Origin of the sequence: Paraburkholderia nemoris (assembly GCF_905221015.1) — a bacterium.
GTDB classification, from domain to species: Bacteria; Pseudomonadota; Gammaproteobacteria; order Burkholderiales; family Burkholderiaceae; genus Paraburkholderia; species Paraburkholderia nemoris.
This window is the reverse complement of the sequence record NZ_CAJNBO010000033.1, coordinates 1-56409: the sequence shown is the minus strand read 5'-3', so window position 1 is coordinate 56409 and position 56409 is coordinate 1. Positions and strand designations below refer to the sequence as shown.

Sequence of the window (56409 nt, the reverse complement as noted above, 5' to 3'; positions counted from 1 at the left end):
GACCGTATCCCCAGCCTGGGCGGCGAGAATGCGCTGCTTGTGATAGTCATGCGCGAAAGACTCATGCGTGGCAAGAAAAAGCGTACCGCAGTGAATTCCTGCCGCGCCGAGCGCGAGCGCCGCTATGAGGCCTGCGCCTGTCGCGAACCCGCCCGACGCGACAACCGGGATACGCACATGCCTCACAATCTCGGGAAGTAACGTCAGGATCCCCGTACGCCCCCGCACGTGGCCGCCTGCTTCAATACCCTGTGCAATCACGACATCGGCCCCCGCCTGTTCAGCGGCGAGCGCGCCCTCGAGTGAACCGACCTGATAGAGCACCAGCACGCCGGCATCTTTCGCTCGGGCGACCACGTCAGCTACGACGTCCCAGAAGAAACATATCGCGGGAACGCGGGCGGCCAGACAGACATCGAGTTCTGCCGCGAGGAGACTTGGGTCCGTCGCGGATGGGATCAGATTGACGCCGAACGGCTGATCCGTGGCAGCCCGCACCGCAGCAATCTCGCGGGAGATCCGCTCAGGCGATTCGCGCACCATACCCAGCAGGCCAAATCCGCCTGCATGGGAAACGGCGGCTGCAAGCCCGGAACGCGCCGGACCGCCCATTCCCGCTGAGATCACGGGATACCGACACCCCAGCAGCCGGGTCAGTGGCGTAGCAAACGACGTCATCTCTATAGCCATCGGAATACCTTTTCGATAGAGGATGGAAGTGCCCTGAAGATCGACGAGTTGACTCCCGCCAGCGCCCACCAGTCCGGTGACGGGCACCGCCATTTGTGCAATCCGGGAACAGCTTCCGTCACTTCATATCATGACATGATTGTTTCGAAAGACGGACTCATACCGCTCCTGCCCGAACCAGTCAGGTAGTCAGAGTAAAACACAAATACATCACATGATGATATATAATGATCTCGAGGTGATGTGATCTCCATCGTTGTGCTGCCGCGCTCCTGAGCGACGGCCATTCGAACGGTTGCACATCCGCCGCCCGGCTGCTGGATAGCGGGGTTTCCTGAATCGGAGCGAGTGACGATATGTCTGCATTCGGGCGCATCCTGTTGTGTTATGACGCAACCCGTGAAGGGCGGCGGGCGTTACGTCATGGCGCCTCATTAGCGGAGCAGCTTAATGCGGAAACGCACCTGCTTGCCGTTCTGAATAGCCTGGCGTGGACGCAAGGGGCCGACGTTGCGTCGGCCGTGCCGTTCGACGCATTGGAGCAGTCTGCGAGGGAGATACTCCACGACGGCATCGAGACGCTCGCTGCGCGCGGCGTCATCGCAACGCCTCATTTCGCGATTGGCGACCCGCTGGTCCATATCCCGTTTTTTGCCCGTGAGTTGAAGGCCGATCTGGTCGTCGTGGGACATCGCCGAAGCGGCCCGGTGCGGCGATGGTGGAGTGGCAATAACGATAGATTGCTGCTGGACAGGATTTCCTGCGCAGTACTGGTCGCTATGGACCCAGAACACGCGAACGCTCACGATCCGGTAGAGACACTCTCCGCTCATGCATAAGGGCATCGAAAAAAGCTCGTAGCCGAACGATCCGACAGCCGTGGTTTTCACCCCTCGCGAATACTATGGAACATGACCTACAGAACCATTGAGGCCGTCATTGGCAACACCTCACTCGTCGAACTCGTTCGTCTGCCAGATGAAACGATCCGGGCGCGCAACAACGTCATCCTCGGCAAGCTGGAGGGCACCAACCCTGCGGGTTCGGTCAAGGATCGCGCGGCACTCTCGATGATCAGAGGGGCCGAGCGTCGCGCACGCATACGGCCTGGCGACGTGCTGATCGAAGCGACCAGTGGCAACACTGGCATCGCACTCGCCATGGTGGCCGCGCTGCGGGGCTACCGGATGGTGCTGCTCATGCCGGAGGATGTCTCAGAGGAACGGTGTCGCAGCATGGCGGCGTATGGCGCCGAAATAATTCTGACGCCTGCCAAGGGCGGTATGGAGTGCGCGCGGGACATCGCTGCGCAGATGGAACAGGAAGGCCGCGGCATCGTTCTCGATCAGTTCTCCAATCCCGACAATCCGCTTGCACATTACGAAGGCACCGGTCCGGAGATCTGGCGTGAAACTCAGGGACGCGTAACGCATTTCGTTTCGGCCATGGGGACGACCGGAACCATCATGGGTGCAAGCCGGTTTCTGAAGGAACAGAATTCCGCCGTTCAGATCGTCGGGGTGCAACCTGACGAGGGCTCGCGGATTCCAGGCATACGCAAATGGGCCGACGGATATCTGCCGGCATTCTTTGAACCCACGCGGATCGATCGAACCGAGTCGGTGGGTCAGGCAACGGCTGAAGCCGCAGCGCAACGTCTTGCCGCGATCGAGGGGATTTTCTGCGGGATTTCAGCGGGCGGCGCATGCGCGGTGGCAATGCGCATTGCCCGGGAAGTTGAAAATGCTACGATCGTGTTTGTTATTTGCGATCGGGGCGATCGTTATCTATCGACTGGCGCGTTTCCAGCGTGATGGACATCGCGAGATGCTTGTCTGGCACTGAACGCGATCTCGGAAGACGGAGCCGATCGTGAGCGCCGACGAGGGCTGGGCATTGCTAGTTCCATTGGTGGCCGGATGCTGTGTCCCAAGCGTCGCTCTTTCTTAAGTTCATGGCAATAACGACTACCCACCCAATTCCAGAAGCGCAACATGTTGGCGGTGTCGATGCCGAAACTGGCGACGGCCTAAGCGATGGACGACACCGCGACAAAGTGCCGGTGTATCACGCGCTCGTCGCCCGGCTTGCGCAGGCTCCCCGCGCGGGCCAGATGGGCGTTGGTCAGCGTCTCCTGCGTTGTGAAGGTTTTCGGACAGACGAAAAACAGTGTCTCCTTGGGGTTGAGATCGCGCGTGGCTTCCGAGAAATCCGTATCGTCGACGTTCGAGGTAAAGCTCGATGTCATGTCGCGCTGGTTGTAATGACGCGGCGCTTTGTGAGCCATCGCCGGGCCGAGACCGAAGCCTCAGATGCCGATATTGCACTACTGGAGCGCAGCGCGTCGCTCAGTCACATTGATTGTTGCGCTTCTGAACATGGCATCGATCGGCTCCGCGAGGCTGCATTCGCCAGCAAGCTTCCCGAGGTGCGCGGTCGTCCCGTCGATCACCCTGTTCTTCAGGTAGTCGAGGTAAAGACCGGCTGCGTCGACGCTCAGGCGCTCGCCCCACCGGGGTCGTTGCCGAAGAGCTGCCGCAGACGTAGGCGAGAGTGAGCCAAACCGTGGGAGCTGAATTCAAGCCGCTCGGTGCGCATTCGGTGAGTTCGCAGCTACAGAAGCCCTGGCTAACTCGGCAAGTCTCTCAACCGAAAATTCTTCGTTGAGAACTGCAACCCTAACCAGCGCTAGATAGTGGGCTCCCTTGTCCGTCCATCGCATTTGCTGCTTCTTCGCCATGCGGTGGCTGACCACCAGGTTCACCGCGGACTCGGCAATGCTGCTGCTGATTGGTTGCCCCTTGTGATAGCGCATGCCATAGTTCACGAGCGCACCGGCGTTGTTCTCGATGTAAAAAAACAGACGGCGCAGGTTCCAGTATAACGTCGAATACTCATAGCCGTCGTTCACCATGAGCGTGGCATCCAATGTTTTGATACGGAATACTGATTGCTGGCCCCTTCCATGCCAAACCAGCCACTTGGCGTGATCGATCGCTGTCTCTACTGCAATTCGGTCGTCGGGCTCGATCGTTTTGTTTCCGAACACCGAACTCCTGGCAGCCTTGAACTTCATCGCTATGTGAAACCAGTCCAGGATCCTTGCTCTGGCGAGCTGGCTGCCGTCCACAGCCTTGCAAAATTCGCCGGCGTCATCGCTAATCACGGTTACTCGCTCGTCTTGACCCACGCCACTTTCAAAGAGGAATTGGTCTAGCCGTGCGGGCGCCGATGGCACCATCTTATGCACATACGCAAAGAGACGCGGGGTGTGATCAGCGAGAGTTGCTCGGCCCGCGACGACGTTGACATGTCGATCCTGAGTCAACTTCTGCGCCCAGGGCGATTTCAGCTCGGCAAGGTCGCGCGCCGCTTTGCGGCTCCTGGGGCTGCTGCTAAAGCGCAACCACGCCGAGTCAACGCTCACGCAACCCACGGTGGTCGATTCTCGAACCTGCACTGTGCTCTCCACTTTTGGTCCAGACGCGATATCGCGCTCAATCTGCGCGTCCAGCGCGCTACCAACGGTAAGGATCCGACGACGGGTGCTACCGAAGGAGATCCCTTTGTCCAGCGGGAGGACCTCCCGAAGCAACTCGGTGGCTTGACGGTAGGGTAGATGGGCGGCCCACCTGGCCTGCAGGTACTCCAATTCCGGCGTCACACGTTGACGTACAGCCTTGCACAGCGGACTCACAGAGCGGCGCGGTTGCCCCGGCTTTGCCGCGCAGCTACACGTCCACAGCCTCGGGCTCGGCACTTTGACCTTGCCAAACACGGTTCGCAGCGCGATCGACCGGGCGTCCTTGTGCGCCAGCATCGAGCCACAACGGTGGCAAGCCAATTGGCTCTCCATCCACCCGGCAGTCTGCTCTGACACCAGTAACGATTGAACCTCGGCGAGCAAGGCGCGGCCTTCGGCAAGTGTGAGTCCCAGGTCGGCGACGCTCCGGTCCTTTCGTTCCACAACAGCAACGGTCGTCGCTTCAGTCTCACTCGTTTTCCCACCCTCCAGGCGGGCCTCGATGATCAGTCGCATAGCAACTCCGATCGGTTGGCAACGTCGCCAGCGTAGCTGATACAGCGAGGTTGCCGGGCGGGCTCGCTGGGCCCTCTTCGTTAGAAACTTCGCAGGTTCCACGCGCCGCATCCCATCGGGTAAGGCGCCGTCGCGCCGTCTATGACGGCGGTCAAGTCGACGGAAATGGCCTCCCACGGTTTGGTTCACTCTCGTCTACGCCTCCGGGACGAGATCTTCAGTACTACTGCCGAGCAAGATCGTCACCGATCAGTTGCGCTGCTATTCGGCGACAAAGGCTGAGATAGCCCAAGTGGCAAACGTCAAGACTGTCTTCGTCAATGCCAATGCGGGTTTGCAACCGGACCAAAAAAAGCCATCTGCCCCGCACCAAGGCGAGTGCCGTGTGGCTTGCGCAAGCATGAGAGCGCTCAGGTCTTCCCATCGAGTCGGACCCATTCGTCAACGTTTCGCGCGCAGGTGACATCCGCAGGGACATTTGTTACGGGCTTCGCTTAACTGCAAACGGCTCGGCGAGCGCTTTGCAGCGTGGCAGGCATTCTGCCGGGCAGGCTTCTTGCTGTCCTTCTCACGGGTCATTGACTAACGCTTATCGCTGGGAACAAACATGCGTCTGCTATATCGTCTGACTGCTTCGCTGGTTTTGCCGCTTGCCGCCTGCGCCCTCGGACCATCAAGTTCAAGCGATACCGGTTTCGGCAGCTCGCCCGCCATGCCTGCTCCACAATCGACGTTCATTCCCATGGTCAACATCGCGCCCGTTCAGGCGCGCCCCGCCGGTTTCGTACCCACCGCTCCCAACGGCTTTTCCGTCACCGAGTTCGCCGGCGGCCTGGCGCATCCGCGCTGGCTTTACACGCTGCCTAACGGCGACGTACTGGTGGCGGAAAGCGATGCACCCAAAGAGCACGACGAAGGAAGTGGCATATTTGGCTGGATCAGACGACAGGTCATGAAGCGCGCTGGTGCGGGGGTGACGAGTCCCGATCGCATCGTGCTGTTACGCGATGCAATCGGCAGTGGCATCGCCCAGACGCAAACCGTGTTTCTCCGCGGCCTGCGCTCGCCGTTCGGAATGGCGCTCATTGGCAATAAACTCTACGTTGCCGATACGGACGCCCTGCTGCGTTTCGACTATGCGACGGACGCCACCCAGATAACCAGCCCTGGGCTTAAGGTTGCCGACTTGCCAGCCGGCCCGATCAATCATCACTGGACAAAGAATATCCTCGCGGATCACTCAGGCAAGCATCTATACATTACCGTAGGCTCAAATAGCAACGCGGGAGAAAACGGAATCGACGCCGAACAGGGCCGCGCACGTATCCTTGAGTTTGACGTAGACACCGCTCGCTTGCGTCCCTATGCAACAGGATTGCGCAATGCCAACGGCCTCGCGTGGCAACCGGACAGCGGCGCGTTGTGGACGGCAGTCAACGAGCGGGACGATCTCGGTAACAACCTTGTACCGGACTACATGACCGCCGTAAAAGATGGAGCGTTCTATGGCTTTCCCTATAGCTATTACGGGCAGCACGTCGACACACGCGTCAAACCTCAACGCCCTGATCTGGTCGCCACGGCCATCGCTCCGGACTATGCCCTCGGCAATCATACGGCGTCGCTAGGTCTTGTCTTTTACGACCAGACGCTGTTCCCAACGCACTATCGGGGCGGCGCATTTGTTGGTCAGCATGGATCATGGAACCGCAAGCCGCGCACCGGCTATAAAGTGGTATTCGTGCCATTTGTCGGCGGGAAGCCTGCGGGCGCCCCGGAGGATTTTCTGAGCGGCTTCCTGACGGCGGATGGCCACGCCGTGGGACGACCTGTCGGCGTCGCGCTGGATGCGCACGGGGCCTTGCTCGTGGCGGACGACGTCGGTAACACCGTCTGGCGAATCGCACCGGATAGCAGCATCAACTCGGCGCATATTTTGTCGCCGGGAAAATGAATCCGTGCTCAAGTTCAAAAAAGAATAGTTGAAAGTGCCGTGCTACACATCCAGCGCAAGTGAATCGCATATAGCACGCGAGCAGCATGGCGTGAACCGGTCGCTCTTCGCCTTCTCCAGTGGAGTCAGATCGTAGTCCCCGTGCGCCGGCGCGCCTTCAAGTGACATGACACCGTCGCCACGGGCGCATCAGGAAACTGGGCCGGTTATAGTTACTTTGCTAGATTTCGAGCGACGCCATTTCGGGGGCCAGGCGCAAGGCCTGTCAGCTACCGTCTGAAGCGCCGTTCATATCCAATGCTTCCATAACTTTCGACAGCAGGCCGGTTTTTTTCCACTCTACCCATTTGATGTACCAGGTCTGCGTCGGCGGGTAATGCGAAGGGAGGTGATGCCATTTCGCTTCGGTCTCCCGACATTCTGTTCGAATTGCACGAGACCGTTGTTCGTGACCGTCGAAGGGAGGCTCTGCGCGCTCGCCTGCAGCGTACCAGGCTGATCCACCGTCACGCTGCCAGTACGCTGCGCGCCGCTGCCGTTGAGCACGAGTGTGCCCTGTTGCACCTCCGCAGCGATCGGACCGACGAGCGAGCCGTCGATCGTCAGCGTGCCGGACCCAGTCTTGAAGAATGATCCCGTGCCCGTCGCGTCCTGTGCGACCGTCGACTGGAAGCCCTGCGTATCAATGGTCCCGCCGCCTGCTGCAACCGACAGCGCACGCGTACTGGCGAGGTCAAAACTGCTGCCGAGCTGCAGCGTTCCGCCGTCAAACATCACGCCGCCCGCCGTGCCACCGAGCGCATTGTCCGCGGACACTGAGAGTGCCCCCACGTTCGACTGCGCGCGGATCGCTGCCCGTGGTCGCCGGCAATCTGTGCGCGAAATGCGACGCGAGCTGATCGAAGACGCGCTTCATCAGCGCGCGTTCGTTCTTCTGGCCCAGTGGCCCGTTGTCGGCTGTGCAGCCGATGACCTGGGTCAGGCGCTCAAGTGTCGCCTTCGCGAAATGTGCCTTCGCAGCGTCAAAGCGGAACGTGCCCCAGCACGCCCTCGCGGTACCGGGAATCGCTTCGGACGGGAAGCCTCCGCCGGGTCTGACCGCCAGCGCCGGAATCTTCGAAGCGCGGGCTGTATGTGGCATCAGGCTCGCCTGCAAGGCCGCGGCAATGTCGTCCTTGTTGTACTCGCGGCCGATATGCGCAAGTTAGGAACGATCTGCCGATACTCGCAGGCTGTGTTAAAGCAGACACCTCCACAAACACAACAGAGGAAAATCTGGGCGATGATCGCAAGACGAACCACCATCCGGCAACTGCCACTGAGCGAGGTCGTTGATAGCTACGCTCCCGGCGCGTCACCGATCAGCATCACCACGCCCGAGGGCGTCACCATCTATTACACGATCCCGCTCGCGGACCCCGACACCGGCAAGAGGCGCGACGCACGTCCGCGGTGGATCGCAGGCACCTTCCCTCTCTTCCCTGTTGTCCGACTCGCTGACGGCGCGCCGTGGGCTGAGGCAAACGTCTGGCTCATCGACATGATGGAGTCGAAAGCGTCGCCCAATATGCTGACATTCGCCAGCATCGCAGACGACCTGGTGGCGTTCCGTCGTTATCTGGATGATGAGGGCGTTGACTGGCTATCGTTCCCCGTGAACAAGCGGCAACGTCCAACCTATCGCTATAGCGCATCGATCAGGTTAGCCGTGCAGGCAGGCGAACTGTCTCCGGGCGTCGCCAGGCGTCGTATGGGTGCTGTGGTGCGATTCTATCGCTGGCTCATGACCGAAGCGGACTTCAAGCCTGCGAACGCGCCGTGGATGGAATCTGACCGTTTCATCGAGTTCAAGGACCAGAAGGGTTTCAGCAATGTGATTGAGGTCAAGACCACGGGCCTGTCGATCAGCGGTCGCCACGCGGAAGACCCGTGGGAAGATCGCATTCAGGACGGCGGTCGCCTGCGCCCGCTCCCTTCTTCCGAGCAGTCGGTTATGCTCGAATCGTTAGCTGCGCTCGGCAATACCGAGATGACGCTCGTTCATCTGTTCGCACTGTTGACGGGCGCTCGCATCCAGACGGTACTAACCGTGCGCGCGAAACACGTGATGCGCAAGCCGGGCGAGTTTCACGGAGACGACATCCGTCTCGCCTGCGGGCCCGGTACAGGCATCGACACAAAGAGCGGTGTCAAGGGTGTGTTGCACCTGCCGCGCGGGTTCTACGAGCGACTGTACATTTACGTGCACAGCGATCGTGCGTGCAAGCGCCGAAAATTGGCAGAGGGCGGCGATCACCCCGGCCAGCCGCTTTTTCTGAGCCATCGCGGTGCGCCGCTCTACGAGGATCGCGCATCGCGCGGCCCGGTCAGCAATGGCCCGCAGGTGCGCCGCCACGTCAAGACTGGGCAGGCGGTGCGCCAGTTCATCAAGGACGAACTGTTGCCCATGATGCGCGCGCAGCTCGGCAACCCCAGGTACGAGTTCAGCTTCCACGACCTGCGCGCGACCTTCGGGCTGAACATGGTCGACGCGATGACAGCGGATGAGACGAAGTACACGCGGGCGCTCGATCAGTTGCGGCAGTTGATGTGGCACGCACGCCTGTCCACGACCGAGGGATACCTCAGCTACCGCGAGAACCGCAAGCTGTTCGACGCTGTGCAGGATAACTGGGGCGCACACCTATCGACACTGGTCACGCGCACCCTCGACACTGAGGCGGCAGCATGAGCCGCCAGTACGAGGACGTGTGCATGCCGCTCGCGGAGACCATGACGCTGCTGCACCCCGAGCGCGCGCTGCTCAAGTGGGAAGGCTTTCGCAACCGTTCCGATATCGGGCAGATCTGCTACCTGACGCGTGACACGTCGAGCGCGCAGCGTACGCGACACACTTTCGACCACAGAAGCTTCAGCAGCGAACGCACCAAGGTCGTACGTCTGCTGGTGACGCAGCTTTCCGAGCATATGACACTTGGCGCGCTGCGTCCGAGTACGATCTATTTTGTTCTGCGCGTCGTGCTTGACTTCGTCAACTGGGCCGACAGGCATGGCTTGCATCAGGTGCTCCATGACGAGATGGCTACCGCGCAGGCGGTTGATCGCTACTTCCGTGAGAAGCGCGAACAGGTCTCGCTGGGCAACCTGAATCACAATAACGTCGCCCAGATCCAGCGTAATCTGTTGTCGGTGCTACGTGCGTTCTTCAGAAACGACGACTTCTGCACCGATGCGAAGGTCCTGCGTCACCAACAGGATGCTTCTGTACCGACTATTGTGCCTGACACCGCGGCACAAGCAGTCTTGCTCGCGTGGGCTGACGCGCTCTTCAGCAGCATCAGCTCGCTGGTGCTCGACTTCAAGCCGTACCCGGTGCGCGTGACCACGGCGCGAGGTGAGAGTTTTTGCATTGTTCCGCACTCATATGACCGTAGTGAAGGCGACGACTCGCCCGGCCTGCTTGGCTGGAATCTGGAGATGGGAGTGCCGCGCACCCGGGAGGAACTCAGGACGCGCATGGCTGAGGCCGGAGCCAAAAATCCTCGTCACCGTTCGTGGGCCATCGCCAGGTTAACGGCTAAACATCTTACGGCGGCGAACGGGGACCCGCAGTCACCGATCCGTCGCTCGCACGCTTCGATGGCGGCCGTTTGCTTTGCCGCGCTGTTTCTGGCCGAAACGGGCGTCAACCTCGCGCAGCTGCTGGCAATGAAGTGGAGCCCGGATCTTGCCGCGAGCCTGCAGGATGCGTCGGTCGTACGTCAGAAGTTTCGCGAGGTCAAATACCGTACAGGAGGGAAGGCAGTTAGGTTCACCGTCTCGCTGGCCTTCATGCCAAAGCTCAAGGCCTATCTGGCATTGCGCGAATATCTGGTGCGCGACGCAGACTGGGACACCTTGTTCGTCGTAGTCGGGCATCACGCACAGCAGCGGCGGCTAACGGGTCTCTCAACCCAATTCCTGGCTCAGCTTTACAGTCGATTCGACACGCTCGGGATTGTGCTGCCGCGCATTAGCGCACGTCAGTGGCGTGCGGCGAAGCAGGATTGGGCGGTCAGCAATCACGGCCCTGTCGTCGCAGCCAGGCTGATGGGGCACTCGTTGGACACGGCGCTGCGCTCGTACTCAAACGGCACGGACGCCGCGCACAAGGCTGAGATGGGCGCGTTCCTCGCTTCGGTCGAGAAGACCGTGCTGAAGCCCGGCAACGACCCGGCGGGCAGCATAAAGAGCGCGGTTGGCGTCTGCATCGAGTTCCACAAGCCGTTGCCGATCGCGGCTTCGGTCACCGTACAGCCTGACTGCCGCTCGACAGAAGGGTGTCTCTTTTGCGAACAGTACCGCGTGCACGCTGACGCCACCGACATCCGCAAACTGCTGAGCTGCCGTCACTGCGTCAGGCTCGTAGGCGGGCGTGCTGGCTCGATCGAGCAGTACCACAGCTCGTTCGGCGCGATGCTGCGACGGGTTGACTTCCTCCTGAATGAACTACGCAAGCGCGACGCCGCGCTGGTCGATCAGATCGAGCAGGACGTTGATCTTGATGGAAATCTGGACGCTTTCTGGTTGAGCAAGCTCGATCAGCTTTACGAATTGGGAGTTGCATGAACAATACGCTGATCGCGCCGCTCCCCGAGCGCCCCGGCTGGTATCGGGTCGAGGACGATGCAGTCGTCACGCGCGACAAGGCTGGACACCCTGCTTCGTTGTTTGGTGACGACGCCTGGGACATCCGTGCATATACGATTGGACCGCGCCGCACCCATATCCATTTCAGGGGGCACCTGCCTGACGGCGTGAGCCGCGCCCTTTCAGATGCGAGTACGCGTCAGTGGAAGCAGGTCATGTACTTTCTGATGCATGAAGCGAACGATACGGTACCTGCGTCCAGTACGCTTCAATCTTGTTCATTTTATGTGAAAGAATTCGCCCTCTTTGCCGCCGAACGCCAGCTTACGCTCTACGAGGGGCTATCCAACGTCGCCGTTGTTCTGGACTATGTGGCGCAAGCGGGGATGGAGATGAAAGCCCAACGCCTTCATCCGATTCTGACGAAGCTTCATCGGCTGACCGCCGAGACCACAGGGCTGCGCGTGCCGTTGGCCCAACTGCATAAGCCTCTGCTCGAACGCTCCGCGCAACGCGCCGGAAGCTCACAATACACGGTCATCCCGACGCGGATCTACCAGCACTTCCTGTCGAGCTGTGAGGATGACCTCGGCATCGCTGAGGGCGTCGCTGACGTGCTGCCGGACTACCTCGCACGCGCATACGCTGGCGAGAGCCCTGAGGTCTCTGTCGCACTGGTGACGGCTGCTGCCCACTTCGAGTGTAAGAACTCCCCTTACATCGTGTTGTCGCTTGTCGCGTCGATCAACGCGCTATGCCAGCTTGTCATCCTTTCGCTCACCGGCATGCGCGCGATGGAAGCGCAGAACCTGGCGTACAACTGCCTGAACGAGACCCGTCTGGATGGCGTGACGCACTACACCATCGAGGGCGTGACGACCAAGCTGTCGGGCGGGCGCCCAAAACGCGCGTGCTGGGTGACCAGCCCACTCGCGGCTCGTGCCGTCAGACTCGCGCAACGGCTGTCGGGCGAGGCGCACCGCGCGCACGGCGCACAGCGCTACGCCGAATCGACGGACGGGTCGCACCTGCTGTTCTGTCGAATGGGTCTGCGTCTTGAGTACGTCGCAAACCGGCCGGCGAGTACCATACATAAAGATGTCGAAGCTTTTCGTGAGCGAGTCTTCCCGATGATCACGGTCGAGGACATCGCTGAACTAAAGCGTGTCGACATGCACCGCGCATGGGAGGACGAGCCGAAATACGCGGTCGGTCGGCAGTGGCCGTTCACGCGTCATCAGCTTCGCCGTACGCTCGCGCTGTACGCGCAACGCAGCGGGCTCGTAACGCTGCCGACGCTCAAGCGTCAGTTGCAGCACATCACGCAAGAGATGAGCATGTACTACGCTCGTGGTTCAGCGTTCGCGAAGGCCTTCATCGATACCGATAAGGCTCACTTCGCGAAGGAATGGGTTGAGACGAAGGGCCTGTCCGAGTATCTTGCGTACGCCGAGCAGGTGCTGTTCTCTGACGAACGACTGTTCGGCGGGCACGCAGCATGGACGCAGAGTCGTGCCGTACAGGCGTCGCCTGTCTCGGTCTACTCGCGCGAGCAGACGCTCAGGATGTTCGAGAAGGGCGAACTGGCATACCGCGAGACGGTGCTGGGCGGCTGTGTCAGCGTCGAGCGGTGCACGTCGACGCCACTCGACTGGATGCGTCTGGACTGCCTTGAATCGGACTGCCGTAACCTCGTGGTCGTGCCGTCGAAGCTTCAGCGCGTCATCAAGGCCCAGCAGACTATGGTCGACAAGCTGCGTGCGGTCGATGAGGTCAGCGTCGAATACCGTATCGAGGCGCAAGCGCTGCAACGACTGCTTGGCGCGCAAGAGAAACTGATCAACCCGGAGGCAACATGAGCGACGCCATGACCGACTACTACGCCGCCCTTGAGCGGCTGAAGAAACGCAAGGGTGCGCGTATCAACAACGACACCGTGGCGATCGAGGCGGGCCGCAAGAAGGGCAGCATCAAGAAGTCGCGCCCGCAGTTCGCCGGTCTGATCGAAGCGATCGACGCGGCCAACGCTGTGGCCGAGTGCCCGAAGCTCGAACTGACCGACCGTCTGAACCGCGCGAAGGGCGACGCGAAGGATCTGCAAGGTCAGCTTGACGAATCGCTGGCTCGTGAACTTGCACTGCTGCGTCAGGTGTTCAGCCTGCGCAAAGAACTGGCCGCCCTGCGTTGTGGTAGCGTCCTGCCCTTGCAGACGCGCTAGATCGGGTCGGGCGCCTTTGCCCGAAATTACTGCATTCGAAACTTGGAACGGAAGATGGACATCTCCGACCGTCTTTCTGTCCACTTTTTCTTATAATTTGATGGACACCACGCAGGCTGGCGATTCCAATATTTTCAAGGCTCCGGCTGATGTCCATCGTTTTTCTCTTGCGCGTAGGCCCAGCGCGAGCGAATAGCCAATCACTGCACGGGTTGCCACATCGAGCACCAGCAGGATCCAGATCCTGTACAGCACGAGCAATGTTTCGAAACCGAACGGATCGTCGATGCGCAGGCCAGGCGCACGTCGATCTTGTGACCGTCGAATTCGACCGCCTCAAATGGACGGGTTGCGGGTTTGCGAACGGCTTCAGGATCGTCGTTCCAGCGATGGCTGATCTGCTGGGCGCCTGCTGCTCGAGCCGCCGCGTCGAAATTACGGTTCGACAGCGCGCGAGCGTGACTGGCGAGCGATCGCTCGCCAAGATATTTCTGGTTGAACGGATATTCGTGCGCCTGGATGCCCGCCTGCCGGCATTGCGCAAGAAAGCCTCCATGTAGGCGCCACAGGTGCCGGTGAACTTCGGTGAGCTCCGCGTGCTTCCTACTGCGCTCGGCGACCTTGCGTTCGATCCAGCGAGCGATGTCCGGATAGCGCCGCAGCAACTGGCTGAAGGCGCCGCTGGCATTGCTTGCAATGCCCTCGCGGGATGGCTTGACCGGCGAGCGTCGGTCGTACGACCGCGTGTGCTGATAAGGGATCAATGCGCGGCAGCCGAAGATTCGGCCGTCCTCGTGCTGCGTGATGCATCGCTCGAAGACGCGATAGAGGTCGTTGAAGCCAACTCCCGTTTCCCGGCTGATTTCGCGAAGGGGTGTATGTCCATCCACAAACAAGGTCATCGCCCTGATGCGGCGCTTCAGCAGATCGCGCCCCTCGTCAGACAGCGCGCTGTCGTCGGCGCCCGGCCTTGCCCGATATCTGTCAGATCCGGCGGAATGGAGCGGCGGTCGAACCGCAACATCCCAAAAGCGATCTTCTTCATGGCCGCTCCAGACGGGTACGCAGCCCGAGTGGTTCCAGTGCAAGCGTAGGACATCGAACCTGTCCATCAAGCACCAGTCTGAACGCCGCGGAACGGACCAGCATCGGATCGGCCGTCGGGAATTGCCGTTCGAGTTCTGCCAACGTGGTGCCATTGCCGCACGCAATGAGCAGGCCGTGCATCAATCCGTCGACCGGGAGGGCGTGACCGCTCACGAGGTAACGGAGCATCATGATCCGGTTCTCGCGTAGCACAGGTGGGTCGTCGAGATCTTGCGGATGAATCATCTGCACCTGCATCGAACACGCCCGGCTCCACGACTGAAAAGCCGGGAACAGGGAATGTCCTCGCTCCACAGAAGTCCATTCCGCCGTCCGCAGTACGACACACAATCTCTCGTCGTGATGCGTGCGGATCCAGAAGTCGACAACCCGGGACGGCTTCGCGTCCGGGATGCACAGGGGCCGCTCGCAGTAAGTGACTACGTGCGGGTCTGATTCGAGACGAACCCAGAGATCGAAGGCGAGCCGCCCGAACAGGGTTAGCCGGCGCCCGATCTTCGGACCGAAGAGGTCATATCGATGCGCGCCGTGCGGACGTGCGTTGTTGACTGCCCGCAAGAAACGTGGTGGTATCATCGACAACACTCCGGTTTGCCCGACCATCATGTTTTAGTACAAAACGACCCGGACATCGGCCCCTTCTGGCAGCGACGTGATTGCGGTTTCGCATGCCAATACAATCACTACAAAATACGTGTCATTCGCTACGTTTTTTCGCATCCTTTGATGTGCATATGCACATTACAAAATTTGGGCGATCTGACTGCTCGTTCACCGCGTCCAGCCGTGAAACAATCCAACGGAAAGTCGGCAAAACTGGCCGCAAAGCCCTACCGCCATTGCTTCTTCGGTTGCTGAAGTAGATCAGCCCTCTGTTTCACGGACATGCCGGCCGGGCAGTACCAGGGCATGTGACATTTCAGACATTCTCTTCCTTCGCGTGGCGTTTTCGACTTTCGCTTCTTCACCCGCAGAAGCAAAAGTTGTTATGGCACAGACAGCAACCCAGCCCTCGCCGACTGCCGGCTGACCGGAGGTGCTGCAACTTTTCCTTCAACCGACGCTGGCGCTCGCGGTGACGCTGCTCTATGTGGTAATGCGGTATCACCATTCCGATGAAACCCTGCGGGAGCGTGCCTACGTCGCCGAGCGGTTCCGCGAACTGCGCCGCGTGGCGACGATCCGTCGGATCGAATCGGCGGTCCGACGGTATTTCCTGCAAGGTGTGGCTGTCAGTTTCTTCGATGACTCCGCCGAATTCCTCGACGGTGACATCGAGAAGCACATGGCACGGGATGGCCGGGCCAGCGAGGTGGATGACCTGCAGATCGGCACCGCCGAACCGACCGCCGGGCAGCCGTGGTGGCGGGGACGGGTCGGCGTGCAATTCCACGCAATCTGGCCGGGTGGCGCGTATGGCCGGTACGGTGGCAACCAGCCGGCGTACACGTTGCCGCGCGCCGACCGCATACGGGTCAGCGCAGTGGGCGCGTTGCAGGCCGCGACCGCCTCCCGCGCCGGCGTGGATATCGGGCTGCCGTACACGATGGCCGCACTGGCCGCGCTGACGAGCCTGTACAAGGTGGCGTACTTTTTTCCCCTATGACAACACCTTCCATCATCCAGCCAGCGGGTGGCCTGCCCTCGAACCGGCTTGCGAGCCCGATCCTGCCGCCGGGGCTCACCGACGAGGCGATCGTCGGCCGCTGGCTGAAGGCCAAGGCAACCGGTCGCGGGCGGCTCGCGGCGACCACGCTCGCGCAGTACCGCATCGAGGCGGAGCGCCTCTTCTGGTACGCCCGTCAGATCAAGGTGCCGATCTCGGCATGGACGCTGGACGAGTTTTCCGCCTACATCGGCTTCCTGCAGGCGCCAGCGCCATGGGCGGTGCGCTCCCGCGGCGTGCGGCGCGGTTCGCCCGACTGGCGGCCGTTCCTCGGGCCGCTGTCGGACCGCTCGGCCGGCCAGACCCAGAAAATCATCACGAGCCTGTTCGACTGGCTGCGCGACACCGGCTACCTGCAGCTGAACCCGGCGGTGGGCCTGCCCACCGTGGGCCGGCGCGAGCCGGAAAAGCAGTCACGATTCCTGTCAGTCGACGACTGCGTGCTGCTGCGCGAGGCAATCCGCGCGCGTGACGAGCCTTCCACCGAGGCGCGGCTCGCCAAGGCGCGAGACCTGTTTCTGGTCGACCTGTTCGAGCACACCGGCGTGCGCACCAGCGAGGCGGTTCATTGCGCGATGGGCCATGTGCGCATCGAGCCGGTACCGGAAGGGTTGCGCCGCGAGTTTCCGGGTGCCCCGCCCTTCCAGTGGCTACTGCGCATCGAGCGTGGCAAGGGCGGCAAGGCCCGCTGGGTGCCGTGCGACGCGATCGCGCTATCGCTGCAGGCGTACCGGCTCGCCTTCGGCCTGCCGCCGGTGCCGGCGCCGGACGAAACCCTGCCACTCGTGCTGTCAGTGCGGCGCACGAAGTGGGGGCAGTGGAAAGGCGTGCGTAGCCGCACTGCGGTCTGGCACCTCGTGACTGGTCTCTGTCGCGAAACAGCTGACTACGCCCGCGGGTCGGGCCGGGCAACGGACGCCGCCCGCCTCGAACAGGCGTCGACCCACTGGCTCCGGCACAGCTACGCCAAGGGCCTGGCCGAAGGCATGAAAAACGGCCTGGACGCCCGCTCGGCGCTTGACAACATGGGACACGCCGACGCGCGGACCTTCAACCAGTACGTCGACGACGAACCGCTGAAACGCGCTCTGGCGACCACCCTCGCCCGACAACGCCGCTAACCGGAGTTAGCGGCATTGAAGTCGCACAAAAAACGGCCCGCACGTCGCGGACCGGTTCTGGCGGAGCAGCGACGGGCGGCCAGTTTGCCCGCCAGCCCCGCCGCTGCTCCGTGGGTAGTCACGTGCCGTGAGCACGGACCACCTCTACATGATAGTCGCTGTTCCGCCCCGCCGGGCCTGTCTGCCAGTACCAATTAGCAGACACGGCCCTGGCGGTAAACCGGCACATTGGGGCCGGAAAGGCCCACATAATTAGTTGTGGCTGGATTTCAACGAATCTGGTCTTCATCTGCCGTCGACCGCGCGTGCGCCACCTTCGACGTTGGTTTCCGGCGCGATGGCGGTGACCGGCTCATCCGGGCCCCCTGTCTAATCGCGGATTGGCGGCCACCGGCGCGCGGTGTGAACCAGTGCAAGCACCCAGACTGTTTCGCCTTCGACCTCATACACCAGGCGATAGCTTTCGTGCAGTACCAGCTCACGGGTGCCGGCAATTTTTCCGGCCCGACCCATCAGGGGGAAGTCGGCCAGCTGCGCGACAACATCGCTGAATAGCTCGTCCATCCGGGCAGCGGCGGCCACGTTGTCGGTCGCGATGTAGTCCCACACGTCATCGCGGTCCTGTTCCGCTTCTGGCGTCCAGACGACCCTCACGCCTTGCCTGCCACACTGGCGCGCCGGGCGGCGAACCTCGCTTCAACCTCATCATCCGGACGGCCGCGGCCGGCACGCATCGAGGCGCGGCCGGCTTCGACCTTGCGACGCAGGAACTCATCATATTCGCGCGCCTCGCGCTGGCGCTGCACGAAATCGCGCATCAGCTCGCGCAGCACCTGCGACGCCGGCCGATGCGCGGCTTCGGCTTCGGCCATGAACTCGGCGCGCAGCTCCGGTTCGAGCTTCATTGTGAATACGGCTTCTTTCGACATGGGGGCAATCTCCGGCCATAAATACTAACCAAGTATATACGTTTTAATTACCATATGCGGTCGCTGCCCTGCAAGGTGTTTGACTGATGGGCGGGTTTGCCCATGCAGATCTTCATTGTCGTCGCGCGCGGTCTGCAGCGCGAGCTTCAGCAGCATGTCCTGTACCGACTCGAGGACAAACGTCGCGACGCCCGGCCGTCGGCGGCCGGCTCGGAAGGCGTTACAGATTTGGTTGAAATTTGCGAGCCGATAGACACAACGTTAGTTGTGCGAGCACCGTCCCTCTGCTTTCGGGTGGTTGCTGGATTTCGAGGGCGCCGAGCGTCCCTTTATTCACACGAATTCTCGGAACGACTCACGAGTCGAGCCCGGAAACAACAAGATTAGATGGTGCCGAGTAGCTATCCGATACCCAATTGGTATCCACCATCGAACCTGCGCTGCCCTGCCCTACTACGGGACCGGAAGTAAGGTAGCCGTTTCCCGTTGTTGGTAGCAAGCTATCGGATAGCTACCATCGCTTTTGCATCCGACGGGCATCAACCGCTCGGCATCAACTAACTTCTATAGTAGCTATCGGATACCAAAAGGTTATCAGCTACGGCGAGGATACCGATCGTTTTTGGGAGCCCGAAGGGTGCGGCGAGGGAAACAACTTCCGCGAGTAGCTATCTGATACCCGATTGGTATCTACCATCGAACATCCGCTGCCCTGCCCTTCTACGGGGCCGGAAGTAAGATAGCCGGCTCCCGTTGTTGGTAGCAAGCTATCGGATAGCTACCATGTCGTGGCTTTGACACCCGACGGGCATCAACTGCTCAGCATCAACCAACTTTTATAGTAGCTATCGAGTAGCTACCAAACTTGCGGGGCAAAGATCTCCAGTTTCCCCTCAAGTGAACGCCCCTCGAGATATGCGTGCCTTCGTGCACTGGTAGCTACTACATAGCGCTCCAGTAGCTATCTAGTAGCCAACTATTCACTCAACGTCGTGCGCTACGCAGCGTGGTCCCTAACGTTCCGACGGCCGGAACAAACCACCAGGTAGCTTTCTTGTTAGCTACCAGATAGCTACCTGATAGCTACTTGATGTGAAGTCGCAACAAGTGACTGCAATGTATTGGATACTATGTAGCTATCCGGTATCCTCGCCGTAGCTGATAGCCTTCTGGTATCCGATAGCTACCCTCAACATATCGCGAGATAGTCTCCTCTGTCTCGCTCACAACGGAGAGTTGCATGCCAACAATCGTTTTTGTGAGCCCGAAGGGTGGGGCGGGGAAAACAACTTCCGCGCTCGTACTCGCAGAACAACTTGCCCGAAGCGCCGATGTGACGGTCGTGGACGCCGACCCGAATCACCCGATCCATACATGGGCGAGCGGTGAGAATACGCCGAAGAGACTGCGAGTCGTGTCCGATGCGGACGAAGAAAACATGATTGAGATCATCGAAGAGGCTGCCGTCCAGACCCCGTTCGTTATCGTCGATCTCGAAGGCACCGCGGCCAAGATCGTTCTGTTGGCCGTGAGCCAGGCAGATCTCGTCATCGTACCTACCCAAGGATCGCAACTGGATGCGAAACAAGCGTCCCGTGCGCTGCGGGTCATCAAGCAGCAAGAGAAGATGTCGCGGCGACCGGTGCCCTACGGCGTCTTACTGACCCGTACCAGTCCGATCATTCGAACCCGAACCATGGCTCACATCAATACAGCTTTCGCTGACGCCGGGATCACGGTCTTCGCAACCGAACTCAACGAACGGGAAGCTTTCAAGGCCATGTTCTCCTTTGGGGAACCGCTCGCGCACCTGAATCCTCGTGAAGTTTCAAATCTTGACAAGGCAATTGCAAACGCGGAGGCCTTCGCTACCGAGGTAGTATCCACGCTGCGGCAGAACAAGACGGCGTCTGCTACGGAGGCTGCATAACATGACCCGCGTAAACCCCCTCGACGATCTCGCCGATTTCGCTCCGAAGACTTCCGGGGAGCGGCAGAGTAAGGCTCTCCGGCCAGACGTCATCGATAGGATCGCCGCGGACAACAATTTTCCAAGTCGCCAGCCGGTCGCACCGATTCCTCGCGGAAAGCAACCCCGGCGGTACATAACCGGTCGGAACCAGCAAATCAACATAAAGGCTACTGCCGAGACAATCGCCAAGCTTTATCAAGTTGCGGACGATCTCGGCGTGCCACTTGGCGAGGTGTTGGCTCGGGCGTTGGAAGCGCTAGAGCAAAACGAACGGAGGTAACTGGTAGCTACCAGTTACCTAATGGCTACCAGTGTCACGTGGCGACTGCGCGGAAGGCTCCGTTCATTGCTCGGCAGTATCTCCCGGGGACTCAGCGCGCATCCGAGCTCAGCATACTTGCTGCGATCCGGCCCGGCCGGTTCCGACGGTTGCGACGTGACCAGGATCTCTTCGTGATACGTCGCGGGCATCTGCCTGACGACGGGTTCAGGGCCAAGCGTCTATACGAAGAACAACAACAGGTTTGTTGTTGTGTTTAAAGAAACAACAACTTTAAAACCTTTGACGCGCTGGAAGCCTTGCTGCGTAAGGTCGACAGCCCAGCAAGGTCAGGGTTTATGGGGCGACCGGTCAGGGTTTATGGGGTGCGACCAGGCCGAGAAGTCAGGTTCTATGGGTTAAAGTCAGGGTACGTGGGGTCACGTGATCTAAAGAACTAAAAAGACGCTCTAACTATCTGATTTAAAGACTATTTTCAATCACCGTTTCGCCACAGCGGAAGTAGAAGGTCGTAGTTTGTGGGGCGAAAAGTCAGGGTCTATGGGGCTCGGACTGCACACACGGTAGCTAGAGCCCTAGGAGTTCCCCACACACCATGACTTTTGTCTCTCGAATACCGGCGTAAGTGAGTGCTCGCATACTCAGAACACCAGTCAAATAGCGCCTTCCGCTCGTTACGCTCGACCGTTTCCTTGGCGGACCTGCGCGCGAAACCGCGCCGTCGAGTGGGATCCAAGGGAAAGGTCAGGGTTTGTGGGGCCGCCGGAGCATTGACCTGCAGCTTCGCCGCGAAGTGGCTTCGGCCGCGAAAGGTCAGGGTCTATGGGGCGAGCACTGCGGGTGCTTCCGACGAAAGGTCATGGTTTATGGGGCGCTTTCTCGATAACAAAAGCGGAAAGGTCACGGTTTATGGGGTAAGCCTGGGAAAGCGGCCCGCGTAAAGTCATGGTTTATGGGGCGCTTTTGGATCAACTGAGGCAGAAATAGGGGACCTTTCGTCGCCGTATCGCAGGGCAGCCTGGGCAAAAGTCATGGTTTGTGGGGAGGCAGTTCAACGTCGCTCAGGTCAAGATCGTCCTGCAATGACCCGAAAGGTCATGGTCTATGGGGGCGCCTAGCTAAAGTCATGCTGATCGGGTTGAAAATATGACTTTTAGCTTCTACAATCGTCTCCAATCTCGGAGACAGAATGCCGAATATCAAACCCGTTCTCCCTGCAAGCGAGCTGCGAAAACACGTTGCGACTGTGCATGTGAGCGGCGAGCTCTCGCTCCTCGAGCGCAAGATTGTTAACGTCTTATTGCTCAACGCCTTCGATGAACTCCTGACGAAGAAGACTCACAAGCTACCGGTTGGCATCTTATGTACGATGCTTGGGTTCGACAGCAAGAACACCGATGCGCTGAAGCGGGCTCTTCTCAAGGTAATGTCGACCCCCATCTCCTTCGACCTTCTGCACGAAGGTGGCAAGTCAGACTGGGACGCTTCTCCGTTGATCGGTTATGCGGGCATCAAGAACGGCGTCTGCTCGTATGAGTACAGCGATTGGTTGGCCCAAAAGTTAGCGAACCCCGACATCTATACGCTCATCAACATCAACGTTCAGCGGCAGTTCAGTGGCGGCTATGCCCTCGCGCTTTACGAGAACTGTTTGCGCTTTAAGCGCACCGGTTCTACAGGGTGGATTTCGGTGGATACCTGGCGCCGGCTCTTAGGTGCAGACGCAAGCATGTACGACGAGTTCAAGCACTTTTCGAGCGAAGTCATAAAAAAGGCTGTGCAGGAGATCAATCAGGTTTCAAATATCATTGTTACTCCAGAATACAAACGCGAAGCTCGGCGGGTAGTACAGATCCGTTTTCTTGTGGAGGACAATCCGCAGCGGTCTGTGTACGACGGCAGTGAAGATGAAGACCAGAGAATAATTCGCGAGTCCGATGCATTTAAGCGCCTCACTGCGTTAGGCATAGGCGATCGACTTGCGATAAGTTGGATTCAGCAGGAGCCCGAGAGGGCTCTGAAGACCGCGATCTATGTCGAAGAGCGTGCTCGGAAGAAGCAGATAAAGGGCAGTGCTGGTGGTTACGCGCGGACTGTATTCGAGAAGGGCAGCGACATTGACATGACCCAGGTTGATGGAGAGCAAGCGCAGAAGAAGAAAGAGGCATCAGCCGAGCGCGAGAAGGAGAGGGCGCGCGAAGACGCAGCGGATGCACGAGCCAAACAGACGACGGCCGCCATTAAAGCGCTTTCACCCGACGAGCGACGGCAATTGGCCGAGGCATACCTCGCTGATGGGGGCAAGGGCAAGACCTATCAGAAAGAAACTGCGACGTTCAAAGACGCAGTCGAGCGCACGGCATTCACGGCCTGGTTGCGCGCCACGATTTCAAGCCGGGCGAACGCGCAGGCGTGACGACGAAGTGCCCAGTCGGCGACGGGCCGGCGACACGCGTTTCCTTTGATACAGACTCGTGGACTACGAGACAGTCCTGCAGAATGACCCAGACGGTTAACCCATTGCGCCGCCCAAAGATAACTTGCTGGGTCTCTTCAGAGTTTTATTGCCAATCCGGACCTGTTGCACAAGCTGGCTTATTGTTTGCGTTGTGCGTTCGATATTCAGAAAGCATTATGCCGGTGATCTGGTTAATGCTGTATGCATTGCGGCGCTGTAACAGTTCGTAAAAACTGTCCCGTTTAATCCGTCAGACAATTTATCTTTCGCTGATGGATCTTCACGAACACGAAGCGATAACCTTATTTCGGGCAACGTTTGAAACGTTGAGTCCGCGCTGGCAACTGTCTCACGATAGTAATGCCCTCGAACTTAGTCCGATCACCGGACCGGTCGCTGCCGCCGTAGCGCTTTCTGCTGAGCAGGCCGCAAAAATCCGCGCACTTACTGGTGTCACGTCGAGCGTGACTGTGGATGCAATACTGTTTGAAAAAAGGTTTCGCCTGCACTTGGTGGGGCGGAAGGTTGATCGGACACGGTGGACCGGAACGGCCTCTCCGAGTATTAATGCTGAAGCCGTTGCAGGTGACCTGGCGCGCGGGCTGTCATTTGCCGAGACGATCCTGTCAGAAGTCAACTCGCTTGTTGTGATATTGAATCGCGACGGCGCTATTCAACGTTTTAACAGGCTCGCCGAAGAGATCTCTGGCCTCAAGGAAGCTGACGTTATCGGGAAAAATGCGTGGGACCTGTTTATGTCCCACGAGGATGGAAGCGAGTCACGTCAGAACATCGAGGGGTTTTTCCGGCGCGGCGAGGCGTATGAGGTTGAGCGGACGGTAAAGACAATCAGGGGCCCGCGGCTGTTCTTGTTCCGCAACAAATTCGCGCGGACAGGTGATCGTCCTGACGATACCTTTTTGATTTGTTCGGGCGTAGACATCACAGAAGAACGCCAGGCGCGCGATCGCCTCGCCGAACTTGCCAACACCGACATGCTGACTGGCCTGCGGAACCGGAACTATCTGATGGATCGCTTGGGCGCCCTGACGATGACCCCGGAAAGCGTTGGGCGGCTCTCTCTTCTCTTCATTGATCTTGACAACTTCAAGCGGATCAACGACTCCCTCGGGCACAAGGATGGGGATCAACTGCTCAAACAGGTGGCCAAACGCCTGCAGCGCGTCGCTTGTGGCGAGCAGGAGGTCATGCGGGTAAGTGGCGACGAATTCGTGATCGTCATTAGCAGTGATTTTGCCCGCTTCGCGGCGCAGGAATTTGCAAACCGTGTCGTAGAAGACTTTGAGCTTGCCTTCGTGCTTCGCGCGAATAGCTACCGGATGCGTGCAAGCATTGGTGTGGTCGAACATGTGAAGCATGGAGACAGCGCTTTCGATCTTCTAACGCGCGCTGATCTAGCGATGTATGCCGCCAAGGCAGTTGGCAAGAGCAAAGATATCAGCGCGTGTCATGTGTATACGTCGGAACTGTCCGAACGCGCTGAGCGCGGACTGGAGTTCTATCAGACGCTTCAGTATGGATTTCTCAGGAAGGAGTTCTCGCTGGACTATCGAGACTGCTACACCGTCGACGGGACGGCACGCGGTCTTCTTGCCGCGGTGCAATGGGATAGGCGTGATGCAGCTTCCATCGAGGGCCGCGAGCTTTTCTCAATGATCGAGTCATCGGGCTTTGGGGTCCAACTCGGCGAGTTCCAGTTGACTGAGGCCTGTCGGCAGATGCGTGAGTGGCGTGCCGCTGGGCAGAGTGTTCAGCACGTCACCCTCAATGTGCCGTACGCACAGCTCGTTGACGGCGACCTCACTGGTTGCGTATCCGAATGTTTGCGTGAGCACGCGTTGGAGCCATCGGCACTACGGCTCATCGTCCAGCACCGCCTGGATCAGGCCGCATCGCATATTCTCGACAAGCTGAAGACGATACGTTCCACAGGCGTTCAGATTCTTGCCGCTCTCACGGCAGATTCGGTGTTTCCGAATCTAACGAAGTTGCCTGTTGATGGCCTTTGCATTGACGAAGAGCTTGTGGAGCGCGTGCCTTCTGAACCGGTTTCTCGAGCGCTCGTCAAAGGCATAGTCGGTGTTTGTGGCGACATGGGATTGAGCGTCTTGGTTCATGGTGTGGACAGCCAGGAGCAGTTCAAGTGGCTGACGCAATTCCCCGGAGCTGAGGTGCAAGGTCGTTTCGTTACCGATGCCTTCTCCGCGACGAATTCATCGATGTAGAGGTATGCGTCGATGCGGGCGAAAGTGATCGAGCCGGTTACACCCACTCCACTGCTTGAAGACGGACACCACATTTTCAATGAGCGCGTGGAGCTGAGTCTGTCGCAGGACTGCATACTGACGCGAAGGTTGATTCGGAGCGATGGCGCGTCGTTCAGCCAGATTCTCGCGATAAATGGCGTAGACGATCTGTCGGACTTTGCGGCTGCTGATCCATATGAGACTCGCTTGCAGGGAAGTTACGATCGCATCCGACAGAAGTATGCTGCAGCGGTGGAGGGTGATCGGCCAATGGCGGACGGAACATGCGACCCAGTCAGATTGATTGGCGAGCTCTCAATGTGTGCAACTGAAGGTGCGCTGCTGTCCACGGTACGTGCAATAGTTGCGGGTCTGGGCGGAACTCAGTTCACTTATCAATGGATCCGTTTTGACGGTGCAAATCCTGCCACGGGCGACCCGCTAGAAACACGTTATCTCGTTGGTTGCAGGCTTGGCTGGATGCAACAGTACATCGCGAAGCTGTGGTACTTGAATGATCCATGTGTGATGTACGCCCGGGCGAATGTTGCACCTGCGCTTACATCGCATGTGAATGTGCACCGCGCCGATCACTGGCTGATTACAGAGGCGCGCAAGCACGGCTTTGCAAGCGGAATCGTTGTCCCATCCCATATGCATGGTCATGGTCTTGTCGGGCTGCTGCATGTTAGCAATTCGCTTCGAGCGCCAAGTGGCGAGGAGGTACTGTGGGATAACCGAGTGCTGTTCCGCGCCCTGTCGTCAGAGCTGCTGGACTGGCATGTATCGCAGGTGCGCCTGAACGCTTTGGCAAAATACGATCTGAGCGAAGAAGAGACGCAGATCCTGCGCACGCTGCGGGATGGCGGTAGCGCGTCTCACGTGGCCGATCAATTGGGCGTGTCCGTACACACGGTCTATAAAACTATCTACCAGCGAATCACAAGGAAAACGGGCGCAACGAGAATTACAGAAGCCGTCGAAAAGGCGGCCGCCCATGGGTTGCTCGATTGAAATCATTGGCATGCGCGCATTGCGCCGCGCATCGCGTCAATAGAACAAATTCCGTTCTGCATACCAATTCGATGGCTTGAATTCGCCACTACCGCTACGCCATAGTGTCACTACAGGAGCTTCACGGTAGTGGGTCGATCTGATCAGTTCCGCAAACGTTGTACAGGACATGCGCCCGGCGTTCACTTGTGTCGCTTGCCTAGCGCATCGAGAAAGCGAGCGGCGAGCGCGTCGAATTCGGCCTGCGTCATCAACTCTGCCAGCGTCACTTTCGACAAGGCCGCGCGAAGATCTTCAGCGGCCTCATCTGGACCGTAAGTTTGCGGAGCCAGCGGTGCAAAGGTCGACTCAAGCCGCACGACCAGTTCCGTGTTGAGTGGTCGACGGTTCTCGTCCGCGGCTCTTTTGAGCTGATCGTAAAGCGGATAAGGCAGCCGGAACTGTGAGCGGTATGTGTCTTCCATTTGCGTATTTGACACTACGCAGTCACTACCGTATAGTGACTGTAGGTCACTATATAGTGACACGATAGGGGTTCGGATGAAATCGATTGTCAGATCGCAATATCGGTTGCCGCAAGAAATCGACGAGTGGCTGAGGGGCCGGGCCGAACAGGGATTGCGCTCGAAGAACGCTCAACTCGTCGTGGAACTCAGGGCAGTGATGGAAGAAACGGGTGCAGCGCGGAGCCAGCCAAACTGTTCTCCGTCTCGTGATAAGGAGGGGCATCGCACTGAAAATAACTGAGCGGCAGATACCGGTGCTGGTAACACCGCTATCTGCCTGGCCACATTCAAACCTTGGGAGCTTCAAACATGGGTAACGCCATTATAGGCACGCGCACGCGCTTATTTTTCCGGGCTGCTTTCCGCAACTTTCGCGCGCGTACCGAGCTTAGGAATTGCGTAGGCGGCTTGGTTTGTACGCTATTGCTGACAGTGCTGACTCCAGAGTTTGCAAATGCGATGGACTACAGCACCGGCACAGGGTTGGTCCGCGATTTCGTGAGCTGGTTGTTCATCGATGCCGGCCCCTATGTCTTCATGGCCATTCTCGGTATCTGTGTGCTTGGGGTGCCGAAGGGCTGGATTCCGATGAAGGGTGCGGTGATCGCAGTTGTCTGCTCGTTTGTCTTCTTCGCGGTCCCCTCGATCGTCCGCTATGCAGCGTCGGTCGCCTCATCGCAGATATGAGGTGAGGCCATGCGTGAAGTACACGAAATCCCGAAAGGCATGGTGCAACCCTGGATGATATGGGGCTGCCTGGCTGAGCTGTTCCTCGGTTCGTTCGTATTGCCCGCGGTCGTCTTCATGTTCCTCAAATGGTGGCCGGTGATGCTCGCCGTGCCCTTTCTGGTCATCGGCTCCTATCTGATTACCGCGAAAGACATGTTCGCGTTCTCGGTCGCGTATCAGAGTTTTGGCGCGACGGCGAAGCCACGTAGCCTCAAATACTGGGGCGGAGCGAAGACATATGCCCCTCGGTGACTTTCTTGATCGTCATTTCGGCGCGTCGCCATTCGTTCAGCGGAGCGAGGCAGACAAGGATGATGCGGCCGATCTGCACGCATCGCGCGAACTTCCGTTCGGCCTGAACGCGCACTACAACGGCCATACGTTGCGCACGCTCGACAGCGGACTGGTGCAGATAGTGCGTCTCCAGGGGCTCTACGCTGAAATGCTGGATGACATCGGCGTCGATGCTTACAAGCATCAGCGGAACACCGCGCTGGAGTCGATCGCTGACAGCAACGTGGGCATCTACGTGTACGAGATCCGGCGCAAGGCCAACCGGTGGCCCACCGGCAAGTATTCGAACTGGTTTCCGAATTTCCTCAATGAAAAACTGAAAGCGCGTTTCCAGACGCGGTCGTTATATCAGCACGAAATCTATATTGCCATCGTGCGCTACCGGCACTACAGCGGGGTAGTGGGGCGGCTCGATCGCGTATTCAATGCGTTCAATCCTTCTGGCGCCAACGACAAGCTTGAAACGGAGTCGCGGCAGGCGCGTGACCTTGAAGAGAAGGTCAACTCACTGATGAAATCGCTGGCGCACTACGCGCCTCGCCGGCTGGGCCGCGTCGAAACGGAAATCGGACCCTGTTGTGAGATGGCGCGTTTCCTGCGCTATCTGCTCACGCAGGAAGACGGCCCCGTGCTGGCTGACTCATACAACCTGGCCGAGGCGATCGCGAGTTCGTATCTGCATTTCGGCCGCAACCCGATCCTGGGGAAAGACGTTTTTGAGGTCAACGGGCTCAACCATCGCCGCATCGGACAGGTGCTCGCCATGTCGCGCTGGCCTGATGGCGCTGTCGCCGGGATGGCAGACAGATTCCAGCGGCTGCACGCCGAACTGATCGTTACGCAGAAGTTTTTCCCGATCGACAAGCTTGACGCCAGCATGGCGACGTCGACCAGCGAAGCCCGGCTGTCGCACGACCGGACGACAGTCGGCATGTCGGCGGAAATCACCGCTCTGCGCATGCGGCAGGCGGCCAACAAGGCCGTGCTCGGCACGCATCACGTGAGTGTCCTCGTTCACGTGCCGGTAGAAGGGCGCTCGCAGGAAGCTGCTTTGAAGGCGCTTGAGGCGCTGGACGATGCCGTGGGAAAGACGGGCGAATGTTTCAAGAGCTGGGGCGTGAAACCCGTTGTAGAGACGACCGGAATGGAGCGCGCCGTCTGGTCTCAGATACCGGGCGCCACGAAGCGGCACAACGGCCGGGTCGGCAAGGTAGAGACGATCCAGTTTGCCGCCTTTGCATCGCTGCATAGCTTTCCACAGGGACGCTTCGACGGGAACCTTTGGGGGGAGTGCCTCATGGTTCTGCCGACAGAAGGTCAGACCGGCTATTACCTCAACCTGCATGAGGAGCGTGCGGGGATGGTGCCCGCACACGGTAATTTTGGGGCGAAAACGGGGGTAGGCAAGACGTTGCTTGTTGCGATGATCACCAGCCAGGCCGATAAGTTCGAGCCCCGGGTGCACTGGTTCGACCGGGAGAACGGGAGCACCGTGTTCATGCAGGCTATGGGCGGAGCCGACATCGTACTCAGCCTGTCACGGTCCCTTGGCAATCCCTGCAAGATGCTAGACACGGAACAGAATCGCGCGATGCTGCGCGAGCTGCTGCAGATGATGGCGACGTGTTACGGCTATGTGCTCACCGTCGACGACATCGAACGCATAGCAATAGCGGTCAATGACAACTTCGATGACAGCAAGACCAGGTTCGAGGACCGTCGCTTGCGCAATCTCGCGTGGCGCTTCGGAGGGAAGAATTCGGATCTGTATCGGGCGATTGCCGTGTGGCACGGCGATGGCGCGAATGCAGCGGTCTTCGACAACGAACATGACACGCTCGATGTGGCAACACACCGTCACTACCGCTATGAGATGCGGGAGCTAATGAAGGACAAGGAAGCGAAGCCGGAGCTTCCTGTCCTGCTCAACTATCTGACGCATCGTATCGAACAATCGCTCGACGGATCACCCGCAATCATCGTGTGGGATGAAGCCCAGATGCTGATCCGCAACCCGTTCTGGCAACAGAAGATCGAAACATATCGAGAGACATTCCGCCGGCGCAACTGCGCGACGCTCTTCATCACGCCGGAGCCTAGCGCGCTTTATCGACCTGTGGCGGCCGTCAAGAATCAGGCGGTGACGAGCTTCTATCTCGCCAACGACAAGGCCGATCGACGGGACTACGTAGATAACCTGGACTTTTCTCAGAGCGAGTTCGAGTTTATCGAACGTGCGGTGCCAGAGGACTACAAGGTGCTCATAAAGAAGGGCAGTGGAGTCAGTGTGCGCGCCTCGTTTGATATGTCGGACATGCCTGAGCTCGTGGCCGTGCTGTCGTCGAATGACAAGTCGGTTGAGTTGATGAATCGTGTTCGCGCCGAGTTGGGCACAACGGACCCGAGCCGGTGGGTCCCGGTGTTCATGGCGCGCGCGCTATCTGAACGGACGCACAACGTTTGACTTGAGACGTGGGGTGAACCTGTGATCGGACAGATTGCAATCGGTGTACTTGGTGCTGCGAGCGTTTTCCTGTCGCAGGACCGACGCGAACACTGGCGGAGGTGGGCCTGCATCTGTGGGCTTGCAGGGCAACCTTTCTGGTTCTGGATGGCGTGGAAATCGCAGCAGTACGGCGTGCTCGTGCTTTGTTTTGTGTATGCGTGGTCGTGGGCGCGAGGCTTGAGGGTGTACTGGATGGCCAACCAGGAGCGGCGGCATGCAGTTCACGCTCGGTGAAATAGAAGCGGCGATCCACTGGTGGCGTGTGCGCGCGTTATCTGATGCCGGGTTTGCCGGCAGCGCTGTGGGATGCGCGCTGGCGAGGCTTTATGGCAAGACAATCGCTGACCATCGCGTGCTGGCGGATAACGAACTCGACGACGTGCAGCGCGATGCCTTGCGCGTCTTCGTCCGGATGTCAACCGTGCAACAGGAAGCGGAGGTGCAGAAATGAAAGGTATATCCGTAGCGGCCATCGCAATGATGGTCATGTCGACGACAGCTTTCGCAACGGGCGTCCCGGTCGGCGACGCCGGGACGTGGACAGCGCTGGCCGCGCAACTCGCCCAGCTCAAGCAGGAATACGACACGCTCAAGCAGCAATACGGCGCGGTAACCGGTTCGTACGGGCGGGGCGGACAGGGGCTGACCGATGCAATCGACGCGTCGTCCATTGTGCCGGGCAGTTGGCAGGACGTTGTATCGCAGCAGAAGAGCGGCGTCTACGGCAGCCGACAGGCGACGTACGAAAAGGTGATGAACACCATGTCACCCGGCGACTTCGCAGACCAGGGCGAGGGCGCGAACTACAAGATGAGTACGGACTCAGTTCGTTCGGCGCTGGCCGGCGGAGAGTCGCTGTACGACGAGGCGCAAACGCACCTGCGTAACTTCCAGAACCTGTCGCAACAGGTCGACACGACGCAGAACGTCAAGGATGCAGCCGATCTGCAGAATCGCATGTCGGCCGAGCTGGGCATGGCACAGTCCGCGCAAACGAAATTGCAGGCCATCAATGCGAATCTGACCGCGAACCAGGTGAATGAAAGTAATCAGGCGACGGCGGCTCGCACGAAGTTTTTTCAGAACGTATCGAAGTGAGGGACAACATGCGACGCATCGCTTTTTACCTACTGATCGCTGGGGCCACGTGTCTCGCCGGTTGTGCGCATTCCGGCGCGATATCGAAATCGCCGTGCGCGTGCGATTTTCATCTGATCGGGCAGAAGGCGTAACAGGCGCACCGTGGGCCCGCCGGCGCACGGGCAACTGAAACTGGAGACAGGCATATGACTTGGACGGGCAAACTCACTTGGTTCCTTCTCGCGGTCTCAGTCGTTGGTTGCGGCGGCTTGATCGTTTACGTCGTGCATACCAGTGGCACGGGTGGTAGCACTATCGAACCCCCCGCGCAGACTGTGCCGGCGTTCGAGCCGAAGACCGAAGCGTATTACCTCGCGCATCAGGGCGAGATGAAGCAACGACTGGCTGAATGCAAGAACCACGGTATCGGGGTCGGCGCCGACACGCCGGAAGCAAGGGATTGCACGGCGGCGGCCGCAGCGCTTAACGATAGGTTCTTCGGAGCGAGCAAGTGACATGGCCGATCCGGTAGATCAATTTATCCAGACGCTGTTCGACAGCATCCCCTCGCGGACGGAAGCGTTTCTGTCGACCAACTACCCGGTGCTTGGGCACGCGGTCACGCAACCCGCGTTGTATCTCGCGATGATATGGGTGGCGGTGAAGGTGATGCGGGTTCATTCCGGGCGCGATCCAGCGGACGTATGGCCTTTGGTGAGGATGCTGCTCACGATCATGTTCGTGTTTGCAGCATTGAACTGGGGCGGGCTGGCCGGACAGATCTTTCACTCATTCCAGGAGCTGCGTGACGACACCGTAAGTTCGTTGATGGGTGGGCAGTCGATGACGCAATATCTGGAGAACGACTACAACAAGTTTTCAGATGCATCGGGCCAGATGATGAAGCAGTCGATGCTCAATATCGGCATCGTTCTTCTCGGACTGGCTTTGCAGATCGTCAATTCAGCGATGGTCCTGATCGCTCTCGTCCTGAAGGTTGGGTCTGACATGGGCTTTGCGGTCACGATGCTGCTCTTCCCCTTGTTCGTGCCGACGTTGATGTGGAACAGCACGCGCGGATTCGGCATGAGCTGGTTCGCGGCGATGGCGAAGTTCGCCCTGGTCGGAATCCTGCTCGGTGTCATCGTGAAATTCAGCTTCGATATCACCGATCAGTTTGTCTCGCAGATGGATCCGAATGCGATGACGGCAAAGGATGCCTTCGCCGCAATCATTATCGCCGGCGCAATAGCGCTTTTCATGGCCTTTACTATTCGCCCCCTGGCGTCCGCACTGACATCGAGCGGCGCCGCCGGCAGTGGCATGGCGGACATGATCGGCGGCTTCATGATGTCCCAGATCATGTCGAAGTTTTCCGGCGGTGGGCGAGGCGGCGCCGGCGCAAATCCGGGCGCGACGACTGCACTGACCAGCATCAGCAACACACAAACTGCTCACGGCAACCAGCTTGCGCGGATCGAGCGGGCGTTGTCCTCGGGCGGCGCTACGAGCGCTTCAAGCATGTCGAGCCCATCGGGTGCCGGACAACCGGGCGGCCCAGGAGGCACAGCGCCTTCGAGCGGCGCATCTGATGGAGGTCAATGGTGAGCACGATTCTTCAGAAATCATCCAGGGCACGGAATGCGTCAACGCCTGACGCACCGCCAGCCGAATCCTATGAAGCGATTCGCCTATCCCGGAATCGGGCATATCTGCTTGCGATGGTAGCGTGGCCGATCGCGGGCCTTGCGCTGGCTTCGATGGCCTACGACAAGGCTAATCAAGAGTATGTGCCACCAGTGGTGCTCACCCTTGACACGCACAACCACGTTGCAAAAAGCGAGATCGGCACACCTGCGGTGCTCAGTTCGAAAGATGCCGTGATCGAAAGCGAGCTTGCCCGTTACGTGACGGAACGCTACACGCTCGATCGCGCGTTTCGCCAGGACCATATTGATTACGTCAGGCTGCATTCTGCATCGAACGTTGCGGACAGCTTCAACCACGAGATGGACGCTAAGAACAAGGACAACCCGTACTACAGCATCGCCGAGACGACGGTGCGCCGGGTCAAGGAGGTTCGCGTGCGGATTCTCGACCGGGACGATCACAAGGCTGAAGCAACGTTCACGACGTACAACGACGGGAACGGCGACAACAAGACGGTGTACTGGCATGTGCTGTTCCGCTACGACTTCGTGAAGCAGGCGTTGACGCCGCAGAACCGCTACATCAACGGGACGGGATTCATGGTGACCGGCTTCGAGCCGAACACAGAGCCGGGTGCGCCGGCCCCATCTGGAGGTTGAGATGCGAACAGTCAGGAGCGCCTTGGCGGCAGTGGCAGTAGCGGTGGCGCTGTCGGCCGTGGCTCACGCAGTAACGGCTGCTGATCCTGTCCTACGGGGTACGGAAGGCAACGTGCAGCGCCTGCCGTACATGCCGGACCAGATCTACGACCTGACGGTTGCTGACAGGACCTTGCTGGCGATTGACTTTCCGCGCGACGAACACATCAAGGCCGTCGCGCAGAGCACGGCACCGGTCTTTCATGTTCAACGAACGGGAGACACGCTGCAGGTGACGGCCGACATGCCAGGCGAAAAGATGGGGCTGAATGTCACGACGACGCGCGGCACTTACCACCTGCAGATAGTGTCGATTGACGATGCGCTGCAGGCCGCGCACATCGTGCATTTCGTGACGCCCTCGGCGTACTAACCAGGAGAGGGAACGACATGAAAACGATTCACCACGGCATGCTGGCATGGTCAATTGGCATTGCGTGCGTCGTTATGGGTGTGAACGCGCAAGCTGCCAAAAATCCGCGCTGTGTGATCACGGACAACCGGGTATGCCAGCTTCAGTTCGATCCGAATCAGGTCTACGAAATCACGGGTGTCTATGGTTATGCGACGACGATCGAGTTCGCGCCTGGGGAAAAGATCCTCAACAAGGCGATCGGCGATTCAATCGGCTGGCAGGTCCTGAAGTTTCGCAATCATCTTGTGCTCAAGCCAGTCGAACCTGATGCAAGAACCAATCTGACGGTCACGACAAGCAACCACGTCTATTACTTCCGCCTGTCCAGTTCCAAGAATCCGGAACGCGCGACCTATGCGGTGCGCTTCCTGTATCCGGCTGACGGAAACGATGGATGGAGCGACGATTCGGGCGGAGTCTCTGACGCGTCGTATTCGCAGCCCCGCGTGGTTAACAAGAATTATCAGGTGTCGGGTGACGAAGGTTCGTTCGGGCTGCAGCGCGTGTTTGACGACGGGCAGTTCACTTACTTTCTGACCACCATCGGCAAGCCCAAACCGACCATTTACGTAGTTGACCGGGACGGCACCGAGGCGCTTGCGCCCATGCGCAGGGAAGGGCCATACCTGGTGATCGAGCAGATGGCTGACCGCTTTACGCTGCGCGATGGCGATCGCACCTTGTGCGTGATCCGGTCGCAACAGGGTGCGGTGACGCAGGCGCAGCGCTCACCCTGGGGAGGCGGAAATTGAATACGCCTGATGACCCGAATGATTTGCCTCGCGACAGCGGGCAGCCAGGGGGCGAGCCGGGCGATGCAGGCGACAGCCTGAACGAGCGCCGGCGCGCAGCTGATGCGCTGCGGCAGACATCGCTGGCGGCCGATCCTACCCGCGGCCGGCGTCAGACCTTTTTCACGGTCGCCGGCGTGATTCTGGTTTTGCTGTGTGCCGGTGGGTTCTACGCGATGAAGCATGACGCGCCAGCGCCATCGAGCAGCTCCGACAAGCCGAAGATTGACGAAGACACGACGAAGGCCGCGCCGCTGGATGCTGGCCGGCAGAAACTTCCGGCGTCGATGGCGGCAGCTGCGTCGGCACCAGCGGCAAGCTCGGGCGTTGATCCGGACGAAGCGCGACGGGCTGCGGAGCGTCAACGTCAGGCGGCTGCAGCAGCTGAGCAGGCACGCAGAAAAGCCGAAGCGCTACGTGAGGCACGGATGAAATCGGGCCTGTTTGGTTCTGACACGGGTGGCGATGGTTCAGACGATGCGGGCGCGCCCGCCGATGGTCAGCAGGGCGAGGCAGGCCTGGGTCGCCGTTCTGGCGGTGATGGCCCGAATGATCCGAATTCGGCCTTCGCGCGCAGTGTTTCGAGCGCCGACGACTCTACGTCCAAGGCGCAAAAGATCGACAACCTGCAATGCAAGATGGAGCCGGGGGCAATCCTTGAGGGCCATCTGGTGCCGCGCATTATCTCGGACCTGCCTGGTTCCATCACGATCATGCTGGATCGGGATGCTTACGGGGAGCAGGGCAGGATTGCGCTGCTGCCGTGGGGCACGCGCATTACAGGCAAACCGAATTCGTCTGTGCGCAAGGGGCAGGAACGAACCTTCATTGCAAGCGCCGTCGCCTTGCGTCCGGATGGCGTCAAGATCCATGTCGACTCACCGGTTGCCGATCAGCTCGGATCGGCGGGCATCGATGCCGACGTTGATAACCACGTTGGCCAGATCCTCGGCATGAGCGCGACGTTGGCAATCCTTGGCGCGGGCGCATCGAATTACGGGGTGTCGTCCTCGGACCGCAATAACTCATCTGCGATGTACCGCGAGAACGTCCAGTCGTCGATGGCGCAGTCTTCGCAGCAGCTGCTGGGCGGCTACGTCAACATCCCGCCGACACTCAAAAACGACCAGGGTACGCGGGTGCGTATTCAGGTCGAGCACGAACTGGACTTTTCCGACTACTGCAAGCCGGATGGCGAGGTGGGCTGATGGCAACAGATATCTCGCACGTTCAACGCGAAGTCGCCGCAGGCGAACTGCGCCGCCAGCTTGACGACGCGGTTGCCGATGCGTTGCAGGCACAGATATTCAGGGACTTCGCGCGGGATGGCGGAAGGTACCTGATGCTTGCGCAGGCAAAGCTTAAGGCCGTTGCCCGCCAGTGTTTCGATGCGCAGGTTTGCCTCGATCGGCCCGCCGTGCAACAGGCCGGTGTGGTGGCTCGCGCCGAACGCATCCGGGGGCGCTGACATGTCGATTGTGCCGGCATTCTTCAACCGCACCGAGTCCATCCGGCCGCTTTTCGATGACGCCGATGTCTCGGAGATCGCGGTGAATGGTCCCGGCGTCGTATGGGCCGGCCGGAAGGGCATGCGCTTCATGGATCGGGTGGATACGCCAGTATTAACCGAAAGCACGTTGCGGGACTTTGCCGAGCTCGTGGCGCATCACTCGGACCAGGAGACAGATGCGAAACGCCCGCTTCTCGCGGCCTCGATCCCTTCGGAACTGACGGGGCCGGGCAACCGCGATTTCCGGATCCAGGTTGTTCAACCCCCAGCGGTGCCGGCCCACACGATCGCGATCGCGATCCGCAAACCCTCGACGCTCGATCTGACGATGCAGTACTACGAGGAGAGTAGGGCTTTTGATCGGGTCAATGAGCCGTTAGCGGATTCGGAAGACATCGACAGGAAACTGATATCGCTTTATCGGGATCGTGCGTGGCCGGCCTTCCTGCGGCTTGCCGTCAAGGCGAAAAAGAACATCGTTGTGAGCGCACCGACTTTTGCTGGCAAGACGGAGTTCATCAACATGCTTCTGAAAGAGATCTCGCCGGCTGAGCGGATCGTGACGATTGAAGACGCGCGCGAGCTACGGCCGCCGCAGGCCAATACGGTGAACCTGCTGTATTCACGGGGTAATCAGGGCACGGCAAATGTGACGCCAGTTGAACTGATGGAAGCGTCGTTGCGGCTGTCGCCTGATCGCGTGATTCCAGGCGAACTGCGCGGCGCGGAAGCATACGTCGCGCTCGAAATGCTGAATTCCGGTCACGGTGGCTGGATGACGACGCTGCACGCAACAAGCCCAGAACACATGTTCGAACGCCTCGCGCAGATGGTCATGCGCTTCGGTTCGACCTTGCAGCGTCCCGAGATTATCGACTACGCCCGCAGTCTCATCGACGTCGTGGTGCAGATGCATCGCTACGACGATGGGGTGCGGGGAATCAGCAAGGTGCTCTATGTCCCGCATTAAATCGCTCGTCGCGTCTCTGGTGCCAAGCCTGATGCTGCTTTCCGCCGCTCAAGCGTCACAAGCGGATATGCAGGTCGCGCCCCCACCGGTTGCATCCTCCTTTGCCTCCCTGGCCCAGGAGTGCGCCCCTGACGTTCATCCCGCGCTGTTGGGGCGCGTGACGACAGTTGAGAGCAGCGGCAATCCGTTCGCGATCGGCGTCGTCGGTGGCCATCTTGCGCGACAGCCAAAGAACCTTCCGGAAGCGCTGGCCACCGTCAAGGTGCTCGACGCCGACGGTTGGAATTACAGCATGGGACTGGTGCAGGTCAACGTACACAATCTGGCGCCTTACGGACAGACCACAGAGGACATTTTCGAACCATGCACGAACCTCAAGACCGGTGCCGCGATTCTTAAAGCGTGCTACGCCCGCGCGAAACCACAGTTTGTGCAGGCCGATGACGCGGTACGCGCGACGCTCTCCTGTTATTACAGCGGCGATCTGACACGGGGCGCCGCTTATGCCCAAAAGGTGGCGGCTGCCGTCCCGGCGTCCGGGGTGCAAGGGGCGCAGCCGATCGAGGTTGTTCCAGACGTTCGCCCTGCAGGTGGACCTGCACGACGCGCGGCGGCACGGCCGGAGCGCGCCGCAAAGTCTGCGGCCAAAGACGACTGGTTCACGACCTATGGGGACGACGACGAAGACGGCCAGGCCAACGGCCAGGTGAGCGATACGCGCAAGGCAGTGCGGGCAACCGGAGCGGTCGATGATCAATAACCGGTATCGGATGCTCGCTGCGGCCCTCAGTTTGGACGGCTATGCCGTCACGGCGGCCGTGGCGGCATCGCAATGGTGGCATCACCAGCCTGGGGCCGGAGGGCAGTTCGCGGCGCTCATGGTGCCTATGTCTTTTTATCTGATGGCGAGACTGGTGCGGGAGAGCGGTGTCTGGGTCCTGCTGCCGCCCGTGCTTGCCTTGATGTGGTTGGGTGCACTGGCGGCGTCGCCATTCTGTTTGTTGGGCCTGGCCACGCGCAACACATGGAGTGCCTGGCGATACATGAGGGTCGGGCGCAAGGCGCTTACCTGGAAAGGGGGTGGGGTATGACGATGAAAAACAGAAGTCGGCTGATGTTGCTCGCATCTACGCTCGCTTTAGGCGGTCACGCCAGTATGGTCCGTGCCGATGACGATTACGGATGCCGCATTGTGATCTGCCTGGGCAACCCGTCATCGAATGGCGGGCCGTGGGCACCGGACACCTGTGGACCGGCAATGGATCATCTGATGGACGATCTCCGCCACGGGCGCGGCTGGCCGCAGTGTAAAGACTCGAACATGACCGTCCGTCAGAACAACACGCCGTACGATCCATGCCCTGCCGGCACAACGGCTGCGGCGGCCGGCGTCTGGGTGGCCGAAGGGCAACGCAAGGCCGGAGCCCGTCCGTACAGCGGCATGAGCGGTTTCGCACTGGCCGGAATGCCGAAGCCTTCCGTGGCGGATATCAACAGCGGTTACGCGTATTACGGGCCGCAGGCCTGTGTAGGCAGCCCGGTCGGCGCGTATCAGGTATACGGCGATCCCTCGGTCGATGCGTCAACGGTGAGCTGGCGAAACGGGCGGGACGGTGGTGGATATGACGGCGATCCAGTCACTGTCACTGTGTATGACCACATCGTCTGGCAACAGCCGCAATCGCCGAATGCGGTCGACGTGTACGAGGCCGGCCAGTTCCAGACACGAATTCATTACTAATAGGGTGGCGGGGATGCCTTACGCGGCGGCGCATGACGCATTCGCATTGCGACAGGGAGGGAAACAGGCATGAAGAAGAACTTGCTCGTTGTGTCATTGCTCGCAATGTCAACAGTTAGGTGCCTCGCCGCAGATCTGCCCGATCCGGCGCTGACGCCGGGGATCGTCAATCCAGACGTCACCCAGGAAAACATCGGTAGCACGGTCTGCGTGAAGGGCTGGACAAAAACTGTGCGCCCACCCGCCTTCTATACGAACAGGCTCAAGAAATTTCAGATCCGGCAGTACGGGTATGCGGATACGGACCCACGCGACTACGAGGAAGACCACCTGATTCCGTTGAGCCTGGGCGGTAATCCGACCGACCCTCGCAATCTCTGGCCGGAACTTCGCATATCTGAATGGAACGCCGATCGTAAGGACGATCTGGAGTTCGCCATGTACATGGGGGTGTGCCATGGAGAGATCAGCCTTGCCGACGCTCGCCGCGCGGTCGTGACGAACTGGATCGAAGCCTACAAACGGTACGGGTCGCTGCTGCAGCGATACCGCCACGGATCTGCGGACTGACAGGGGGCTCCATGACCACTGAAATCACTTAACACCAATCGGGCTACGGTTCACGACAAATTCATGGTGATCGACGGTGAATCGGCCGAGACCGGCAGTTTCAATTTCACCACGTCGGCCGCCAGGTACAACAGCGAAAACGCTGTGGTGATGTGGCATGTGCCGGTGGTCGCACAGGCGTATCAGCAGCACTGGGAAAGCCGGTTTAACCAAGGGCGCCCCTGGTCCGGGCAGGCGTCGAACTGACGGAGGTTTTTATGTTTGAAGACACCGTATTGCGGTTTAGCGACAAGGAGCGTCAGCAACAGCTTGCGGAACAGGAGCAGGCGCTTGCTCAGCGCCGTGCGAGTCTCGAGGCGCGCCAGAAGAATCTCGCATACCGGCAGGACTGGCTTAAAAGGGAGCCGCACGCAGTCGCGCAGGCGGTCGAGCGCGAGGACCAGCAGCGCCGTGAAGACAAGCAGCTCGCGGCCGATGCCAAGGCGCTCAAGACACGCTTCGGCCTGAAGGATGGTGATCTGATCGACACGGCCGCGATGCGGGGCGCGCTCGAGCAGGCGTTAGCCGAAAAAGAAGTCGAGCAGGCACAGCGGGCCGAGCAGATTACCGATCGGGCGTCGCTTCTGTCGGGTCTGAACAAGCTGGCGTTGATCGACGCGAAGAAGACCGCCGAGATCCTGCACGCGAACAAGGATCTGAATGTGCAGCGTGAGTGGAGCCGGCAGGAAGTTGCCGACATGTTCGCGAAAGCGCAGGCGCGCGTCGACGACAAGGGCGCCACGCACACCTACCCCAAGACGCTCGATGGCTGGGCGAAATCGCTGGAAGCCCGCAATCGTGAGTTGGCGCTTGCCGAGATCAAGCTCGATGCGCAGGAGCAGGCACTACGGGCGCAGGTGCGCCGTGCGATCGAGGGGCCGGAGAAGATCGCAGCGCAGCCCGTCGCGGAGCAGGCCGCGTCAGCTGTGCAGAAGGCAGCAGACCGTGTAGTGGAGGTCGCGGCCGGTGTGGCCGTGGCCGCTGATCAGGCGGCGCAAGCAGGGTCATCGGCGACCACCGGAAAGCAGGGCGCGCCGATGGATCTGTCGTTTGAAAGATTGAAGGACCCGGAGCGATTTACGGAAGCGGTCCAGGAGTATGCGGCCAGGACGAAATCCAGCCCCGAGGTGGCGGAGATGGCCGTGGGAAGAGTGCGCGACCGTCTCGCCCGCAAGGAGCAAGGTGCGACCGGTACCGATAGGGCCGAGATTGAACGCGCCCGTGCCGCGTTCTTTGCGGGACCGAATGCGGGAAAGGCGACATCGGCCGGGATAGCGCCGCCGGCGACTGAGAGGCGCGGTGATGTGCGTGCGGCGCGCTCGAACGTGGTCGCGATCGACGCCGCAAAGCGCGGGCCTGATGTGGCAAAGGCCACCAATGCGACGGAAGCTGCGGCGGTAGGGAAGCAGACGTCGGACGCGGTAAGGGGCTTCAAGGTTCTTGGCCGTAACAAGACGAAGGATGCCGCGGAGCGTGGTGCGCCGGAGGCCGGCAAAGCGGCGGAGGCGGGCAGGGTGCAACTGGCGGAAGGTGCCAGCGTCGCTCGTGCCGAGGCGGGACCGCGCAAGAAATTTTCCGAGTTGAATGCACACGAAAAGCTTGAGCGTCGCGCCGAGTTCTTCGGGAACCTGCGCGAGTCGGCCGGCTTTACGCGCGATGGCAAGCAGGCAGTCTCGGAACGGGCAAAGGAGGCCGTCAGGCCGGGAAAGCAACGTGAAGGGCACGGGATCGGCTGATCATGCAAAAGCACGAGATCGTGATGATGCAGTGGACGGGCGCGGTGCTCGCGCTCGTTCTTGGGCTTTGCGTGTCCTTCACTTTGGCAGGGTATCCGCCGCTGCCGTTTCCTGCGGGGATCATGCACGGCTTCATGGCGGCCGTGCATGATCCCTTGCTTTTCTGGGGTGCGGTGCCGGGTGCGGCGCTTGCAGCAGGTGCCGCATGGGCATGCCACGAATACCTGTTCAATGGTTTCGAGGGCTACCGGTATGCCAGGTTTATCCGTGGCACGAAGATGGAGAACCGGCACCAGCTGAGCAACCGGATCACGCGACATAACAACCAGTACCGCAAACAGGCCGTGCAGCATGGCGATGCTCCGCGCACGCCTGTCGCCATATGTGGCGTCGAAATGCCGACGGATCTCGAAACGCAGAACCTGATAGTCGTCGGTGCGCCAGGCTCTGGCAAGAGTCAGGCGATTAATGGATTGATCGCATCGGCACTGCGCCGCGATGATCGCATGGTGGTGGTCGATCCTAATGGGTCGCTTATGTCGCGCTTCTATTTGCCTGGCGATATCGTGATCAACCCGTACGATGCCCGGTGCGTCGGCTGGTCGCTGTTCAACGAGGTCGATCACGGTTTCGACTTCGAACGGCTTGCACATTCGGCGATTCCACCGCAGAACGGCGATCAGGCCGAAGAGTGGGCGGGCTATGCACGCGCGCTGCTCGCGGACACGATGAACAAGCTCGCCGTCGACGACATGCGCGACATGGTGACGCTCACTGATTTGCTGGTGCGCGAGCAGCGCCCAGTGTTGCAAAAGTACCTTGAGGATACGGATTCGGTGGGCTTCTTCGCGAAGGATGCGGACAGGGCGACGGCAAGCATCATTTTTACGCTGAACAAGTACATCCGGCCGCTGCGTCGTATTCCCGATGGCGATTTCTCGATCCGGCGCTGGATGAGCGACGAAAACGGCGGGAACATCTGGATTACGTGGCGTGAGGATCAGCGCACGGCTCTGGGCCCGACGATCCCCGTCTGGCTTGACCTGATCTACGCGATGATTCTGAGTGAGGCGCCGACGTTCGACCGGCGGCTGTGGGTGTTCAAGAACGAACTGGCATCCCTTGGTCGCCTCTACAGTTTCGAGGCTGCGGTATCGAAGGGCCGCAAGCATGGCCTGTGCGTCGTGGGGGACCTGCAGGATCTGGTTCAGTTGCATCAGCAACTGGGAGATCTACCGGCGAAAGCGACGCTTTCGTGTTTCCGCAGTCTGCTTGCATTGGGAGGGGCCAATGCACTGACAACCAAGAACGTTGCAGAGATGATCGGCTGGCACGAAGTGGAGCGCCACCCGATCGGCGTGCAGGGCCAGTGGCGGATCAACACACGCGAGCGTAAGCGCGATCCTGAGCTCGTCGTCACGTCATCGCAACTATCGAACCTGCCCGACCTGAACGGATATCTGAAATACGGCAAGGATTGGCCGCTCGCAAGAATCAGGTTCGGTGTGCGTGACTATCCGGTGCGCGTGCCTGCCTACATCGAGGCGCATCCACGTGAAGTGCTTCCGTCAATCGCTGTGCCTGAACCTGTTAATCCAGCGCCTGCTCCGCAGGGCGAACCTGGGGCGACTGCAATCATCATCGGCGCGGCCCTCCCTTCAACGCAGTCGTAGCGACATCGGTAGAGGTAACGCTATGAGCGAATTTCGATTCGATGACGTGATTGTTGCGGCTAATGCTGGCGACCTGCAGACGTATCTTGCCGATGCGCACGGCGAGAAGGTTCGGCCGCTGTGTATGTGTACGCCGGTTGGCGTCCCGATGTATGTCGCGAAAGTCGGCGAACACTATGTGATCAAGCGCATGCCGAATACGGGGGGCGCACATGCGCCGGACTGTACGTCCTACGAGCCGCCGGCGGAACTCTCCGGATTGGGCGAGGTGAAAGGTGAGGCTATTCGGGAGAACATCGAGGACGGTATTACCACGCTCAGGCTCGATTTCAGCCTGTCGAAGACCGGCGAGAAAGCGGCGCCGGCACCCTCGGGCGTGGCTGCAGACACGGTTCGCACAGACGGCGCAAAACTGACGCTGCGCGGCACCTTGCACTATCTGTGGGAAGAAGCTGGTCTGAATCGCTGGTATCCCGCGATGGAGGGCAAGCGCAGATGGTACGTCGTGCGCAAATTCCTGCTGCAGGCTGCGGCCGGCAAGGCGTCCAAGGGGGAGCCGCTGGGTCGATCACTGTATGTGCCGGAGTCGTTCTCGTTGGAGCATGCGGCAGGCATTACACAGCGCCGCATCGCACACATGGCAGATCTGGCCATCAACAAGAAAGCACGCAAACTGATGATCGCGATTGGGGAAGTCAAGGAGATCGCGGAGTCGCGCTATGGCTTCAAGATCGTCGCAAAACACCTTCCGGACTTTCCGTTCATGCTGAGCGAGGATCTGCATCGACGGCTCCAGAAGCGTTTTGCGAATGAACTGGCACTGTGGGACAGCATCGAGGACGCGCACCTCGTGTTCATTGCAACCTTCGGGCTGAGCCCGACCGGCATCGCGGCGATCGAGCAGCTGGCCGTTATGGTCGTGTCGTCCAACTGGATTCCATTCGAGCACGCTTACGACAAGCTGATGCTCGATGCGCTCACGGCGCACAAGCGCCGCTTCGTAAAGGGCCTTCGTTACAACCTGGCGGAGAACAAGCCGCTTGCGTGCGCGGTGCTGGCCGATGTGTTACCGAAGCCCGTTGCGCTGTATGTGCAGCCGCCCGGCGTGGAACAGGAAGACGAGGATGCGCTGTCTGCGCTGATTGATGAAAGCGACATGCCGTCGTGGATCTGGCGTGCGGGCGAGGAGATGCCGGAACTACCCCCGTTGACGTTAAGCCGCGGCGCGAAGTCATTGCGGCGTGCCGACAGAACACTGGATGAGGTCAATGCGGCGGCGGATGCGGCCGCTTCGCCGGGTGCGCAGGAGTCTGCATGGTGAGGCGAGGTTTACTTGTCCGGCGGCTCACCGTGGTTGTTGCAAACAAATGTCATGAGCATGAGGTGCTTCGATCGGAAGATTTTCATTCTCTGTTCAGTAGGACTGCGTAGCGCACGACAAAACCGAACCTACAAAAGAAAAACCCCCGCCTGGCAGCGAGGGTAGTTCTTGATGACAGCCAGCACAGAAGTGCTAGAGACATCGGATTCAGCGAATTGAAATCGATTCTAGCAACTCTTCACTCTGTGTCAAGCGTCGTCCGTGGGCGTCCGATCGTAAAAAAATGAGTGACCGCATGAATCGACGACTGGCTAAACGGGCCGGACGGCCCGTACCCGTTCCATCCGCAATATCTGCGCCGCCCTGCCTGAAAGGGCGATGCAAGCGAAAGGCGTTTCTTCCCTCGGTGTTCCTGATGCCACGTTAAGCCCGCACCAGTTCCGGCATGTCCGGCCGATCGCACGCGCGTCGCGTTGCGGCACTCCCGCCAGGGTTGCCGAACCCGCCCCGAACCGGGGCGGGCGGACACCCGCGCGTGCTGACCGAACTGATGCACCGCCTCGGGCGCTATCTCGATGCGCCCGACGAGTGGTTGCCGAGCCTGAACCGCTCGAACGGTTCGACGCGTCAGCAACGCACTGAACGCAGCGTCGCGTGCATGCAGTTGCTGCGCGCGAGCCTCAAATATCTCGATCTGTTGACCATGCGCGTGGGTGTTCCGTCGACGGGCGGCGGCATGCAGAACCTGACGCTGCCGTTTCTGGCCGAGCAGGCTGGACTTGATCAGCGGCGCGCGGAGCGTGCAATGCGCGACCTGCAGAAGGCAGGGCTGACCTCGGTGCGGCCGCACTGCGAGCGCATCAATGATGGTAACTACAGGGGACTGGCCGCGATCAAGTATGTGCCGCCGGCTCTCTTCGGCGCGTTTGGCCTTGCGAAATGGCTGCGGCACGAGCGTAGCAAGGCGGCGCTCCGTCAGCAGATGCGGGCGGCCGCCGACGTCAAACAGCGCCGGCGCGATGCACGTGACGAGCGCGAGCACGCCCGTGGCCAGCTCTGGCTGGCAGGCTTGAAAAACGGTGTGGCGGAACGTGCCGACCGCTCACGACCCGACCCGACTGAGTCGTCCTGCGGGAAGGTCGTCGATGCTGAAGCCGAGTTCGAGCGGCAGATCCAGATCCGCGCCGGCCAGATCAAACAGGCCGATCCTTCCTTGGACCACGAAACCTGTTTCAGGCTCGCGCGACAGCAGCTCGCGCCTCCGCGCAGCTAGCCCTCTCGCACGACCAGCCTAACGCGCCGCGCGAGGCATCGGCTCGTCCGGATTTCGCTGGTCAGCGGCCGCCGTGCGTCCCCTAGACTATTTGCGGCGGATTCGCGTACGCACCGCACCGCCTGAAAGGCAATTTCGCACCCCACCTGCAGAGTTATCCACAGTTGATGCAATGCCCAATCAAATAAGTGTCGGGAAAGCCGCGATTTAACTGTCGGTTCTTAATCACCGTCTCTTTTCACTACCGGTCGGTGAAAAAGCCCTTACCCTCCGGACCTGCGGTCCTCCGCCCCGACGCTCCACGTCGGCCTGCGCGTGCTACGCACGCTTCTATCCAGTCCTCAGAGAGGACGGACGCAACCAAAACCGTTTATCAGGACTTCTGCGGGGCTGGCACTAAGGGCTACGCCTGCCTACGGCCGCCGAATCCCTAAGTGCGCGATAAAAGATTTACGCGCGTGCCTGCGGCACACCCGTAAATCAACGCGCTCGCGTGCTCGCCTGATTGCCCTGCAAACGATATTGCTCACCAGTGCCCCAGAAAGTCTGCAGAACAGGAAATAATCCGCCATCGCCGAAATATCCAGCGGTATTGGATATTTTTACGCCGAAAACAGCAATAAAAAAGCCCGCACCTGATTAAGTGCGGGCTATAAAACAACGCCATTCCGAGGCGGCGAAGGGGCAATTGCCCAAACATAGGGCCGTGTTCAGATCAATTGGTTCATTCAACGTTGGCCGATTATCCCAATAACCAGATTAATCACTAATTTCTGGCCCGCCACGTCCGCGCGATGCCGTGCGCTCTCGCGGTGGCTTATCTCGCTCGACCGCCTGGCCCGCCGCTTCGCGCAGTTGAGCCTTGAACTCGTTGCGCCGTTCCTGACGTTCTTCTGGCGTCAGGTCGGCGAAACGCCGGGATGCGGTGGCTGGCGTCGGCGCTCGCGGGTGTCCGGCAGCTGCTGCGTCGATGCCGGCGCGTTGCGCCCGGGCCTGCGCTACTTCGTTGACAAGCGCCGCCGCTCGCGCGGGGCCGCTGAGCTCAACGAGCGCGCGCCAGGCACGGTCATCCCGCTCGACTACGTGGCGGATCTCGCTGCGCATTCCCGGATCGAGCCGGTTCAGTCCAACACTCGCCCGCTTCAGCGCCGCGCGGTCCTTTGCGGGCACCGGCTTGCCTGCCCGGTTTGCGGCTGCCGCAGCGGAGAGGGCATCGGCATACTGCTCGATTGTACGATCGAGGGTCTTTTCGGCCCGTTGCGGCCGGGGTGCATTCGAGAATTCGACACGACGCCGGTTCAGCGTGTGCCGGTAGCCGAGTTCCGGCCGGCGATCACGCTCCGGCTGCAGTTCATGGTGCGCGCTGAACGATTTTTCGTCCGCACGCGACAGGCTGCGCATCAGCGCTGCACCGTCCGCAAACTCGTCGCGTCCGGCCGCCACGATCAGATTTTCCTTGTGCCGCGTCATGGCAACGTAGGCCAGCTCGGCGTGCATGCTCTTCGTGGCCAGCACGTACGCGCGATCGACCGTCACGCCCTGGCTCTTGTGGACCGTGAGCGCGTAGCCGTGATCGAAATGGCCGTACTGCGCCGTATCGACCGCGAGTCGCCGGCCGTCATCGAGGCGCACATGCAACACGGCGCCCGCCGCTTTCCTGTCTGCCGGCGCGTCGATCCGTTCGACGGTGGCCAGTGTTCCGTTCTTCACCTGCATCACGTATTCGTTCTGCAGGAACATGATCCGCTCGCCGGCGGCGATCACGATGTGCCGCTCCTTGGTCCGCACGGTCTGTTCGGCGCCCAGCTCGCCGGCGGCCCGCCGCAATTCGCGCACGCGCGCATTCAGCGCCTCGCGCTGTTCGTTGGTGTGGGTCAGCAGCAGTTGGGTCTTGCCGGGGCTTGCCTGGCGATCATCCTGCCATTGCGCGATCAGCTGCTCGCGCGCGTCGGCGACGGTCGAATACAGTTGCACGCCACCGCGCTCGGCATACGCGGACACGGCTTTTGGCACATCGTGTCGGGCCAGCGCCGACGTTGCTTCGCGCTGCCAGGGCTCGTCCTGCCGCTTGATCTCGGTCAGGCTTTCGAGCCGGTTTGCGGCGGCCGCTTCGCGCGACACGGCGCGGAAAGCGTCGCCGGCGTCGACCGCATGCAGCTGCCACGCATCGCCCACCAGGCGTACGCGCGCACCGGCCGCCTGCGCGTGGCCAAGTAGTTTTTCCATCTGCCGGGAGCCGACCATCCCGGCCTCGTCAATCACCAGAACCGTTTTTGCATCGAGCGTCTCCGTGCCGCGCTCGATGCCCGAAAGCAGACTGTGCAGCGTCCGGCTGGCGATGCCGGCGTCACGCTGCATGTCGTCGGCCGTCTTGCCCTGCAGGGCTGCGCCGATCACGCGCAGGCCGTCCGCCTCGAGCGCTTCGCGTGCGGCCGCGAGCACATAGCTCTTCCCAGTACCTGCTGCGCCGTTCACTACCACGAGGTGGCTGCTGCCAGCGAGCGCGACAAAAGCCGCATCCTGTCCCGCATTGAACTTTCGGGTCGCGCGAAGCGTTTCACGCACCGCGGCGTCGCCCACCGGGCTGTCGTCAGCGCGACTCATTGCGCGAGCACGATCGACCAGCCGGACCTCGATCGTACGCAGATCTGCCGACGTGAACCATTCGCCGTTGCGACCGGAATCCTTCAGCGCGAGCAGTTCCTTCGAATTCATCAGCCGCGCGTACACCTGCCGGAACTGTTCGGCACCGTCAGTATTGCGAAAGACGAACTGCTCGACGTCGCGACGTGAGAAGGTGGATTGATTGATCGTCAGGGCGGCGACACCGATCGCCGGATTGATGAGCAGCCGCTGGCCATTGCGGTACGCGCGCTGGCGATTCTCTTCGAGCAATCCGGCCATCACGCCACGCTCGCCCGCGTAGCGCGCGACGCCCACTTTCACGGACGGCTCCAGGTCGATGCCCAGCGTCCGATAGCTGCGATGGTCAATGCGGGCCTCGATACCCGCCCGTGCCATAAAGTGATTGGCGGTGACCGCCCATTCTTCGCGCACGTCGCGAACAAACTGGCGACTGCTCAGATAGCGGTCCTTTCCGGCTCCGCCTTTTTCGGGTTCTTTGGCATTCCACCGCCTGAAGTATTGCGCTGGATCGCGTGCGACGCCGTCGTTCACCCGCTCCGTGAACATGATGTGTGCGTGCGGTTGTTCCAGTCCGTCGCTTGCCGCCGGATTGTGGATCGCCCACGTGTACGCATGACGCTCGCCGAGTGTGTGTTCAACAAACTCACGCACGAGCGCGATGCGCTGTTCATCGTCCAGTTCACGCGGAATCGATACCTCGATTTCTGTGTATGGCCGCCCATTTGCCCGCTCGTAGGTGTCCGCTGCCTGCCAGAAAATGCTCGCGTCGTGCGCGGCCCATGCTGGCATGTTGCCGCTCTCGGTCATCTTGAGGTCGCCACGCTCTTCGTACTTTCCACCGCGAGAAATGTAGGCGTAGTGATCCTCTCGCGCAATGTACTTTGCGTGTTCCCCTGCGGCGGCTTTCCCACCTGCTTTCACGCTCAAATGGTACGTTGGCATTGGCGGCTTGGCTTTCGTCTTATCATAAGCTGTTTCTATGCTAGCATAGAAACGCGGAAGCGCGCTTTGACTCGCTTTGCTCGCCAGATACTGCCGGGTCGCGCCTCCCAACTAGCTTGCTTTTGTGGTTTTCATAATCCGGAATAGCTTGCAGGAAGCGGGCCGAATGATCGGTCTGCGCTGTCGCTCGATGCAACGTGAATTTGATCCAGGAGAAAAATGATGGCAAAGGCCGAATGGCTCACGGAACACGTCCAGTACATCAAGGGTTTGAAGTCGCCCACCGCCACCCAATCGCTGCTGGTCGAACTGGCCGCGATTCCGAATCCGACCGCGCAGGAGTCCCGCCAGTTAGACAAGCTGGTCCGACTTGAAAAGATCAACCAGAAAGCCGACGCGATGAAGGCCGAAGCGGCCCGCATGCTGAGCGCGCGGCGCGAGGATCAGCGCAAGGCGCGCACACGCGAACTGATCGAACTCGGCGGCATCGTCTCGATGGTTGATTTTCCGGTGGATCGCGGCACGCTGACCGGCACGTTGCTGTGGGCGCTCGATCAGTTCAATACTGACGATGACTTGCAGCACACGCTCAAAAAACGTGGCGATGCTTTCATCGCCGAGCGCGAAAATGAGAAGAAGGCAGAGTCGCAGGCCAGCGCGGAAAGGGCTGCGGCGGAGCAAACCCCGGCGTAGTGTGCGGGTGCCCAGCCGGATCGTCCCTCCACTGCCGCTGCGGGTCGGCGCTCTCCCCGTACCTATCGGTGCGGGTCCCCGTGCGCCTCGATCCGGGCGCGCAGGCGCACGCGATATCGCGGCGGTCTGCGTTGCTTCGGGCTTGCAGGAAAATAAAAAGCGCGTCGTTGGGAACGACGCGCCGGAGGCCTAAAAAGGGATTCTGGAAAATGAGCCGGTATCGATCAGCGCCCCGGTACAGCTTCTTCCGGGGCGCGGCGCTCGGCTTGCTTAGGCGGCTTCCTCCTCGTCTTCGTCGTGATCCCATACGACCGGCGTTTCTCGGCTCACCAGCACCTCGGGCAACCAGCGTGCATCGGCCAGCAACCGTTCTGCTGTCTCTGCCGCTGCGTCTTTCTTCAATTTCTCCAGCGGTGCCGCAGCTTCGGGGGAGAGCGCTTGCGCTACCACGTCAACGATACGTGCTTTCGAAACGTGGTTCAGATAGCTCGTTCGCGTCGGCGTCCAGTACTGCGTCATATCGACGTTCAGCAGATTCATCAACACGTTCACCGGGTGTGCGCCATCCGTTTCGCTCACGCCGTTGACGGTCGCGGCCACGCAGAAGGCGAACAGGTTGCTCAGCACGTCTTCGCTCTGCGTCATCAGCCAGGGCAGCACGTCACTGAAACGCGTCGGCAGCAGCGCGGCCCACTTTTCGCGTTCGGCCGAAATCTCTTTCCATGCCGCGCTGGCTTCCATGTCGTCCGCTGTCTGCAACAGGCGGTTGTGTGAGCACGTGGCCCGCACGTCGGCGGCATGCTGGTCGTAGACACAGACATAGCCGTCATCGAACACAACCGGGATCAGGCGGTGCATCAATACCGCCAGTGCGGCCACCGGGTTCCGTGCAAGTTCGATCTGGACGGCGGCGGTGCGGTGTGCCGTCAATCGCCTGCTGACGTCTTTGCCGTGCAACGGCTTTTCTGCTGGCGCTGGCAGTTCGTCAGCACCCGTCACACCTTCGCGATTCACGCTGGCCCGGTCCTCGGGTTTGACCAGTCCGCGCTCGATCACGGCCTTGCCGTCCTGGTCGAGCGTCACGAATGCACCGGCCCGCGCCTTCTGGTCGTCGCTCCAGATTTCGAGGCGTTCAGCAAAGTCGTCCAGCGCCTGGGAAGCGGCGTCCGCTCCGGTTTCCAGTGCGTCGCGGCGGGCGTCGTCCTCGGCTTCGTCTTCGGCGTCGTAGTACGCGTTCAGTTCCGCTGCGGCCTGTTCGCTCGCCTTCTTCAGCGCGCGAAGCTCGGTCTTTTCCTTCTTCGTGTACTCGCGCGATGCCGACGGCAAGCGGCCAAAGCGGGCCATTTCGCCAAAGTCACGGCGCACGCGCGTTTCGACCCAACTCCAGCCCTCGGCACTCAGGGTCTGCGCCGCACTGACCAGCTTTTCTGCGACCAGACGGTGCAAAAGTTCTGCGTCGGTCACATACCCGGCGTTCTGCTCGTCGCTAAAGAGGTCCCGGCGAACGTGACCGCCTGCCGCCTCATACGCGTCGAGCGTAACGAACGCAACCAGGTTGCTGTCGGACACATCGATCTCGCTGTTTGTGATCGCGTCGCGCAGCTGCGCCGGGTTGCGTTGCCACGCCTGGGCGGCGTCAAACCACAGGCGTTCCTGCAGTTCGTGATCGTCCGTCAGTGCAAGCGTGCGGATCTGTTCCAGCGTCATGCCGTCATCGCGAAAGACGTCGATCAGGCGGGGCGACACGTTCGCAAGTTTCAGGTGCCTTTGCACCTGGATTTCAGACAGCGAGAAAAGAGCCGCAATGTAGTCCACCGTACGGCCTTCATTGACCAGCAGGCGGAATGCTTCGCAGGCGTCCGCCGGATGCATCGGCTCGCGCTGCTGGTTCTCGATCAGCGACACGGCGACGGCATCGGCTTCGCTCACAACCTTGACCGGTACGGGGTAGCTGTCATCGATCCGGCCAGTCGTGCGCAGCAGTTCCAGTGCGAGCAGGCGACGCTGGCCCGCGCATACGCCCAGCTTGCGCTGCTTGCCGCGCGCCTTCATCTCGTGGGCAACGAGATTTTGCATGACGCCTGCCGCAGCGATGTTCCCGGCCAGCGCCTCGATGCCGGTAGGCGCTTTGCGGCGCACGTTGTGCGGTGACTTGCACAGCAGTGCGAGTGGCACGTATTCGATCTGCGTGTCGTTGCCGAAATTGCTTTCGACAACGGGTTCGGTTGCACGGTTTTCAACGATTTGATCCACGGTTATCTCCGGTTGTGGCCATCGCACCACGCGAGGCACATAACCATTATACGGACAAAATGTCCTAAGTAAAGAATATATAGATGGGTATCGTTTAAAATTTTTAATTGAATAGCAAAAGTGATTTAAAATGGAAATAAAAATATTCTACAATTAGGACAAAATGTCACTATAATTAAGTTGTGCCTCGCGTGGTGCGATGGCCATAACCGGAGATAACCGTGATTGATAATGAAACCAGAATCTCGTCAAACGTTGTTGTTGATGAGTTGCGCCTGAATTTCCTTCCTCACTACCTGGGCGCGCAATACCTCCAGGGCGAGTCGTTGGTGTACGACTGGGCCGCGCGCCTTTCGAGTGCCTACAACGGCGGTTCGTGGGACTTCTTCCAGTTGTCGAACGGCGGCTTCTATATGGCCCCTGCAAACTGCGGACGGGTGCATGTACGGTGGCATATGAACGGCTACAGCGACATGATGGGCGCGGACGCCTTCGGCATCGTCGTCACGCTGTTTGCCCTGTGCCATCTGGCGGAAAAGTGCGGCGATGACAGCATCATCGAGCACTACCACGAACTGCGCGCCTACGCGACGCAGCACGTAGAGGCCGCGAACATTCTCCGCGCTATCGACTAATCAACCCGCCCCGGCCTGCGGGCTGGGGTCTTTCGCCCTACCTGAAAATCAGTGAGGAAGCAATGGACATGACGCAAATTCGCCCAACCTGGCTGACCGCACTTCTGCCTTTGCTGGCCGTCTACCAGTACGGGGACCGTGAAATCGTGCGTGCTGAACTGTTCCGTATGGCGCTGTCGGCGGATGCGGCGGCGAAGACAGCCGACGCGCTGCACCGCATCGCCAACATGCTCGACCGGGATGGTCTTGCGATCGACATGCACCGCGAAGAGCTTCGCGCGATCGCGCGCGCCGCGCTTTCGGAGTTTGACCGCGTACCGCCCCGCGCGCCTTTGGTAGCGGTTCACGAAGCAGTCCGCCACACTCGCGGGCGTGCCGCATGACGACAGAACTGAAACGGGGTTGCGAATTGAAGCGTGGCGATGTGCTGCGCACATGGTTCGGCAATCAGACGATTCTTGAAATGCTGCCGTACAGCGGCCCGTTCGACTTCATCTGCGGCGTGGCAAAGTTGCCGGACGCCGATATGTCGATCAACCGGGGCGGACTCTACGAAGTGTTGTTCGCCCGCTAACCTGAACCCTGAACCGCCCGCGTGTACACGCGCGGGCTTCGGAGTCTGACATGCCAACCTTTACAATTGCCGAGATTGAACAGGCGATCAACGTGTGGCGGAATCGCCAGGCGTCAGGAGAAGACGCGGCGCTGTGCCCGAAAGCGCGTCACCTTGCAGATATCTATGGCGAGATGATCTATACGCACGCAACGACCGTTGACGTGTCTTCGCTGTCTGCCGAGCAGGTGGAAGCTGTGACTACTGCCCTTTATCAACAGGAATTGCCGCTATGACCGACGAATCGAAGTTCCCCCCCGAAGTGCTCGAACAGTTTTGCCGCGAGCAGGAGGAAAGCGACGCCCACTTTATTAACGCGCCTGCGCGGTTTTTTGAGGCATGGAAACAGGCTGTCATGCTGGCCGGCCCGGTGTATTTCGGAGATGGCACCAGAGAGGCCGTTGACAACGCGAAAGACAAATGGGCGCTCGCGCCCAATGGCGCGCTCATTCTCGATGCCTTCGGTGTTCTCAGCAGCGGCGAGCGGACCTTCCTTGCCGCGCTGTATTCGTTCTACAACTCGCACGATAGCGTTCTTCTGTGGGAGAAAGCGGGCATCAGGGGCTTCTCCGACCTGTCGGGGCTGGATCTTGTTCGCCGCAAGCTGATCGCGGAGCTTTTGCTGAACTACGTTGGTTGGTAACGGGCAGGTGTATCTGTGTCCGAGGCTGACAGGCTCAGGCCCGCCAGTCCGATCGCAGACACGGGTGCCGGGCAACCCCCTTCCTGCTAAACCAGGACTCGTATTGGCCGGGAGCTTATCGCGCGCGCCCGCGCGCCCGGATCGAGGCGCACGGGGACCCGCGCCGGGAGGCGTGGGGAGAGCGCCGACCCGCAGCGGCAGCGGAGGGACGATCCGGTGAGGCGCCGCGCAACTGTGGCCGGGGTCGTCAAGCAGCCGCAGGCTGCGTGTTTCCACCGCGGCGAAGCCGTGGGGGCTGGATCGAGGACAGAGGCACCAATGAATCGTTCAGGATCAGGAGGGCACCATGTTTCGAGTGCAGGTCTGGGATGACGACGCGAACCACTACGTCGATGTGGTGCTCAGTTTTGACCAGTGGGGGGCGGTCGGATTCAGGCACGCGCAGCTTGGAGATACGCCGGCGGAATACGACGATCCAGGGGAGGCATGGCGAGATGCAGTTGACCTCCAGGAACGATTCGGCGACGCGATCATTACGCTGTTCGACACGTCGAAGGGAGAGCGACACTTTGATGAGCGCAGCCTGCCGGAGGTTGGCGCTGATGCCATTGAAGCTTCGACGGCCCCCGAAATCTGGACGGACGACTGGATCATCCAGCGTGCTGCACGTATACGACGGGCGGCGAATGCCGGCGGCGACGTGTACGAACCATGGCCGGGGTACACGCACCCGATGACTCGCGATCAGGCAGTCAAGGCGCTCGAGGAGTGCGAAGCGCGGTGGCCAGAACATGAGTTCCGCGCGCATCGATTACGGCTGGAGGAAAAGGTCGCTGCGGACGCGATCGACCGGGCGCGAAGATCCGTCCGATCCAGGAAGTACGACTAAGAGAAAAGGCGATTGGAAAATGACAATTGATATTCATACACCCATTCGGGCCGAGTGTTTGCTCCCGGCGGATGAGGGATGGGAGCGGCCTCGGGGCGCTGAAGTTCAGGAGGTGGTGCGACGCATCGGCCTGTCGGGCCGCGCTCTTGCCAGGGTGCTCGGGCTGAGTGAGCATGGCGGCCGCCAGGTCAGACGCTGGATAAGCGGAGAAACGCCCGTCCCCTATATAGCGTGGGCAATTCTCTGTGATATGGCGGGCCTGGGCACAATCTGGCGTGGCAAAACCCTTGAATTGGGGTTGAGTGGTATGGCTGAATCAGCGCCCGATGATGAATGACCCGGCGTTATGTTTTGCTGTAATCGCTGTTGCGCGAAAAAAAAGAAAAGCCGGCGCCCCGAGGCGGGCCGGCTGAATGTCCTGGGTACATTTCGAGGCGGGCCAGAATCTGAGAGGCTTTCAGAATATCCGCTTGTCTGGTCCAGGTTTCAGGCGCTTAGCGCCTGATTGAACGGTTGCGCGTCAGCCCGCCGACCAACTATGGACTCCGTTCGACGCTCGAGCGACGCCTTGCGCTTTTCTTCAGCGTTCGCGATGAAGTCGGACAGTTCGCGCTCCATGGCTGAATCTTTGGCGCCCGGCTTCCACGTCGCGGCTCCGTGCCGCCGGCGCGTGGTCCGAGCAAGTGCTAACGCTGCCATCGCAGCCTTTGCACATTCGTATTCAACCTGGCCACAAAGGTCGTTCGGCTCACCGAATTCGCGGAACGCTTCGACATACTCCCGAGCGGCGTACACCGTTGCCGGGTACTCGCGCAGCTCGGAGATAACTTTGCGGCTCAGGACGTGCCACTGAAGCTTGTCCGGATAGGCAAAGACGGGGATGGACACACCCTTGCTGGCTTCGCGGCTCATCGGGCCGATCGGCTCCGATGCCGCCCAAGCGGCCTTATGCATCATTGTCCGACAGGTTCGAGCGTAGCTTTCCAGCGATAACGCAAGCTCCAATGCAGTGCCGCGTCGCTGACGCCTGCGCTCCCTGGCATCCCTTGCTGAGATCCACGCGAGCGTTATGACAGAGCCGACTGCCCCTGACGCCAGCGCCAAAGTCATCGGTGTGTTCCAGTCAAGTCGCTGGAGATGTTTACGCCGACCGAAAATTCAGCCACATGTAGGGATCGCGCCGACTGAAAACTGAGCCGGGCAATCAACCTATCCTGCTAGTTTTTCAGGCAGGGTGTTTGGGGATGAT

Annotated in this window: 56 protein-coding genes and 1 pseudogene (1 of these 57 only partly in view); 42 read left to right on the top strand and 15 right to left on the bottom strand. The window is 60.2% G+C overall.

The annotated features are described in order from the left end of the window. A protein-coding gene (locus KHO33_RS35345; protein ID WP_234480797.1) for an NAD(P)H-dependent flavin oxidoreductase crosses the window boundary here: on the bottom strand, window positions 1-783 show its 5' portion. 339 nt of this gene lie to the left of the window's left edge; 783 of the gene's 1122 nt are visible here — the first part of the coding sequence; the start codon lies at window positions 781-783; the stop codon falls past the left edge of the window. Between the two features lie 263 nt (window positions 784-1046). On the opposite strand from KHO33_RS35345, the gene KHO33_RS35340 reads away from it, so the two are divergent. Continuing rightward, window positions 1047-1529: a universal stress protein gene (locus KHO33_RS35340; protein ID WP_200567419.1), complete on the top strand. Its 483-nt coding sequence runs from the start codon at window positions 1047-1049 to the stop codon at window positions 1527-1529. A 72-nt stretch (window positions 1530-1601) separates the two neighbouring features. Next, window positions 1602-2504, top strand: coding sequence for a cysteine synthase CysM (gene cysM / locus KHO33_RS35335; RefSeq protein ID WP_200567418.1), 903 nt, complete (start codon window positions 1602-1604; stop codon window positions 2502-2504). On the opposite strand, the pseudogene KHO33_RS42325 reads toward cysM, so the two are convergent. The 3 genes and pseudogenes from KHO33_RS42325 to KHO33_RS35315 all read right to left on the bottom strand — a co-directional run. After that, window positions 2474-2980, bottom strand: a pseudogene (locus KHO33_RS42325) (hypothetical protein); the annotation flags it as partial. The gene cysM and the pseudogene KHO33_RS42325 sit on opposite strands and share 31 nt — an antisense overlap. A 36-nt stretch (window positions 2981-3016) precedes the next feature. Next, window positions 3017-3154, bottom strand: a complete 138-nt coding sequence (locus KHO33_RS43030) for a hypothetical protein (RefSeq protein ID WP_407946211.1) — start codon at window positions 3152-3154, stop codon at window positions 3017-3019. 114 nt (window positions 3155-3268) lie between these two features. Further along, on the bottom strand, window positions 3269-4729 hold the full coding sequence (locus tag KHO33_RS35315; protein WP_200567414.1) for an ISKra4 family transposase: 1461 nt from the start codon (window positions 4727-4729) through the stop codon (window positions 3269-3271). A 607-nt stretch (window positions 4730-5336) separates the two neighbouring features. Here KHO33_RS35315 and KHO33_RS35310 point away from each other — a divergent pair. Beyond that, window positions 5337-6683, top strand: coding sequence for a PQQ-dependent sugar dehydrogenase (locus tag KHO33_RS35310; protein WP_200567413.1), 1347 nt, complete (start codon window positions 5337-5339; stop codon window positions 6681-6683). Window positions 6684-7022: 339 nt separating this feature from the next. Here the strand turns inward: KHO33_RS35310 and KHO33_RS35305 are convergent, their stop codons facing one another. Next, the gene (locus KHO33_RS35305) at window positions 7023-7514 is read right to left on the bottom strand and encodes a hypothetical protein (RefSeq protein WP_234480796.1); all 492 of its coding nucleotides are present in this window, start codon (window positions 7512-7514) and stop codon (window positions 7023-7025) included. Between the two features lie 52 nt (window positions 7515-7566). On the opposite strand from KHO33_RS35305, the gene KHO33_RS35300 reads away from it, so the two are divergent. Genes KHO33_RS35300 through KHO33_RS35285 form a run of 4 tightly spaced genes read left to right on the top strand, consistent with a single transcriptional unit; the run spans window position 7567 to window position 13530 of the window. Then, window positions 7567-9414, top strand: coding sequence for a site-specific integrase (locus tag KHO33_RS35300; protein WP_236074764.1), 1848 nt, complete (start codon window positions 7567-7569; stop codon window positions 9412-9414). Beyond that, entirely contained in the window at window positions 9411-11291 is a 1881-nt protein-coding gene (locus tag KHO33_RS35295; RefSeq protein ID WP_046564586.1) for a hypothetical protein, read from the top strand. The genes KHO33_RS35300 and KHO33_RS35295 overlap by 4 nt, the downstream gene beginning before the upstream one ends. Then, the gene (locus KHO33_RS35290) at window positions 11288-13171 is read left to right on the top strand and encodes an integrase (protein ID WP_200567412.1); all 1884 of its coding nucleotides are present in this window, start codon (window positions 11288-11290) and stop codon (window positions 13169-13171) included. The genes KHO33_RS35295 and KHO33_RS35290 overlap by 4 nt, the downstream gene beginning before the upstream one ends. Continuing rightward, window positions 13168-13530 carry a hypothetical protein gene (locus KHO33_RS35285; protein WP_046564588.1) on the top strand — a complete coding sequence of 121 codons (363 nt, stop codon included), beginning with the start codon at window positions 13168-13170 and terminating at the stop codon, window positions 13528-13530. Before KHO33_RS35290 ends, KHO33_RS35285 begins: the two co-directional genes overlap by 4 nt. A gap of 200 nt (window positions 13531-13730) precedes the next feature. Here KHO33_RS35285 and KHO33_RS35280 read toward each other — a convergent pair whose 3' ends face one another. From KHO33_RS35280 to KHO33_RS35275, 3 genes are read right to left on the bottom strand one after another with little or no spacing between them, the layout of a single operon-like run. Continuing rightward, window positions 13731-14432 carry a hypothetical protein gene (locus tag KHO33_RS35280; RefSeq protein ID WP_200567411.1) on the bottom strand — a complete coding sequence of 234 codons (702 nt, stop codon included), beginning with the start codon at window positions 14430-14432 and terminating at the stop codon, window positions 13731-13733. A 17-nt stretch (window positions 14433-14449) separates the two neighbouring features. Beyond that, window positions 14450-14575 carry a hypothetical protein gene (locus tag KHO33_RS42685; RefSeq protein WP_267915725.1) on the bottom strand — a complete coding sequence of 42 codons (126 nt, stop codon included), beginning with the start codon at window positions 14573-14575 and terminating at the stop codon, window positions 14450-14452. Continuing rightward, window positions 14572-15213 (bottom strand): hypothetical protein, encoded by a 642-nt coding sequence (locus KHO33_RS35275; protein ID WP_200567410.1) that lies wholly within the window; start codon window positions 15211-15213, stop codon window positions 14572-14574. The genes KHO33_RS42685 and KHO33_RS35275 overlap by 4 nt, the downstream gene beginning before the upstream one ends. A 460-nt stretch (window positions 15214-15673) precedes the next feature. On the opposite strand from KHO33_RS35275, the gene KHO33_RS35270 reads away from it, so the two are divergent. Then, window positions 15674-16243: a hypothetical protein gene (locus KHO33_RS35270; protein ID WP_200567409.1), complete on the top strand. Its 570-nt coding sequence runs from the start codon at window positions 15674-15676 to the stop codon at window positions 16241-16243. After that, complete coding sequence (locus KHO33_RS35265) at window positions 16240-17424, top strand: tyrosine-type recombinase/integrase (RefSeq protein ID WP_200567408.1); 1185 nt, start codon at window positions 16240-16242, stop codon at window positions 17422-17424. Before KHO33_RS35270 ends, KHO33_RS35265 begins: the two co-directional genes overlap by 4 nt. A gap of 369 nt (window positions 17425-17793) precedes the next feature. On the opposite strand, the gene KHO33_RS35260 is transcribed toward KHO33_RS35265, so the two are convergent. Beyond that, window positions 17794-18078, bottom strand: a complete 285-nt coding sequence (locus tag KHO33_RS35260; RefSeq protein WP_200567407.1) for a type II toxin-antitoxin system RelE/ParE family toxin — start codon at window positions 18076-18078, stop codon at window positions 17794-17796. Next, window positions 18075-18353: an antitoxin of toxin-antitoxin stability system gene (locus tag KHO33_RS35255; RefSeq protein ID WP_200567406.1), complete on the bottom strand. Its 279-nt coding sequence runs from the start codon at window positions 18351-18353 to the stop codon at window positions 18075-18077. The genes KHO33_RS35260 and KHO33_RS35255 overlap by 4 nt, the downstream gene beginning before the upstream one ends. A 1240-nt stretch (window positions 18354-19593) precedes the next feature. Here KHO33_RS35255 and KHO33_RS35250 point away from each other — a divergent pair. The 5 genes from KHO33_RS35250 to KHO33_RS35230 all read left to right on the top strand — a co-directional run bounded on the left by KHO33_RS35250 (window position 19594) and on the right by KHO33_RS35230 (window position 26344). Continuing rightward, window positions 19594-20283, top strand: coding sequence for a ParA family protein (locus KHO33_RS35250; protein WP_200567405.1), 690 nt, complete (start codon window positions 19594-19596; stop codon window positions 20281-20283). A gap of 1 nt (window position 20284) precedes the next feature. Then, the gene (locus tag KHO33_RS35245) at window positions 20285-20605 is read left to right on the top strand and encodes a hypothetical protein (protein WP_200567404.1); all 321 of its coding nucleotides are present in this window, start codon (window positions 20285-20287) and stop codon (window positions 20603-20605) included. 1189 nt (window positions 20606-21794) lie between these two features. Further along, window positions 21795-23021 (top strand): replication initiation protein, encoded by a 1227-nt coding sequence (locus KHO33_RS35240; protein ID WP_200567403.1) that lies wholly within the window; start codon window positions 21795-21797, stop codon window positions 23019-23021. 314 nt (window positions 23022-23335) lie between these two features. Beyond that, the gene (locus KHO33_RS35235) at window positions 23336-25309 is read left to right on the top strand and encodes a diguanylate cyclase domain-containing protein (RefSeq protein ID WP_200567402.1); all 1974 of its coding nucleotides are present in this window, start codon (window positions 23336-23338) and stop codon (window positions 25307-25309) included. Window positions 25310-25321: 12 nt separating this feature from the next. Then, window positions 25322-26344, top strand: coding sequence for a helix-turn-helix transcriptional regulator (locus KHO33_RS35230; RefSeq protein WP_200567401.1), 1023 nt, complete (start codon window positions 25322-25324; stop codon window positions 26342-26344). 182 nt (window positions 26345-26526) lie between these two features. Here the strand turns inward: KHO33_RS35230 and KHO33_RS35225 are convergent, their stop codons facing one another. Continuing rightward, complete coding sequence (locus tag KHO33_RS35225; protein WP_236074763.1) at window positions 26527-26823, bottom strand: Arc family DNA-binding protein; 297 nt, start codon at window positions 26821-26823, stop codon at window positions 26527-26529. 336 nt (window positions 26824-27159) lie between these two features. On the opposite strand from KHO33_RS35225, the gene KHO33_RS35220 reads away from it, so the two are divergent. From KHO33_RS35220 to KHO33_RS35170, 11 genes are all read left to right on the top strand, one after another. Further along, window positions 27160-27537 (top strand): mating pair formation protein, encoded by a 378-nt coding sequence (locus KHO33_RS35220; protein WP_200567400.1) that lies wholly within the window; start codon window positions 27160-27162, stop codon window positions 27535-27537. A gap of 9 nt (window positions 27538-27546) precedes the next feature. Continuing rightward, complete coding sequence (locus KHO33_RS35215) at window positions 27547-27831, top strand: VirB3 family type IV secretion system protein (RefSeq protein ID WP_179741880.1); 285 nt, start codon at window positions 27547-27549, stop codon at window positions 27829-27831. Beyond that, window positions 27818-30337 carry a VirB4 family type IV secretion/conjugal transfer ATPase gene (locus KHO33_RS35210; RefSeq protein ID WP_200567438.1) on the top strand — a complete coding sequence of 840 codons (2520 nt, stop codon included), beginning with the start codon at window positions 27818-27820 and terminating at the stop codon, window positions 30335-30337. Before KHO33_RS35215 ends, KHO33_RS35210 begins: the two co-directional genes overlap by 14 nt. 256 nt (window positions 30338-30593) lie before the next feature. Further along, window positions 30594-30830, top strand: a complete 237-nt coding sequence (locus KHO33_RS35205; protein WP_200567399.1) for a DUF3717 domain-containing protein — start codon at window positions 30594-30596, stop codon at window positions 30828-30830. Next, window positions 30827-31477 carry a type IV secretion system protein gene (locus KHO33_RS35200; protein ID WP_200567398.1) on the top strand — a complete coding sequence of 217 codons (651 nt, stop codon included), beginning with the start codon at window positions 30827-30829 and terminating at the stop codon, window positions 31475-31477. The genes KHO33_RS35205 and KHO33_RS35200 overlap by 4 nt, the downstream gene beginning before the upstream one ends. Window positions 31478-31665: 188 nt before the next feature. Further along, window positions 31666-31974: a hypothetical protein gene (locus KHO33_RS35195; RefSeq protein ID WP_200567397.1), complete on the top strand. Its 309-nt coding sequence runs from the start codon at window positions 31666-31668 to the stop codon at window positions 31972-31974. 1 nt (window position 31975) lies between these two features. Continuing rightward, the gene (locus KHO33_RS35190) at window positions 31976-33067 is read left to right on the top strand and encodes a type IV secretion system protein (RefSeq protein ID WP_200567396.1); all 1092 of its coding nucleotides are present in this window, start codon (window positions 31976-31978) and stop codon (window positions 33065-33067) included. Continuing rightward, the gene (locus KHO33_RS35185) at window positions 33061-33768 is read left to right on the top strand and encodes a type IV secretion system protein (RefSeq protein WP_200567395.1); all 708 of its coding nucleotides are present in this window, start codon (window positions 33061-33063) and stop codon (window positions 33766-33768) included. The genes KHO33_RS35190 and KHO33_RS35185 overlap by 7 nt, the downstream gene beginning before the upstream one ends. A gap of 1 nt (window position 33769) precedes the next feature. Continuing rightward, complete coding sequence (locus KHO33_RS35180; RefSeq protein ID WP_200567394.1) at window positions 33770-34180, top strand: TrbG/VirB9 family P-type conjugative transfer protein; 411 nt, start codon at window positions 33770-33772, stop codon at window positions 34178-34180. A 17-nt stretch (window positions 34181-34197) separates the two neighbouring features. Then, window positions 34198-34974 (top strand): TrbG/VirB9 family P-type conjugative transfer protein, encoded by a 777-nt coding sequence (locus tag KHO33_RS35175; protein ID WP_200567393.1) that lies wholly within the window; start codon window positions 34198-34200, stop codon window positions 34972-34974. After that, entirely contained in the window at window positions 34971-36221 is a 1251-nt protein-coding gene (locus KHO33_RS35170; protein ID WP_200567392.1) for a TrbI/VirB10 family protein, read from the top strand. The genes KHO33_RS35175 and KHO33_RS35170 overlap by 4 nt, the downstream gene beginning before the upstream one ends. On the opposite strand, the gene KHO33_RS35165 is transcribed toward KHO33_RS35170, so the two are convergent. Next, window positions 36191-36484, bottom strand: coding sequence for a hypothetical protein (locus tag KHO33_RS35165; protein ID WP_200567391.1), 294 nt, complete (start codon window positions 36482-36484; stop codon window positions 36191-36193). The two genes, KHO33_RS35170 and KHO33_RS35165, sit on opposite strands and share 31 nt — an antisense overlap. On the opposite strand from KHO33_RS35165, the gene virB11 reads away from it, so the two are divergent. From virB11 to KHO33_RS42320, 10 genes are all read left to right on the top strand, one after another. Next, complete coding sequence (gene virB11 / locus KHO33_RS35160) at window positions 36483-37493, top strand: P-type DNA transfer ATPase VirB11 (RefSeq protein WP_200567390.1); 1011 nt, start codon at window positions 36483-36485, stop codon at window positions 37491-37493. The two genes, KHO33_RS35165 and virB11, sit on opposite strands and share 2 nt — an antisense overlap. A gap of 31 nt (window positions 37494-37524) precedes the next feature. Beyond that, a complete protein-coding gene (locus KHO33_RS35155) occupies window positions 37525-38253 on the top strand; it encodes a lytic transglycosylase domain-containing protein (RefSeq protein WP_236074761.1) in 729 nt (242 codons plus the stop codon). Next, a complete protein-coding gene (locus KHO33_RS35150; protein WP_200567388.1) occupies window positions 38243-38584 on the top strand; it encodes a hypothetical protein in 342 nt (113 codons plus the stop codon). Before KHO33_RS35155 ends, KHO33_RS35150 begins: the two co-directional genes overlap by 11 nt. 23 nt (window positions 38585-38607) lie before the next feature. Next, on the top strand, window positions 38608-39234 hold the full coding sequence (locus tag KHO33_RS35145) for a hypothetical protein (RefSeq protein WP_200567387.1): 627 nt from the start codon (window positions 38608-38610) through the stop codon (window positions 39232-39234). A 69-nt stretch (window positions 39235-39303) separates the two neighbouring features. Next, window positions 39304-39804, top strand: coding sequence for a hypothetical protein (locus tag KHO33_RS35140; RefSeq protein ID WP_200567386.1), 501 nt, complete (start codon window positions 39304-39306; stop codon window positions 39802-39804). A gap of 18 nt (window positions 39805-39822) precedes the next feature. Continuing rightward, complete coding sequence (locus KHO33_RS35135; protein ID WP_267915726.1) at window positions 39823-40050, top strand: phospholipase D-like domain-containing protein; 228 nt, start codon at window positions 39823-39825, stop codon at window positions 40048-40050. 11 nt (window positions 40051-40061) lie between these two features. Beyond that, complete coding sequence (locus KHO33_RS35130; RefSeq protein WP_200567385.1) at window positions 40062-41579, top strand: hypothetical protein; 1518 nt, start codon at window positions 40062-40064, stop codon at window positions 41577-41579. Between the two features lie 2 nt (window positions 41580-41581). After that, window positions 41582-43252, top strand: a complete 1671-nt coding sequence (locus tag KHO33_RS35125) for a type IV secretion system DNA-binding domain-containing protein (RefSeq protein WP_200567384.1) — start codon at window positions 41582-41584, stop codon at window positions 43250-43252. A gap of 22 nt (window positions 43253-43274) precedes the next feature. Further along, a complete protein-coding gene (locus tag KHO33_RS35120) occupies window positions 43275-44573 on the top strand; it encodes a DUF1173 domain-containing protein (RefSeq protein WP_200567383.1) in 1299 nt (432 codons plus the stop codon). A gap of 535 nt (window positions 44574-45108) precedes the next feature. Then, window positions 45109-45846 (top strand): hypothetical protein, encoded by a 738-nt coding sequence (locus KHO33_RS42320; RefSeq protein WP_236074759.1) that lies wholly within the window; start codon window positions 45109-45111, stop codon window positions 45844-45846. 759 nt (window positions 45847-46605) lie between these two features. Here KHO33_RS42320 and traA read toward each other — a convergent pair. Then, window positions 46606-49434 (bottom strand): Ti-type conjugative transfer relaxase TraA, encoded by a 2829-nt coding sequence (traA, locus tag KHO33_RS35110; RefSeq protein WP_200567382.1) that lies wholly within the window; start codon window positions 49432-49434, stop codon window positions 46606-46608. 219 nt (window positions 49435-49653) lie between these two features. On the opposite strand from traA, the gene KHO33_RS35105 reads away from it, so the two are divergent. After that, a complete protein-coding gene (locus KHO33_RS35105) occupies window positions 49654-50127 on the top strand; it encodes a conjugal transfer protein TraD (RefSeq protein WP_200567381.1) in 474 nt (157 codons plus the stop codon). A 270-nt stretch (window positions 50128-50397) separates the two neighbouring features. Here the strand turns inward: KHO33_RS35105 and KHO33_RS35100 are convergent, their stop codons facing one another. Further along, window positions 50398-52380, bottom strand: coding sequence for a ParB/RepB/Spo0J family partition protein (locus tag KHO33_RS35100; RefSeq protein ID WP_236074757.1), 1983 nt, complete (start codon window positions 52378-52380; stop codon window positions 50398-50400). Window positions 52381-52601: 221 nt separating this feature from the next. On the opposite strand from KHO33_RS35100, the gene KHO33_RS35095 reads away from it, so the two are divergent. The 6 genes from KHO33_RS35095 (at window position 52602) to KHO33_RS35070 (ending at window position 55160) form a co-directional block, all read left to right on the top strand. Then, window positions 52602-53015, top strand: a complete 414-nt coding sequence (locus tag KHO33_RS35095) for an antirestriction protein (protein WP_200567380.1) — start codon at window positions 52602-52604, stop codon at window positions 53013-53015. Window positions 53016-53077: 62 nt separating this feature from the next. After that, complete coding sequence (locus tag KHO33_RS35090; protein WP_200567379.1) at window positions 53078-53398, top strand: hypothetical protein; 321 nt, start codon at window positions 53078-53080, stop codon at window positions 53396-53398. After that, a complete protein-coding gene (locus KHO33_RS35085) occupies window positions 53395-53589 on the top strand; it encodes a hypothetical protein (protein WP_200567378.1) in 195 nt (64 codons plus the stop codon). The genes KHO33_RS35090 and KHO33_RS35085 overlap by 4 nt, the downstream gene beginning before the upstream one ends. A gap of 50 nt (window positions 53590-53639) precedes the next feature. Continuing rightward, complete coding sequence (locus KHO33_RS35080; protein WP_200567377.1) at window positions 53640-53864, top strand: DUF3717 domain-containing protein; 225 nt, start codon at window positions 53640-53642, stop codon at window positions 53862-53864. Further along, a complete protein-coding gene (locus KHO33_RS35075) occupies window positions 53861-54271 on the top strand; it encodes a hypothetical protein (protein WP_200567376.1) in 411 nt (136 codons plus the stop codon). The genes KHO33_RS35080 and KHO33_RS35075 overlap by 4 nt, the downstream gene beginning before the upstream one ends. Window positions 54272-54617: 346 nt before the next feature. Next, on the top strand, window positions 54618-55160 hold the full coding sequence (locus KHO33_RS35070) for a hypothetical protein (protein ID WP_200567441.1): 543 nt from the start codon (window positions 54618-54620) through the stop codon (window positions 55158-55160). 486 nt (window positions 55161-55646) lie between these two features. Here KHO33_RS35070 and KHO33_RS35060 read toward each other — a convergent pair whose 3' ends face one another. Then, a complete protein-coding gene (locus tag KHO33_RS35060) occupies window positions 55647-56117 on the bottom strand; it encodes a hypothetical protein (RefSeq protein ID WP_234480790.1) in 471 nt (156 codons plus the stop codon). Window positions 56118-56409 lie beyond the last annotated feature (292 nt).

What these genes read in the sequence shown, in the direction of transcription:
- KHO33_RS35340 (WP_200567419.1), top strand. Translation starts at nt 1,047, where the DNA reads ATGTCTGCATTCGGGCGCATCCTGTTGTGTTATGACGCAACCCGTGAA.
- cysM (WP_200567418.1), top strand. Translation starts at nt 1,602, where the DNA reads ATGACCTACAGAACCATTGAGGCCGTCATTGGCAACACCTCACTCGTC.
- KHO33_RS35315 (WP_200567414.1), bottom strand. Translation starts at nt 4,729, where the DNA reads ATGCGACTGATCATCGAGGCCCGCCTGGAGGGTGGGAAAACGAGTGAG.
- KHO33_RS35310 (WP_200567413.1), top strand. Translation starts at nt 5,337, where the DNA reads ATGCGTCTGCTATATCGTCTGACTGCTTCGCTGGTTTTGCCGCTTGCC.
- KHO33_RS35300 (WP_236074764.1), top strand. Translation starts at nt 7,567, where the DNA reads ATGCGACGCGAGCTGATCGAAGACGCGCTTCATCAGCGCGCGTTCGTT.
- KHO33_RS35295 (WP_046564586.1), top strand. Translation starts at nt 9,411, where the DNA reads ATGAGCCGCCAGTACGAGGACGTGTGCATGCCGCTCGCGGAGACCATG.
- KHO33_RS35290 (WP_200567412.1), top strand. Translation starts at nt 11,288, where the DNA reads ATGAACAATACGCTGATCGCGCCGCTCCCCGAGCGCCCCGGCTGGTAT.
- KHO33_RS35285 (WP_046564588.1), top strand. Translation starts at nt 13,168, where the DNA reads ATGAGCGACGCCATGACCGACTACTACGCCGCCCTTGAGCGGCTGAAG.
- KHO33_RS35280 (WP_200567411.1), bottom strand. Translation starts at nt 14,432, where the DNA reads ATGACCTTGTTTGTGGATGGACATACACCCCTTCGCGAAATCAGCCGG.
- KHO33_RS42685 (WP_267915725.1), bottom strand. Translation starts at nt 14,575, where the DNA reads ATGAAGAAGATCGCTTTTGGGATGTTGCGGTTCGACCGCCGCTCCATT.
- KHO33_RS35275 (WP_200567410.1), bottom strand. Translation starts at nt 15,213, where the DNA reads ATGATACCACCACGTTTCTTGCGGGCAGTCAACAACGCACGTCCGCAC.
- KHO33_RS35265 (WP_200567408.1), top strand. Translation starts at nt 16,240, where the DNA reads ATGACAACACCTTCCATCATCCAGCCAGCGGGTGGCCTGCCCTCGAAC.
- KHO33_RS35255 (WP_200567406.1), bottom strand. Translation starts at nt 18,353, where the DNA reads ATGTCGAAAGAAGCCGTATTCACAATGAAGCTCGAACCGGAGCTGCGC.
- KHO33_RS35250 (WP_200567405.1), top strand. Translation starts at nt 19,594, where the DNA reads ATGCCAACAATCGTTTTTGTGAGCCCGAAGGGTGGGGCGGGGAAAACA.
- KHO33_RS35245 (WP_200567404.1), top strand. Translation starts at nt 20,285, where the DNA reads ATGACCCGCGTAAACCCCCTCGACGATCTCGCCGATTTCGCTCCGAAG.
- KHO33_RS35240 (WP_200567403.1), top strand. Translation starts at nt 21,795, where the DNA reads ATGCCGAATATCAAACCCGTTCTCCCTGCAAGCGAGCTGCGAAAACAC.
- KHO33_RS35235 (WP_200567402.1), top strand. Translation starts at nt 23,336, where the DNA reads ATGGATCTTCACGAACACGAAGCGATAACCTTATTTCGGGCAACGTTT.
- KHO33_RS35230 (WP_200567401.1), top strand. Translation starts at nt 25,322, where the DNA reads ATGCGGGCGAAAGTGATCGAGCCGGTTACACCCACTCCACTGCTTGAA.
- KHO33_RS35220 (WP_200567400.1), top strand. Translation starts at nt 27,160, where the DNA reads ATGGGTAACGCCATTATAGGCACGCGCACGCGCTTATTTTTCCGGGCT.
- KHO33_RS35215 (WP_179741880.1), top strand. Translation starts at nt 27,547, where the DNA reads ATGCGTGAAGTACACGAAATCCCGAAAGGCATGGTGCAACCCTGGATG.
- KHO33_RS35210 (WP_200567438.1), top strand. Translation starts at nt 27,818, where the DNA reads ATGCCCCTCGGTGACTTTCTTGATCGTCATTTCGGCGCGTCGCCATTC.
- KHO33_RS35205 (WP_200567399.1), top strand. Translation starts at nt 30,594, where the DNA reads ATGCAGTTCACGCTCGGTGAAATAGAAGCGGCGATCCACTGGTGGCGT.
- KHO33_RS35200 (WP_200567398.1), top strand. Translation starts at nt 30,827, where the DNA reads ATGAAAGGTATATCCGTAGCGGCCATCGCAATGATGGTCATGTCGACG.
- KHO33_RS35195 (WP_200567397.1), top strand. Translation starts at nt 31,666, where the DNA reads ATGACTTGGACGGGCAAACTCACTTGGTTCCTTCTCGCGGTCTCAGTC.
- KHO33_RS35190 (WP_200567396.1), top strand. Translation starts at nt 31,976, where the DNA reads ATGGCCGATCCGGTAGATCAATTTATCCAGACGCTGTTCGACAGCATC.
- KHO33_RS35185 (WP_200567395.1), top strand. Translation starts at nt 33,061, where the DNA reads ATGGTGAGCACGATTCTTCAGAAATCATCCAGGGCACGGAATGCGTCA.
- KHO33_RS35180 (WP_200567394.1), top strand. Translation starts at nt 33,770, where the DNA reads ATGCGAACAGTCAGGAGCGCCTTGGCGGCAGTGGCAGTAGCGGTGGCG.
- KHO33_RS35175 (WP_200567393.1), top strand. Translation starts at nt 34,198, where the DNA reads ATGAAAACGATTCACCACGGCATGCTGGCATGGTCAATTGGCATTGCG.
- virB11 (WP_200567390.1), top strand. Translation starts at nt 36,483, where the DNA reads ATGTCGATTGTGCCGGCATTCTTCAACCGCACCGAGTCCATCCGGCCG.
- KHO33_RS35165 (WP_200567391.1), bottom strand. Translation starts at nt 36,484, where the DNA reads ATGTCAGCGCCCCCGGATGCGTTCGGCGCGAGCCACCACACCGGCCTG.
- KHO33_RS35155 (WP_236074761.1), top strand. Translation starts at nt 37,525, where the DNA reads ATGCTGCTTTCCGCCGCTCAAGCGTCACAAGCGGATATGCAGGTCGCG.
- KHO33_RS35150 (WP_200567388.1), top strand. Translation starts at nt 38,243, where the DNA reads ATGATCAATAACCGGTATCGGATGCTCGCTGCGGCCCTCAGTTTGGAC.
- KHO33_RS35145 (WP_200567387.1), top strand. Translation starts at nt 38,608, where the DNA reads ATGTTGCTCGCATCTACGCTCGCTTTAGGCGGTCACGCCAGTATGGTC.
- KHO33_RS35140 (WP_200567386.1), top strand. Translation starts at nt 39,304, where the DNA reads ATGAAGAAGAACTTGCTCGTTGTGTCATTGCTCGCAATGTCAACAGTT.
- KHO33_RS35130 (WP_200567385.1), top strand. Translation starts at nt 40,062, where the DNA reads ATGTTTGAAGACACCGTATTGCGGTTTAGCGACAAGGAGCGTCAGCAA.
- KHO33_RS35125 (WP_200567384.1), top strand. Translation starts at nt 41,582, where the DNA reads ATGCAAAAGCACGAGATCGTGATGATGCAGTGGACGGGCGCGGTGCTC.
- KHO33_RS35120 (WP_200567383.1), top strand. Translation starts at nt 43,275, where the DNA reads ATGAGCGAATTTCGATTCGATGACGTGATTGTTGCGGCTAATGCTGGC.
- traA (WP_200567382.1), bottom strand. Translation starts at nt 49,434, where the DNA reads ATGCCAACGTACCATTTGAGCGTGAAAGCAGGTGGGAAAGCCGCCGCA.
- KHO33_RS35105 (WP_200567381.1), top strand. Translation starts at nt 49,654, where the DNA reads ATGATGGCAAAGGCCGAATGGCTCACGGAACACGTCCAGTACATCAAG.
- KHO33_RS35090 (WP_200567379.1), top strand. Translation starts at nt 53,078, where the DNA reads ATGGACATGACGCAAATTCGCCCAACCTGGCTGACCGCACTTCTGCCT.
- KHO33_RS35085 (WP_200567378.1), top strand. Translation starts at nt 53,395, where the DNA reads ATGACGACAGAACTGAAACGGGGTTGCGAATTGAAGCGTGGCGATGTG.
- KHO33_RS35080 (WP_200567377.1), top strand. Translation starts at nt 53,640, where the DNA reads ATGCCAACCTTTACAATTGCCGAGATTGAACAGGCGATCAACGTGTGG.
- KHO33_RS35075 (WP_200567376.1), top strand. Translation starts at nt 53,861, where the DNA reads ATGACCGACGAATCGAAGTTCCCCCCCGAAGTGCTCGAACAGTTTTGC.
- KHO33_RS35070 (WP_200567441.1), top strand. Translation starts at nt 54,618, where the DNA reads ATGTTTCGAGTGCAGGTCTGGGATGACGACGCGAACCACTACGTCGAT.
- KHO33_RS35060 (WP_234480790.1), bottom strand. Translation starts at nt 56,117, where the DNA reads ATGATGCATAAGGCCGCTTGGGCGGCATCGGAGCCGATCGGCCCGATG.